This window comes from Glycomyces sp. NPDC046736 (assembly GCF_040645615.1).
Taxonomy (GTDB): Bacteria; Actinomycetota; Actinomycetes; order Mycobacteriales; family Micromonosporaceae; genus Glycomyces.
On sequence record NZ_JBEYYO010000005.1, the window covers coordinates 112,584 to 170,126 of the forward strand.

Sequence of the window (57,543 nt, forward strand, 5' to 3'; positions counted from 1 at the left end):
GAAGCTGGGCCTGGTGGCCCCGCACCCGGCCACGGTGGCCGCGGGCGGGCCCACGCCGCTGGCGATCCCGACCCGCAAACGGCGTCCGGCCCAGACGCACCCCCGCTGACGGCGAACGGCCCCGCCGCAGTGGCGGGGCCGCCCAGCAGTGCTCGGGATGACTAGGCGGCCAGCAGTGCGGACGCGCCGGTCGCGGACTTGTGCACCGGCTCGGCGTAGGTCGCCTTGACCTCCTCGACGAACAGCGGCACCAGGTCCTCCGGTGCCACGTCGCCCAGGTAGTACTCGCGGACCTCGGCGCGAAGCGCGGCCTTGGAGTCGGTCACCAGCAGCTCGTCGAGCACCTTCTCGATGTTCCCCGCGTCCGGGTCGAGCAGGTAGGCGGCCCTCGCCAGCGGGAACTCGTCGAGGTAGGCGTCCTTGAACCCCTTCGGGTCGGTCATCGCGAACGGACGCCCGCTGTAGATCCAATCGGAGGCCGTACCGCTGATGTCCGAGATCGCCACGTCGGCGGCGTTCACGCAATCGGTCAGGCTCGCCTCGGTCTCGGCCTGAGCGCCCCACAGGTGCGGACGGCCGGTCTTGGCCGCGTCGGCTGCGATCAAGGCCTTGATCTCGTCGGCCAGCACCTGGTAGGCGGCATTGGTGCGAGTGTAGGGGTGCGTGCGGAAGATGAGCGTCACCTCACGCGCGAGCACCGCCTCGACGATTCGCCTGCCCTCTTTGAGCGACGAGTAGTTCACGTCGGCGGTCAGGCCGGTCCAGGTGGGCGTGTAGAGCACCACCGGGCGCGCGCCCTCGATCTTGTCGCGCTCGCCGACCTTGAGGTCATGGAGTTGGGGCCGGGCGACCTTGCGGAACTTGTAGTTGGGGATGTCCACCCCGTGCCGGTGGTAGCGGTCCACGCCGGCCTGCCCGGCCACGAACACCCGGTCGTACATGAGCGAGACGGGGCTGCGGCTGATGGCCTTGTCGGAGTCGCCGTGCATCAACTGCACGTGGATGTAGTTGTCCAGCTTGATGAGCTGGGCGTTCTTGACCGCGTGGTTGACGTAGTAGCAGGCCCGGACGCTCTCGGGGAGGATCGTGTCGAGCACCGACTGGGCGGGCACCAAGACGATCGGGGCGCTGGTGCGGGCCGCGATGCCGTCGTAGAGGTAGCGGTCGCGGATGATGATCACGTACGGGTCGCCGACCTGCTCGAAGTACGGCAGCCACATGGTGAGCTGGTACTCCGATTCACGCGCGCCCGCGAAGTGGATCACGAACTTCGGCTGGAGCCTGGTCACCGCGGTCAAGACGCGCCCGTCGACGGGGTGCGACTCGCGCTGGCGGTGCAGGTAGCCGTCGAGGACCGCGATCCCGGTCCAGGCGACGGCGGCGGCGGTCACCGCCGCGAACACCGGATCGGTGACCGCGCCGAGCGGGCCGTCGGCCCAGGCGCTGACCGCGAAGACGACGGTGAGCGCGCTCAGGACGCGACCGATGGCGGGCGGTGTGGACCAGCGCTCGTGAGTGGAGCGCTCGACGTCGAGGTTGGTCGTCTGCAGATAGCCGACGTTGAGCGCCTTGGCGATCGTGTCGGCGCCGACGATGAACATCAAGACCAGGATGCCCGCGGCGAGGAACGGCCAGCGGTCGAGGCCTCCGTGGTTCCAGGCGGCGATGAGGACGGCTACGGCGGCCACGGTGCGGGCCGTCCTCATGCTGGTGAGGGCGTCTCGGATGTTCCAGGCGATCGTGCCGAAGACCGTGACGGCGAGCAGCAGGGCGATCCAAGGCAGGTCCGCGAACGCGACCGCCGCGACGACGGCCGCGACCGAGAGCAGGTTGATCCAGTTCGGCAGCGACTTGAGCAGGTTCTTCAACGCACCGGGCCTTCGGCTGGGTTCGTGAGCGCGGCACCGGAGTTCCGGCACCGCGCGGTGTCTGTCGAGATGGTCACGCCTGCGAGACCCTTACTTGAACGCCTGGTTGACGCTGTTGAGGTCTTCGGCGAAGTCGACCTCGATCACGTTGTGCTGGGAGATGTCGACGGCTTCGAATTTGAGGCCGTCCTTCTCGATGGCCAGCTCGATGCCGCCTTCGAAGTAGTCCTGGTCGTCGACCTCGTCGAGGCGCTTGGCCACCAGGGCGCGGTCGTCGGCCGAGACGTAGTTGATGCCCACGGCCTCGCCCAGCGCACCGTCGGTGACCTGCTTGGAGAGCTTGTTGATGTAGCCGTCGGGGCCGAGGTTGTACTTGACCTCCTCGTCGGAGACCTTCGCGGTGTTGACGGCGATGAAGGAGTGGTCCATCGCGATGTGCGGCAGCAGCACGTCGAGGACCTGCGGGTCGAAGACCACGTCGCCGTTGAGCCACAGGACCCCGCCGGGACCGAGGATGTTGAAGGCCTTGAGGAGGCTCTTGGAGGTGTTGGTGTCGCCGTAGGCCTGGTTGTAGATGAAGCCGACGTCGGGCACCTCCTCCATGATCATCTCCTTCTTGTAGCCGACCACGAGGTGGATCGAGTGGCGGTTGAATCGCGAGGTGAGCAGGCGCAGGGAGCGGCCGAGGATGGTCTCGCCGGTGTTGAGGACCGTCAGGGACTTGGGGTGCGGTTTGCCGAGCCGGGAGCCGACGCCGGCCGCGAGGATCACGATGTTCGTGGACATGTCGAGTGCCACCTCGTTCGGTTTGGATGATGGATTGGTGGAGTTTACCTACCTGAACGTCCAGTGACGCATAGCCCAACACACGGGTTCGGCGAGGATCACACGTGAATCCGCAGATGATACGGCCCGTCGCCGGTGTCGGACCCCGCGTGTCCGGAAGCGGCGGGGTCCGAGCGTCGGCTGCTCAGGAAGGTCCCGGTCCGGCCTCGACGATCGGTTGGGAGAGGACCTTGAGGCTGAGATTCCCTTGAGATGTGACATACAGCTCAATGTTGTCGTACTCCAGCTCGGCAGAGGGCGCCGTGAAGACCCGCCGTTTCGCGAATCCCCGCGGCGTCTCGATCTCGACGTGGAAGTCGAGGGTGTCGCCCTCGGCGTCCCACAGTCGGGCCAGCGGCAACTCGGCCTCGAAGCCGATCGCCCCTTCGGGCCCTGGACGTTCCGCGATCGACACGCGCCCGTACACCGGGACGCGGCGCGCCGACCACGACAGGGCCATCGAGCGGTCCTCGAGGTGCTTGCAATCCGACAGCGACCCGCGCAGGCGCAGCACGTCCCCTTCGGCCGAAGCCTCGTCTACCAGCGGCTTGAACACCGGGAGTCGCACGACGGTCTTCCTGGCCTTCGCTTCGACGAGCGCCTTGACCCAGGATCTGGTCACCGCCTCGTCGCTGAAGTCGCAGGCCCGCTTCTGCGCGTTGACGCGGAGCCGCGCGAGCTCCGACTCCGGCATCGACGACACCCGGGCGACGGTCTCGGCGAGCGCCTTGACGTCGCCGGCGGGCACCACGAACCCGTCCACCCCATCGGTGATGATGTCGCTCGGCCCGTAGCGGATGTCGTAGGCGATCGGAATGCAACCCGCGGCCATGGCCTCGATCAAGACCAGCGGCATGCCCTCGAACCTGCTGGAGAGCACGCTGAACGACGCCGTCGCGAACTGGGCGGAGGCGTCGGAGCGGAATCCCATCAACTGCACGTAGTCGTTCGCCTCGGCGTCGTCGATCTGCTTCTGGAGCACCGGGCGCGAATCGCCGTCGCCGAAGACGCGCAGGCGGGCGCGGCTGCCTTCGGCGTGGGCGAGCGTGAATGCCGAGATCGCGTGGTCGACCCGCTTCTGGTGCCCGAAACGCGCGAGCATGATCCCGTCACCGGGGTCGCGGCCGTGCTTGATGGACTGCGCCTTCATCGGACGCGAGTTCGGGACCGGTGTCATGTTGGGGCCCGCGAAATCCGCTTCGGCGATCTCGCTCGCCTGCCTGATCGTCAACGGCGCGAGCAGGTCAAAGGATCTCATGTGCTTGACGATGTCGATCTTCCCGCCGGCGAGCTTCCCGAAGGCGTCGGGAGCGTCGCGATCGAGATGGGAGTTGTGCAGGACCTGGACCGTGGTGACGTTCTCCCTGCGGTACCGGTGCAGGAACTTGCCGATGAAATGCGAGTCGTTCACCAGATAGGCGTGCCCGGGACCGAGCACCTGGTCGAACCAGGCGAAGTAGAAGTCGGCGGCCCGGGTCCAGCGGTTGACCACAGTGCCCTTCCTGGTGAAGAGCGTGAGTTCGCGTCCGCCGAGGGTCCCCTCCTCGGTCACGTCCTTCCTGTCCGACATCAGCCTGGTCCCGTCCGAGCGGAACGTGTCGACCTGGAGCTCGACGCCGTCCTCGGAGCGCCGCTTGGACTGCTTCTTCCCTTCGTAGGGCAGCAGGATCGCGGGCTGCTCGAAATGCTTGCCGCGGGCCCCGTACCGCCTGGTCAATGCGCCGTCGGAGGCCGCCGCCGCCTCCTGCCAGATGTTGCGCAGGCGCACGCCTTTGCTGATGTACCCCTGCTTGAGCAGGCGAAGCCTGACGACGCGGGTGTCGAAGTTCGGCGCCAGCGTCAGGATGTCGATCTTGCGGCGTCCGAGCTTGGAGAACACCGAGTTGCGGTGCAGGAGGACGTTCGTGAGTCCCCCGAACTCCTTCCCGATCGACCAAGTCAGGCCGTAAATGGGGTCATCGGGCAACGCGATGACGGGTTTGCGCTCGAACATGCTGCAGATCTTTCGCTTTAGGGGGTCTCGGAGAATGTCCGCTCATCGACGAATCCACTTGCCGGCGATGATAGGACTTCGAGGTGGATGCTGAATGAAAATGTGAACTTGACAGGCTTCTCGCGATCGGAGATCGAAGGTCCTATCCAGACCGATCGAATACGGTCGATTCGTACTGCCGGCCTCGGACCGGATACCGCGGGCGGGCCCGGGCCCTCCGGTATCCTTTGGCCTCCGTCCGGCGTCCACCGAGGAGAGCAGCCTTGCGGAAATCCGATCCCCCGCCGCGCCCGCGCACCGTCGCCGCCGTACTGGCCGGAGGCACCGGGAGCCGAATGGGCGCGCCGATTCCGAAGCAGTTCATCGAGGTCGGCGGGAAGCCGGTCCTGCGGCACACGCTGGAGGCGTTCGAGGCGGCGCCGGAGATCGACGCCGTGGTCGTGGTGACCGCGGCCGCGTTCCGGGAGCGCACGTTGGATCTGGCGCTGGCGTGCTCTGCGAAGGTCGCGGACGTGGTCGAGGGCGGGCGGACCCGCTCGGAATCCTCGCGGGCGGCGATCGCCTGGGCGATGGAGCGGGCGGGGGCCGACGCGCGGATCCTGCTGCACGACGCGGCGCGGATGCTCGTTCCGGGCCAGGTCATCGCCGATGTGGTGCGGGCCCTGGACGAGTGCGACGCGGTCACCGCGGCGGTGCCGTCCTCGGACACGGTCATCGAGGCCGAGCCCTCGGCCTCGGGCGAGGCGATCGCCGCCGCCCTGGACCGGTCGCGGCTGCGCAGGGTGCAGACCCCGCAGGGCTTCCGGCTCGGGACCATCGCCGAGGCGTACGAGCGGGCCGCGGCCGAACCGGCCTTCGCGCCCACGGACGACTGCTCGGTGGTGCTGCGGTTCCTGCCGGACGTGGAAATCCGCGTCGTGGCCGGCGCCGAGCGCAACCTGAAGGTGACGACCCCGATCGACCTCGTCGTCGCCGAGGCGCTGCTGTCGGACGGACGCTGAGGCAATGCCCCCGGCTCGTCGCGACAGTTGTCACGCATCGGAAATGTGATTCGCATCGACTCGAAACTCGCTCTCGAAGTATTGCAACCCTCGCCCACATCGGACGGTCCTCGCTCCGCACCGAGCGGTGTCCGTATTCCGTTGACGCGACAGGCCCCGGACAGGGTTGCCTCCAAGCAGAAATTAGTTTACGAACGGCTGAATCAAAGGAAGACTCGCCGAGGCCAGACGTGTCGCGGGCCGATTCGGTGTCTGATTTGCCACATTCGGCGGAAAGCGCGACGGCCCGCCCCGGACCCCGGGGCGGGCCGTCGCTGGATGTCTTATGCGTCGTCGGGCTTCTTGGCGGTCTTCTTCGCCGCGGCCTTCTTCACTGCCTTCTTGGCCGTCTTCTTGGCGGCGGTCTTCTTGGCCGTCGCCTTCTTCGCGGTGGCCTTCTTCGCCGTCTTCTTGGCCGCGGTCTTCTTCGCGGCCTTCTTGGCGGTCTTCTTCGCCGGGACCGCGCCCGAGGCGACCTTCTCGCGGCGCTCGGCCAGGAGCTCGGCGGCGCGGTCGATGGTGAGGTCCTCGATCGAGTCGGTCTTGCGGATCGAGGCGTTGGTCTCGCCGTCGGTCACGTAGGGCCCGAAGCGGCCGTCCTTGAGCGAGACCTCCTTGCCGGTGACCGGGTCGGGGCCCAGCTCCTTGAGGAGGGTCTGCGCGCGCTGCTGGCGCCCGCGCGACTTCGGCTGCGCCAGGAGCTTCTCGGCCTCCTCCAGCGTGAGCGTGAACAGCTGCTCCTCGGAGTCCAGGGACCGGAAGTCGCGGTTCTTCTTCACGTAGGGGCCGTGCGGGCCCAGGCCGGTGCGGATCTCCTCGCCTTCGGCGTCCTTGCCGACCAGGCGCGGCAGCGTCAAGAGCTTCACCGCGTCGTCCAAGGTCAGCTCGGAGAGCTTCTGCCCGGTCAAGAGCGACGAGGACTTCTCACCCGAGGTCACGTACGGCCCGTACCGGCCGGTCTTGGCCAGCACCGGCTCGCCGGTCTCGGGGTGCGTACCCAGCTCGCCTTCGTTCTCGGCGAGGTCGAACAGCTCCTGGCCCTTCTCGGGCGTCAGCTCGTCGGGGGCCATCGAATCGGGCACCGACGGGCGCTTGCCGGGGGCCTCGTCCTCCTGGCCCGGCGTGTACCGCTCCAGGTAGGGGCCGTAGCGGCCGACGCGCACCACGACCTTGCGGCCCTGGTCGTCGGTGTAGATCGGGATCGAGTTGACCTCGCGCGCGTCGATCTTGGCGAGCTCCTCCTCGATCATGTGCCGCAGCCCGCCCGAGGCAGCCACGGTGCCCTCCTTGTCCTGCCCGCCGAAGTAGAACTTGCGCAGGAACTCCTCGCGGGACTCATGCCCGGCGGCGACCTCGTCGAGCTCGTTCTCCATCCCGGCGGTGAAGTCGTAGTCGACCAGGCGCGGGAAGTGGCGCTCCATGAGGCCGATCACCGCGAACGCGCGGAAGGCCGGCACGAGCGCCTGGCCCTTCTTGAACACGTACTCGCGGTCCTGGATGGTCTGCATGATCGACGCGTACGTCGAAGGGCGGCCGATCCCGCGCTCTTCGAGGGCCTTGACCAGGCTCGCCTCGGTGTAGCGGGCGGGCGGCTGGGTGGTGTGCCCGGCCGCTTCGAGGCCCTTCTCGGCCAGGCTCTGGCGCTCGGCGAGCTCGGGGAGGCGCTTCTCGGCGTCGTCGGCGTCGCCCTCTTCGATCGACTCGACGTACGCCAGCAGGAAGCCCGGGTTGGTGATGGTCTTGCCCGAGGCCCCGAAGTCGGCCTGCTCGCCGTCGGCGGTGGTCGCGCGGGTGCGCACAGACGTGGAGTTCCCGGTCGCGTCGACCATCTGCGACGCGAGCGTGCGCCGCCAGATCAGCTCGTAGAGCCGGTGTTCCTCGGCCGAGAGCTGGCTCTTGAGCTGGGTCGGGGTCTTGAAGCGGTCGCCCGAGGGACGGATCGCCTCGTGCGCCTCCTGAGCGTTCTTGACCTTGCGCGCGTAGTGGCGCGGCTCGGAGGGCACGTACTGCGCGCCGTACAGCTCGGCGGCCTGGGCGCGGGCGGCGTTGATCGCGGTGCTCGACAGGTTCGTCGAGTCGGTCCGCATATAAGTGATGTGGCCGTTCTCGTAGAGCCGCTGGGCGACCCGCATGACCTGCGCGCTGGAGAGCCGCAGCTTGCGCCCGGCCTCCTGCTGGAGCGTCGAGGTGATGAACGGCGGGTAGGGCCTGCGGCGGTAGGGCTTCTTCTCGACCTTGAGGACGGTGAAGTCGCGGCCCTGGAGGCGCTGCGCGAGCCCGCGGGCCCCGGCCTCGTCGAGGTGGACCACGTTGCCCTTGACGCGCCCGGTGGCCGCGTCGAAGTCCTTGCCGGTGGCGACCCGGTCGCCGTCGACGGCGATGAGGGTGGCCTTGAAGCGCTGGTCCTCGTCGGTGGCCAGGTTCGCGGTCACGTCCCAGTAGTCGGCGGCGTGGAAGGCCATCCGGGCCCGTTCGCGCTCGACGACGAGCCGCGTGGCCACGGACTGGACGCGCCCGGCCGACAGGCGCGGCATGACCTTCTTCCACAGGACCGGGCTGACCTCGTAGCCGTAGAGCCGGTCGAGGATCCGGCGCCCTTCCTGGGCGTCGACCAGGTCCTGGTTGAGCTCGCGCGGGTTGGCGGCGGCCTCGGCGATCGCCTGCTTGGTGATCTCGTGGAAGACCATCCGCTTGACCGGGATCTTCGGCTTCAAGGTCTCCAGCAGGTGCCAGGCGATGGCCTCCCCTTCGCGGTCCTCATCGGTGGCCAGGAAGAGTTCGTCGACTTCCGCGAGGTAGCCCTTGAGCTTCTTGACGTGCGCCGAGCGGTCGGGATTGACGATGTACAGCGGCGCGAAGTCGTTGTCCACGTCCACGCCCAGGCGCGACCACGCCTTGTCCTTGTACTTCGCCGGGATCTCCTTGGCACTGCGCGGCAGGTCCCGGATGTGCCCGAGCGAGGAGTCGACGATGTAGTCCGGACCGAGGTACGAGCCAATAGTCTTGGCCTTCGCCGGGGACTCCACGATGACCAGGCGTTTCAGTTCCGGCACTGCTCCCACCGTTCACTCGGAAAATGCACTCGAATCGTTACGGTAGCTCACGCTTCCGCACTGCGTCCCCTGAGTATGCGTGTGCCCCGGCCGGGGTGGCCGGGGCACACGCTGGGTTGTGGGGGTTCGGTTCCCCGGATCAGCTAGGCGACTTCGACCGACTCACGCTGTTCCGGGGCGCGGGATTCCCCCGCTTCCACCACCGCTGAACGGCGCTTGGAGATCACGACGGAGGCGATGATGACCGCGACGGCCGCGCCGGCGATGATCCAGCGGACCGGGCCGTCGGCGCCGTCGCCGAGGGTGAACACGACCACGGCCGGGGCGATGATGAGGCTCACGAGGTTCATGACCTTGATGAGCGGGTTGATCGCCGGGCCGGCGGTGTCCTTGAACGGGTCGCCGACGGTGTCGCCGATGACCGCCGCGGCGTGGGCCTCGGAGCCCTTGCCGCCGTGGTTGCCGTCCTCGACGTCCTTCTTGGCGTTGTCCCACGCGCCGCCGGAGTTGGCGAGCATGACGGCCATGAGCACGCCGCACGCGATCGCGCCGGCCAGGTAGGCCGCGAGCGGGCCCACGCCAAGGCCGAAGCCGACCGCGATGGGCGCGAGCACGGCGAGCAGACCCGGGGTGACCAGCTCGCGCTGGGCGTCGCGGGTGCAGATGTCGACCACGCGGCCGTACTCGGGGCGCTGGGTGCCCTCCATGATCCCCGGGAAGCGCGCGAACTGGTCGCGGACCTCGTTGACGACCGCGCCCGCGGAGCGGGCCACGGCGTTGACCGCGAGGCCGGAGAACAGGAACACGACGCTCGCGCCGATGATGAGGCCGACGATGTTGGCCGGGTCGGCGATGCTGAGCGCCTCGAACAGCGCCGCGCCGATGAGGCCGTCGTCGCCTTGGCCGACCGCGTCGGCGTAGGAGCCGAACAGGGCCGTCGCGGCCAGGACCGCGGTGGCGATGGCGATGCCCTTGGTGATGGCCTTGGTGGTGTTGCCCACCGCGTCCAGGTCGGTGAGGGTCTGCGCGCCCTCGCCGTCCACGTCGCCCGACATCTCGGCGATGCCCTGGGCGTTGTCGCTGATGGGCCCGAAGGTGTCCATCGCGACGATGACGCCGACGGTCGTGAGCAGGCCGCAGCCTGCGAGCGCGACCGCGAACAGGCCGACGATGAAGTCGCCGCCGCCGAGCAGGTAGGAGCCGAGGACGGCGCCGGCGATGATGAGCGCGGTGTACACGGCCGATTCGAGGCCCAGCGAGAAGCCCGAGAGGATGTTCGTGGCCGCGCCGGTGCGCGTGGAGGCCGAGACGTTCTTGGTGGGCTTGAAGCGGGTGTCGGTGTAGTAGCCGGTGAGCGTCATGATGGCCGCTGCGAGCGCGATGCCGATGACGACGGCGACGATGGCGAACACCTGCGGGTTCACCGGGATCTCGGCGCCGTCGATGCCGGAGCCGAGTTCGGCCCAGGTGCCGGGCACGTACCAGGCGATGGCCGCGGCGGTCAGGCCCGCGGCGAAGATCGCCGAGATGTAGAACGCGCGGTTGATGGCGGTGAGGCCGTTGGCGTCGGAGGCGCGCATGCGGGTGATGATGACGCCGACGATGGCGCAGACGATGCCCGCGGAGGCGACCAGCAGCGGCAGGACCAGGCCGGTCTCTCCGAACGCGGCGCGGCCGAGGATGAGGCTGGCGACGAGCACGACGGCGTAGGACTCGAAGAGGTCGGCGGCCATGCCGGCGCAGTCGCCGACGTTGTCGCCCACGTTGTCGGCGATGGTGGCGGGGTTGCGCGGGTCGTCCTCGGGGATGCCCTGCTCGACCTTGCCGACGAGGTCGGCGCCGACGTCGGCGGCCTTGGTGAAGATGCCGCCGCCGACGCGCATGAACATCGCCAGGAGCGCGGCGCCGAAGCCGAAGCCCTCCAAGACGATCGGCGCGTCGCCGTTGTAGACCCAGACGACGACGGCCGCGCCGAGGAGGCCGAGGCCGACGGTCAGGAAGCCGACCACGCCGCCGGTGCGGAAGGCGAGGTGCATCGCGCGGGTCGGCTCGCCGTCGCGGGCCGCGGAGGCGACGCGGAGGTTCGCGCGGGTCGCGAGGCTCATGCCGGCCCAGCCGATGAAGGAGCTGAAGACGGCGCCGACGATGAAGAAGACGCTGCGTCCGATGCGGACGTCGTTCCCGGCCTCCCCTACGGGCAGCAGGAACAGCAGGACCACGGCGAGCACCACGAAGACGGCGAGCGCTTTGAACTGGCGGCGCAGGTAGGCCGAGGCCCCTTCCTGCACGGCTCCGGCGATCTCGCGCATCTTGTCGGTGCCGGTGCCGGCCGAGAGGATGCTCTTGACGAGTGCGGCGGCGCCGCCGAGCGCGACGAGGGCGAGTGCGGCCGCGAGCACGACGAGGCTCAGGTTCGAGCCTCCGAGCTGGCCTACGCCCCCGTCGCCGTTGGCGAGCAACGTATGCATGTAGTTCCTCCAAGAGAGAGACGCGAACGCGTCCGGGTTTCGCGAAACACGAAATGGGGGCCGCGGGCGGCGCGGCCTTTGGACGCGCCGGGCGGAGGTGACGGGCGCTGGGGCTCGTCGCCGCCGCGTGCGGCGCGGTCGGGACAACGAGCGGAGTGTAACGACGCGGAGGCGCCGGGAGTGGATTCGGTCACGCCCGATTCGGGGCGTGGCGAGGGCCTCAGTGGTCGGCGGCCGGGCCCGATCCGGGCAGGGGCCAGCTCATGCTGACGGTGGTGCCGCCCTCGGCGGTGGGACCGGTGACGACCAGGTCTTCGACCAGTCCGCCGAGGACGATGAGGGTGATCTCCTCGGAGAGGGTGTCCTCTTCGAGCGTGTCGTGATCATTCGCGCGCGCATCGCCGTCGCTCACGCCTGGGGCGGTGGCGTCTCCGGAGCGTGCGCGCAGATCCTGCGCGTTGTCGGTGACTTTCGCAACGAAACGATCAGCGATCGAAAACTCTACGCGCACGAGGTCGTCCATGCCGCGGTCGCGATGCCTGAGGACCGCTCGCGTACACGCTTCGCCGACGGCTTGGCGGACCTCGTCGAGCAGCCCCGTGGCGACCCCGGCGTGCGCGGCCACGTCCGCGGCCACCAGCCGGGCGGCGCGCACGTAGGCGGCCGCCGGGGTGAACGCGAACCGGACGGTCGCGGGCTCTGACCGGCGGTCGTGCTTGGAGCCGTTCACTCGCCGGGCACCGCTTCGCGGACGTCGAGGACCTTGTCGAGCCCGGTGAGGTCGAGGAGCTTGCGGATGCGGGGGTTGGCGCACACCACCACGAGGCTCCCGCCCGCGTCGGAGAGGCGGCGGCGGGCCCCGATGAGGACCCCCAGGCCGGTCGAGTCGAGGAACTCGGTGGGGTTCAGGTCGATCGCGACCCGCAGGCGGCCCTCGGAGGAGAGCTGCCGGACGGCCTCGCGCAGTTGCGGGGCGGTGTACATGTCGATCTCACCGGTGACGCTGATGACCGCGTACTCCCCGACCGTCGTGAGGCCGAGCCCGAGTTCGGGCTCGGCCGCGCTGTCGCCTGGAATTCCCCTCACGCCGTCTCCCCTGGGCCGTCTGCGGTGTGCCGCGCACTGTGTCTTGGCCCATAAGCGTACTGCGTTCCCGGTGGGTCGGAGCCGGGAGCGTATGACCGAAGCGCCGGCGCGCCGCGCGCGTCCATGCGCACGGTCGCGATGTCGGTCGCCTGCGGCATCATTGGACGCGTGCCCGTCGACCGGCTCATCGAGGCCTTGGAATCAGAGGACGGCGGCCTGCGCCACCTGCGCCGGCTCCCGCCGCGGCGAGCCGTGCGCGCCGAGTGGCCCGAATGGGTTCCCGAGGAGGTACGGAACGCTCTGGGGGACACCGGGATCACCCGGCCCTGGCCGCACCAGGCCGAGGCCGCCACGCACGCGTTCGAGGGCCGCGACACCGTCATCGCCACCGGCACCGCCTCGGGCAAGAGCCTGGCGTACCTGCTGCCACTGCTGACCGAGGCGGCCGCCGACGGCGAGGGCCGGACGCTCTACCTCGCGCCCACGAAGGCGCTCGCGGCCGACCAGGCCCGCGCGGTGGGCGAGTTCGCGGTGCCGGGGCTGGTTCCGGCGATCGTGGACGGCGACACGCCGTTCGAGCACCGCAAATGGGCGCAGAGCTTCGCGAACCTGGTGCTGTCCAACCCCGACCTGCTGCACCACTCGCTGCTGCCCAGGCACCGCATGTGGCGATCGTTCCTCAAGAACCTCAAGTACGTCGTGGTCGACGAATGCCACGTCTACCGGGGCGTCTTCGGCGCCCATGTGGCGCTGACGCTGCGGCGGCTCCTGCGCCTGGCCGAGCACTACGGCGCGAGCCCCACGGTGATCGCCGCCAGCGCCACGGCCGCCGACCCGGCGGCTTCGCTCGCGGTGCTGACCGGGCGGCCTGCCACGGCGGTCACGGTCGACTCCTCGCCTTCGCCGGGCGCGGCGGTCGCGCTGTGGGAGCCGGTGACGTACGAGATCGACGGGGAGCCGCAGCAGGCCTCGACGCTCTCCGAGACCGCGCGGATGCTCGCGCAGCTGGTGCGGCGCGGGGTGCGCACGCTCGCGTTCGTGCCGTCGCGGCGGGGGGCCGAGATCGTTGCGGCCGAGGCGAAGTCGCGCCTGGGTGCGGACCCGGCGGCGGGCCGGATCGCGGCGTACCGAGCCGGGTACCTGCGCGAGCACCGCCGCGACCTCGAGGCGGATCTGCGCGAGGGGCGCCTGCTCGGGGTCGCCACCACGAACGCTCTCGAGCTCGGCATCGACGTCACGGGTCTGGACGCGGTGCTGCTGTGCGGATACCCGGGGCGGCTGGCCTCGTTCTGGCAGCAGATCGGGCGCGCGGGCCGGGGCGAGGTCGAGGCGCTGGCGGTGATGCTCGCGAAGGACGACCCGCTGGATACGTACCTGGTGCACCACCCGGAGGCGATCTTCGACCGCCCGGTGGAGGCCAGCGTGTGCGACCCGTCGAACCCGTATGTGCTGGCCGGGCACCTGTGCCTGGCGGCAGAGGAGTTGCCGCTCAAGGAGTCCGACCTCGCGTCGATCCCCGGGAGCCTCGCGGTCGCCGAGCAGTTGTGCGCAGAGAAGCTGCTGCGGCGCAGGCCCGGGGGCCGGTATTACTGGATCGGCTCGGAGCGCCCGGAGGTGGCGCTGCGCGGGTCGGGGCCGATGGGCGTCGACATCGCCGAGACGAGCACCGGGCGGCTGATCGGCACGGTCGACGCGGCCGCGTCGCACCGGCTCGTCCACACCGGGGCGCTGTACCTGCATCAGGGCGAGTCGTTCCTGGTCGACGAGCTCGATTTGGACGACGGCGTGGCGCTCGTGCACGCGGCCAAGCCGCCGTGGACGACGAACACGCAGGAGATCACCCACCTCGAAGTGCTCGCCGAGCGCGAGCGGCTGGAGATGGGCTCGGTGGCGCTGAGCCTGGGGGAAGTGGAGGTCACGTCGAACGTGGTCTCCTACCAGCGGCGCAGGCTCCCTTCGGGGGAAGTGATCGACACGCAGCCTTTGGACCTGCCGCCGCAGGTGCTGCGCACCGTGGCGGTGTGGTGGACGGTCGAGACCGAGGCCCTCGAAGGACTGCGGGACCTCGCGGGCGCGCTGCACGCGGCCGAGCACGCGTCGATCGGGCTGCTGCCGCTGGTGGCGACCTGCGACCGGTGGGACATCGGGGGCCTGTCCACGGCCGCGCACATGGACACCGAGCTGCCCACGGTGTTCGTCTACGACGGGCATCCCGGCGGCGCGGGCTTCGCCGAGCAGGCCTTCCGCAAATGGACCGACTGGATCGGGGCCACCCGAGCGGCGATCGCCTCGTGCGAATGCGCGCACGGCTGCCCCAGCTGCATCCAGAGCCCCAAGTGCGGCAACGGCAACGAGCCTTTGAGCAAGCGCGGCGCCTTGACGCTCTTGGACCTGCTCTTGAAAGCGGCGACCGGTCCGGTCACCGCCACGGTCTTCCCGGCGAAGCAAGAGGCCGCCCCGGAGGACGACCTCTGGCCCGGCGATTTCTAGGGGGTGTTTGCGAGCCCCCTAGCCGGCGACTCGGTCGAGCCTGGCGCTCAGGTGGGGGGTCATCGGGTTGCCTTCGGCGGCCATCTCCTGGGCGTACATGAGGGCGCCTTCGACGAGGCCGTAGAGGCGCTTGCCGGCGGTGACCTCCTTGGCCTGGGGGCTGCGCACGACCGCGTCGGTGGCGATCTCGATGCGGGTGCCGTCCACGTGGCCGTAGTACAGGTCGAGGACGCCCGTCGGGTGCGCGAGCAGGACCTCGATCTCGGGGCGCTTCTCGTCCTCGCCGGGGACGACGCGCCACCAGCCGGTCTCCTGGGCCGCGGGGCGCACGGGCTCGCCGTCGGCGTCGATGATCCAGGACCTGGCGTGATAGCGCAGGAACGGGCGTCCATCATGGAGGAACGCGATCTCCTGCGCGTACAGGAAGTCCTCGGTGCCGGGGTAGCCGCCCTGGCCGCGCCCGCGCCAACGCCCCACCAGGGGCAAGAGCGGCAGCAGGTCGTCGTGCAGGTTCGGCCCCTGCCTGAGGTCGTCGGTCTCCTCGAACGGGTAGGGCTCGACCTTGGCAAAGGTCGAGGCGAACTCCGCCGGTACTTCGCGCTCGCTCATTTGCTCCTCGCGGTTCGAATGGTCCAGTAGCCGATCACGCCCGCCAAGGCGCCTGCGGCGATGACGAGCACGGCGGTCAATGCCGTCTCCACGGGCACCACTTTACGTCCGCGACTCGTCGTTCCCGGCGACCGATGGCAAGATGTTGAGCATGACTACACCTGGACCCTTCGACAGCTGGCTCTCGGACATGGACGGCGTGCTCGTCCACGAGGGCGTGCCCGTCCCCGGCGCCAACAAGCTCATCGAGAAGCTCCAGTCGGCGGGCAAGGGCTTCCTCGTGCTCACCAACAACTCGATCTACACCCCGCGCGACCTCCATGCGCGCCTGAAGAACTCGGGGCTGGCCGTGCCCGCGGAGTCGATCTACACCTCGGCGATGGCCACGGCGGACTTCCTGCACTCGCAGCGCCCGAAGGGCTCGGCGTACGTGATCGGCGAGTCGGGCCTGACCACGGCGCTGCACGAGATCGGATACGTGCTCACCGACTACCGGCCCGACTACGTGGTGCTGGGCGAGACGCGCCGCTACGACTTCGGGGCGCTGACGACGGCGGTGCGGCTGATCAAGGCCGGGGCGCGGTTCATCTGCACCAACCCGGACACGACCGGGCCCTCGCTCGAAGGGATCCTGCCCGCGTGCGGCGCTTTCGCGGCGATGATCACGGCGGCGACGGGCGCGGAGCCGTACTACGTGGGCAAGCCGAACCCGCTGATGATGCGGAACGCGTTGCGGCGCATCGGGGCCCACTCCGAATCCTCGGTGATGATCGGCGACCGCATGGACACCGACGTGCTGTCCGGGCTCGAAGCGGGCCTGTCGACCGTGCTGGTGTTGTCGGGGGTGACTGCGACCATGGAGGAAGTCGAGCGGTACCCCTTCCGGCCGAACCACGTCAAGGACTCGGTCGCGGACCTGATCGACTGGATCGAGTAAGCACGGCGCCGATCGCGCCGTCCACGCAAGGAGTTACGCCATGCCTCCCGGCCAGCGCCCCGCCGCCGCTCACCGTGCCCGCCAGGAAGACCCGGTGCCCGCCCCGCGCCGGGGCCCGGCCGAGGCCCCTCGGCCGCCGAAGGAGCGGCCGCGCGATCCGGAGTCGAAGCTGTCGGCGCTGGAGTCGCGCGTGCTGTCGTTCGAGGCGCGCTGGTGGCGTGCCTCGGGGGCGAAGACGCAGGCGATCGCCGACGAGCTCGATTTGACTCCGGAGCGGTACTACCAGCACCTCGCTCGTCTGATCGACCATCCGGAGGCGGCGGCGGAGCAACCAGCGGTGGTGCGGAGGCTGAGGGCGGCCAGGGACGAGCGCAGAGCGGCGCGCTAGGCGGGCGGGAACGGGGCCGCGCGTTGCGGTCACGGCCCGAAACGGTGGGCGCGGGCCGGTCGCGCGGCGAGCGAGACCGTTCGGGGGCGACGCGTTCGCGCCACGGCCGCATGGCATTCGCGGCCTGCGCTTCTGGGCGGACCCGCAATGCGGCGCGGCCGCGCGGGCCGCTCAGTCGGGCACGGCTCGGCGCTGCGTGAGCGCGTACCAGCCCGCTCCGGCCGCGAACACCGCCAGCCCGCCCAAGAGCGCGGCCGGGGGCAGGCTCACCGCGATCAATAGGCAGCCTGCAAGGCCGATCCACGGCAACAGCGCGCTGCGGTCGAGCGTCACCGCTGCGGCGTTCGCGATCGCGTAGTAGACCAGCACGCAGAAGCTGGAGAATCCGATCGCGCCCGCCAGGTCCAATGTGGATATCAGGATCAGCACGAGCGCGCTGGCCGCGAGCTCGGCGGCCCACGGCACTCCGAAGCGCTGCGACACCGCCGCCAGTGGCCCCGGGAGCCTGCGGTCGCGGGCCATCGCGAGCGCCGTGCGGCCGATCCCGGCCAGCAGGCTCAGCAGTACTCCGGCCACCGCGATGCCTGCGCCGATCGCCACGAGCGGTGTGAGCGCGGGGGCTCCGGCGGCGGCGAGGTCGGCCAGCGGGGCCGTCGAGTCGGCGAGCGTGCCCGCGCCCAGGACGCTCAAGGCGGTCACGGCCACCAGCGCGTACACGGCCACGGTGACGCCGAACGCGATCGCCACCGCCCGAGGGATCGTCCACTCGGGTCGGTGGACCTCTTCGCCGAGGGTCGCGATCCGTGCGTATCCGGCGAACGCGAAGAAGACGAATCCGGCGGCGGTGAGCGTGCCCCACACGTGCGTGTCGCCCAGGGGCTGCGCGGCGACCGGGCCGGTGAGTCCGGCGGCGACCACGGCCGCGAGCACGAGGAGCGTCAGGCCCGCGAACACGGCCGAGGCAAGTGCGGTTCGCTTGACTCCGAGCAGGTTCACGGCGCAGAACGCGACCACGGCGGCCGCGGCGAGCGCGCGCGGGTGGTCGGGCAGGAGGTAGGCGCCGAGGGTGAGGGCCATCGCGGCCCCGGAGGCGGTCTTGCCGACCAGGAACGCCCACCCGGCGGCGAACCCGGCGGCCGGGTGGAGGCGCCGGGTCCCGTACACGTAGGCGCCGCCCGATTCGGGGTGGAGGGCGGCGAGGCGGGCCGAGGACCTGGCGTTGCAGTAGGCCACGAACGCGGCGATCGCGAGCGCGGCGAGGAGCCCGGGGCCGGAGCCGGCGGCCTTCGCGGCCGGGCCCCACACGGCGAAGACCCCTGCGCCGAGCATGGACGCCAGGCCGATCGCGATCGCGGAGGGAAGGCCGAGGCGGCGCTGGAGGGGCACCCGTCCAGGATGGGGCATGCGCCCAAGATACCGCGCGCTTGTTACGGGCTAGGGCTGGCGATAGCGGCGTTCGGGTTCGAGCCAGTACGGCAGTTCCAGTGTGGCCCAGGGGATGCGCTGGACGACGCGGATGATGATCACGCCGATGAAGACCCCGGCGGGGGTGTCGGTGAACCAGTGGAAGCCCAGGTAGGTGGTGGAGAAGGCCACGATGAGCGGGGGGAGGCCGAGGAACAGCCAGCGCTGCCAGGGCCTCCAGGACCGTCCGATGAGGATCACGATGAACCCGTACCAGATGATCGTGTTGAGCACGTGCCCCGAGGGGTAGGCGCCGGCCGGTTCGAGGCTGGTGAAGATGACCGACTGGGCGGCGTCGGCGTAGGGCGGGTTGTCCTCGCTGGGCCAGTGCGGGTAGACGCGCAGGAGCGTGTACTTGAGGATCAGGACCGCGCCGGCCATGAAGTAGGTGGCGATGAACGCCAGGAGCGGGCGGACGTCGTGGCGGCGCCAGGCGATGATCGTGGCGATGCCGAGCGCGATGCCGCCGAGGAGGCCGCCCTGGCCGAGGGTGTTGGTGACGACGGCGATCTGGTGGGTGAGCTCGGTGCGGTGCGCGTCGGCGATGTCGCGGAGGTAGATGTCGAGGCGCACGAGCGCTGAGGGCCAGGCGAGGGGCACCGTCCACAGCACCAGCGCGCAGAGCATGGCGATCTCCAGGGCCCACGATCCGGGCCGCAGGGGCACGAACGGCCGCCACGAGCCCAGTATCGCCCGGTCGTCGGTCCTGACGTCGCTCACGGCCGTAAGCCTAGCGACTCGTTTGCGGGGATCCGAGCCCATATCGGGCGGCGCGAAGGCCCCCGCACCGCGCCTGCGGTCCGGGGGCCTTCGCGAGGTGTCGCTCAGAGGCCGGCGACGTCGGCCTGCTTGGCGCGGACGGCTTCGGCGGCCTCCTTGAGGTTGGCCAGCTCGCCGTCGGTCAGGGGGGTCTCCACGACCTCCTTGACGCCTTCGGCGCCGATCTTGGCGTTGACGCCGAGGTAGACCCCGGAGATGCCGTACTCGCCGTCGACCCACGCGCACACGGGCATGACCGCGCCGGAGTCCTCGGCGACGGCCTTGGCCATGCGGGCGGCAGCGGCCGAGGGCGCGTAGTAGGCCGAACCGGTCTTGAGGAGGGCCACGATCTCGGCGCCGCCGCCCCGGGTCTTGGTGACCAGTTCCTCGACCTTGTCGGCGGGAAGGAGGTCGGCGAGCGGCTTGCCGTCGACCGAGGACTGCGAGGGGACGGGCACCATGGTGTCGCCGTGCGAGCCGAGCGTCAAGGTGGTCACGGAGGCGACCGGGACGGCGAGCTCTTCGGCCACGAAGTTGGTGAAGCGGGCGGTGTCGAGCATCCCGGCCTGGCCGAGGACCCGGTGCTTGGGGAACCCGGAGGCGAGCTGGGCGAGCGCGGTCATCTCGTCGAGCGGGTTGGAGACGACGATGATCACGGCGTTCGGGGAGTGCTTGACGAGGTTCTCGGTGACGCCGCGGACGATCTTGGCGTTGACCTCGAGGAGGTCCATGCGGCTCATGCCGGGCTTGCGGGGGAGCCCCGCGGTGATGACGATGACGTCGGAGCCGGCGGTCTTGTCGTAGCCGTTGCCGTCGGCGTCGGTGGTCGCGCCGACGACCTTGGTCTCGAAGCCCTCGATGGTGCGGGACTGGTTCATGTCCAGGGCGATGCCCTCGGGCTTGCCCTCGACGATGTCGGTGAGGACGACCTCATCGAAGATGTCGTACTCGGCCAGGCGCTGGGCGGTGGTGGAACCGTAGAACCCGGCGCCGACTACCGTGACTTTCTTACCCATCGAATGCTCCTCTGCATCTTTAGGAAACTCTGTGCCAATGCCTGTGCACTGCCGCAGGCCTTGGGGGCTACGCGAGCGTAACCAGGACCGTTCCCCCACGCTATGACCCTGGTCTCGCCCACCGCATCCGACCCCTCACCGGGTGGCGGAGACCTCCCGAACCGGGGGCGTCAGGCGGGCGCGGGCGTGCGGGGCGTCCCGAGGCGTGGACCCTCGTTGACGACTCCTACTGGGTTTGTGGAGTATTTGAGGGCCGTACCGAACCGAGGGAGACCGCGTGCTGATCGCGACCACCATCCTCTCCGCCGTGGCCGCCGGGTTCCTCGCCCAATTGGTCGACGGCAGTCTCGGCATGGGCTTCGGCACGATCACGATGACGTTCCTGCTGGGTCTGGGCATCGCCCCGGCGGTGGCCTCGGCCTCGGTGAACGTGGCGACGATCGCGACCGGCGCGGTCAGCGCGGCCTCGCACGCGAAACTGCGGAACGTCCACTGGCCCACCACGCTTCGCCTCGGCATCCCCGGCGCGGTCGGCGGGTTCGCGGGGGCGTGGGCCCTCGCCTCGCTCACTCGATTGGACGCGGCCACGCCGGTGACCAGTGCGATCCTCATCGCGCTGGGCGCGGTGATCGTATGGCGCTTCGCCCGCGGCCGAGGCGTCGCGAAAGGCCCGGTGCGGACCGGTTTCGCCGTCCCCACCGGCCTGGTCGGCGGGTTCCTCGCGGCCGTGGGCGGCGGCGGTTGGGGCCCGGTGACGATGCCGGTGACGCTCGCGACCTCGCGTCTGGAGCCGTACAAAGTGGTCGGATCGGTCTCCACCGCGCAGGTCTTCGCCTCGGCGGCGGCCGTGCTCGGCTTCTGGCTCGCGATCCCCCACACGTTGACGGTCCTGTGGCCCATCGTGGTCGGCATGGCAGTCGGCGGCATGGCCGCGGCCCCGCTCGCGGCCTGGCTCACCCGCAAGATCCCGACCGCCAAGCTCGGCTCCACGATCGGCATGCTCGTCGTGGCCCTGAACCTGCGCACCTTCCTGGGAAACTTCAACATCCCCTGGCCCCTGATCACCGCCGCCTACCTGGCCCTCGCGGCGATCTGGGCCCTGGCCCTGGTCGGCCCGGTGCGCAAGACCCCGGCCCCAGAACCCGAACCGGCGCGGGCCGAAGCCTAGCGCCGGTCCGGAGCGGTCACCAGAGCGGACGGTTGGCCAAGGCCCGGTCGAGCGCCCCTTCGCCTTCGCGGGCCGGGGCGAGCTCGGGCTCCTCGCCGAGGAAGACCTTGCGGACCACTCGCTCGGACGCGCGGCCGTCCTCGCGGGAGAGGAACCGGGCCCGGAAGCGGCGGCGCCGCTCCTCGGCGCCCTGACCGGTCGCCTCGCCGGTCGCGAACGCCTCGCACAGCTCGTCCATCGAAGCGCAGACCAGGCCCGGACCGTCCTCGTGGATGTCCAGGTAGGAGCCACGGATCGCACGGTAGGAGTCCCAGTCGGGCGCCAGCAGCGTGATGGGCCGATCGAGGACGGCGAAGTCGAACATCACCGAGGAGTAGTCGGTGACCAGGTGGTCGGCCGCGATGTAGAGGTCGGCGATGTCGGGGTGGTCGCTGACGTTGACGATCGCGGCCCCGATGTCGCTCTGGGCCTCGTACTTCGCGGCGTTCTCGAAGTGGTGGCCGCGCAGCAGGACCCGGGTCCCGGGGCCGAGCAGCGTCACCAGCCGCGCCGGGTCGAACCGGGCCGCGCGCGCGGGCTCGTGGTCGCGGTAGGTCGGGGCGTAGAGCACCACCCGGTCGTCCGGGTCGAGGCCGAGCCCGGCGCGGATGCGCCGGCGCTCTTCGTCGGTGGCGCGGACCAGACGATCGTTGCGCGGCTGGCCGTATTCGAGGGTCGCGTAGTCGCACGGGTAGGCGCTCTGCCAGACCCGGGACGTGTAGTCGTTCACCGAGAGGCTGTAGTCCCACCGGTCGCAGCGACGCAGCAGCGCCCAGAAGTTCTGGCCCCGGCCCACCGGGTAGGCCTTCTGGTCGACGCCCATGACCTTGACCGGGACGCCGTGGTGGGTCTGGACGTGGACCGAGCCCTCCCGTTTGCGGACGTGGTCGGCGAAGTTGACGTTGTTGAAGGTGTACTTGGCCCGCGCCAGGGCCTTGAAGTAGGCGAAGGAGCCGCTGACGACGGCCTCGACGCCCTCGGGCATCGCCTCGCCGCGGCCCCGCTCGACCACCCACACGCCCTTGACCTCAGGGGCCAGGCGGGCGGCCTCCTCGTAGATCGCGCCAGGGTTGCAGCCGTACCCGCGGCCCCAGTAGATGCTGTACACGGCCAGATTCTCGTCGAGCGGGCGGCGCAGCTGCGAGCGGTAGTAGGCCAGCTTGAGCTTCCACAAGAGCTTCTTCGCGGTCTTCTCCAGCTTCCCCAGCGGCCGCTTGACCAGGCCGCGTCCGAGAGCCCTGGCCCCCAGGAACACCGCCCGGGTCGCCCGGAAACGCCCCCACGCCTCCTTGGCGAGGAGCCGGTGCTGGAGACCCTCGCGACCCGCGGGCACGTCGTAGCCGCCCGCGGGCAGGTGCTCGCGGTAGAAGCGGGCCATGCGGCGGAAGAAACGCTCCCGCATCGCACCGGCCACCCGGGTCCGGTTGCCGAGAATCAGGAACCCGTGCCAGATCGCGTGCTCGAACACCTTCGGTTCGAGCAGCGCGCCTCGCTCACCGGATTCGAGCAGGCGGTTCATGGTCAGGTCGTACTGGTCGAACACGGCCAGGTGGCCCGCGCCGGCGGTCTTGAGGATCGAGGAGTGGCGGCGCTGGCGGTAGTAGAGGCAGACCTTGTCGAGCAACGTGATGCGCTCGGCGCGGGCCAGCAGCGGGAACGTCACCGGGACGTCCTCGTAGAACCCGGTCGGGTAGGGCAGGTCGATCTCAGTGAGGAACTCGCGGCGGATGACCTTGTTCCAGGCGCTGGGGAAGACCTTGAGGAGCTCTTGGTAGGCGTCGATCGTGAAGGCTTCGGGGGCGGCGCCTTCGGCGAAGAGCGGGGCGAGCTCGTTGCGGATGACGCGGCCGTCCCAGAACGCGCGGGCGTAGTCGACCACCAGGACGTCGGGGTCGCCGACGGCGGCGATCCGGTCGGCGATGGCGCTCAGGCAGTCCTCGGCGATCCAGTCGTCGCTGTCGACGAACCACACGTACCGGCCGCGAGCCTGGGCGAGGCCGGCGTTGCGGGCGCCGCCGAGGCCCTGGTTCTCCTCCAGGTGCAGCACGCGGACGCGCGGGTCGCGGCCGGCGTAGTCGTCGAGGATCCGACCGCTGCGGTCGGGCGAGCGGTCGTCGACCGCGATCACCTCGAAGTCCTTGAAGTCCTGGCCGAGCAAGGAGTCCAGGCATTGATGGAGATATGCCTCCACCTTGAAGCAGGGCACGATGATGCTCAGGAGCGGGTTGGTATTCATTTGAGGACTCCGGGGGGAGGGGGCGTGTCGTGCCGCCGATCGAATCCCCCGGGCATGCGGCGACCATGGCGACCGTCCGGGGGAAGGGAATACGGCAACGGTAAGCAGAGTTCACCGGTCGTTCAAGTCACCGTCGCATGTCGAGACTGATTCGTTATCAGAGCACGACGGCCCGTTAGGACACATGGGACTCACCCGATCGAACGAGCCGCCGCAGGCAGACCCCCTTCCGGGCCCGACGAGATGCCGCATCCGGTTCTGCGGCGTTCGCGCGCATCGGTCCGGGGTTGTTCCCCGGGGACGCGACAAGCGGAGAGGCGAGACCGGATCGCCCCGGTCTCGCCTCTCGGCTGCGATTGAACGGTCAGAACGCCTTGCCGCGCTGGAGTTCTCGGGCGATCACGATTCTTTGGACCTGGTTGGTGCCTTCGTAGATCTGGGTGATCTTGGCGTCGCGCATCATGCGCTCGACCGGGAAGTCCTGGGTGTAGCCGTAGCCGCCGAGGACTTGGACCATGTCGGTGGTGATCTGCATGGCCGCGTCGGAGGCGAAGCACTTGGCGGCGGCGCCGAAGTAGGTGAGGTCGGCGTCGCCGCGTTCGGACTTGGCGGCGGCGGCGTAGGTGAGTTCGCGGGCGGCGCTGATCTTCATCGCCGCGTCGGCGAGGAGGAACTGGACCCCTTGGAACGCGGCGATCGGCTTGCCGAACTGCTCGCGCTCGGCCGCGTAGGCCGTGGCGGCGTCGAGCGCGCCCTGCGCGATGCCCAGGGCCTGCGCGGCGATCGTGACGCGGGTGTGGTCGAGGGTGCGCATCGCCAGGGAGAAGCCCTGGCCGACCTCGCCGATGAGGCGGTCGGCCGGGAGGCGCACCGAGTCGAGGTAGACCTCGGCGGTCGGGGAGCCCTTGACGCCGAGCTTCTTCTCGGGCTTGCCGAACGAGACGCCCGCGTCGCCCTTCTCGACCACGAACGCGGAGATGCCGCCCTTCGCGCCGAGGTCCGGGTCGGTCACGGCGAAGACGGTGTAGAACTCGCTGACGCCCGCGTTGGTGATCCAGCGCTTGACGCCGTCGAGGACCCACTCGTCGCCGTCCTTGACCGCGCGGGTGGTCATCGAGGCCGCGTCGGAGCCGGCCTCGGGTTCGGACAGGCAGTAGGAGAACATCGCCTCGCCGGAGGCGACGGCCGGCAGGTAGCGGCGCTTGAGGTCCTCGGAGCCGTCCAGCAAGAGCGGCAGCGAGCCGAGCTTGTTGACCGCCGGGATGAGCGAGGACGAGGCGCACGCGCGGGCGACCTCCTCGATCACGATGGCGGTGCCGAGCGCGTCGATGCCCGCGCCGCCATAGGTCTCGGGGATGTGCGGGGCGTGGAGGTCGGCCGAGCGCAGCGCGGCGTAGGACTGCTCGGGGAACGTGGCGGTGGCGTCGGCCTCGGCGGCGTGCGGGGCCACGCCCGCGTCGCACACGTCGCGGGTCGCCGAGCGGATGTCGGCGTACTCGTCTGGCAGCTGATAGGGGCTGAACCCGGTGGACATCAGTGGCTCCCGGCAGTTGTTACTCGTCAGTAAGATAGGGCGAGTGTAACTCACCCTAAGGCGCGCCCGTGACAGGCAACACCGTGAGTTTTACACGCCTTCCCTGCAACGTCATGGGAAGTTCATGCGTGAAGCTGAATATACGGTGGCACGGGCAATAGGCGGATTCACGTACAATTCGAGGTCGCCGCGCGAACCGAGGCAGCGACCACGCGGCTGCCAGACCGAGGCACCACGCCGCACCAGCACAGACAGGGCACGCATAGATGGCCAACGCGAACCAGAACCCCTCGCAGAACACCACGACCCGACCGCGCATCTCGTTCCTGGGCTGCGGCTACCTCGGGGCGACCTACGCGATCTGCTTCGCGGAGCTGGGCTACGAGGTGATCGGGTACGACGTCGACACCGCCAAGATCGAGGCCTTCGCCTCCGGCACCGTCCCCTTCCACGAGCCGGGCCTGCCCGAGCTGCTCAAGAAGAACCTCGAATCGGGACGCCTGCGCTTCACCACCGACGTCCAGGCCGTGGCCGACTTCGCCGACGTCCACTTCATCTGCGTGGGCACCCCCCAGCGCAAGGGCGAGCCGGGCGCGGACCTGTCCTACATCGAGGCCTCGGTCGTCGACCTCTCCCGGCACCTGTCGCGCAAGGTCCTCATCGTCGGCAAGTCGACCGTCCCGGTCGGCACCGCCTCCTGGGTCCAGGAGCTCGTCGACCGCCACGCCCCCGAAGGGCTCGGCGTCGAGGTCGGGTGGAGCCCGGAGTTCCTCCAGGAGTCCAACGCGATGCACGACGTCCTGCGCCCCAACCGCATCGTCTACGCCGCCCAGTCCGAATGGGCCTCCCAGCTGCTCAAGGACGTCCACCGCGGCATCCTCGAACTCGCCGCGGTCGAGGACCGCGAGGTCCCGGTCGTGGAGACCGACCTGGCCACCGCGGAGCTGGTGAAGGTCGCGGCCAACGCGTTCCTGTCGACCAAGATCTCCTTCATCAACGCGATGGCCGACCTCAGCGAGGCCGCCGGGGCCGACGTGGTCGACCTGGCCAAGGCCATCGGCTACGACCAGCGCATCGGCAACAAGTTCCTGCGCGCCGGGATCGGCTTCGGCGGCGGGTGCCTGCCCAAGGACATCCGGGCGCTCTCGGCGCGGGCCCGCGAGCTCGGTGTGGGTGAATCGTTCCGATTCCTCGACGAGGTCGACGCGGTCAACACCCGCCGCCGCACCCACACCGTGCGCTCGGTCGCGAACCTGGTGGGCCGCACCTCGGGCCCGAACGGGCCCGACCTGTCGGGCGTGCGCGTGGCCTACCTGGGCGCGACCTTCAAGCCCGACACCGACGACATCCGCGACTCCCCCGCGCTCGCGGTGGCCCGCAAGCTGCGCGCCGCGCGCGCCGACGTGGTCGTGTACGACCCCGAGGGCCTGGAGAACGCCAAGGCCGAGGCCCCCGAGCTCAGCTTCGTGAAGACCCTCGCCGAAGCGGTCGCGGGCGCGGACGTGGTGTGCGCGATGGTCCCGTGGGAGGAGTTCCGCACCCTCGACCCCGAGGCCCTGGGCCAGCAGGTCGCCGAGCGCCGCATCCTCGACGGCATGAACGCCTTCGACCCCGAGCGCTGGCGCAGCCACGGCTGGACCTACCAGGGCATCGGCCGCTAGACGAAACGTGAAACGGGGTTTTCCGGCGCATTGCGCCAGAAAGCCCCGTTTTCTATCCCATACCCACGCAAATCGCCCGCCTGGGGACCCCCCATTTCAATCATCGCGCTCGGGTACGACATCGCACCAAAGGCGATGTTTCGATCAAGGCGCGAGGGCTGCTCGCGCCGACGGTCGTGCGCGCGGCGGGGCCGGGAAGCCGGTCATGACGCGGGGTTCACTTGGCCGAACGGCTGCGCCGGGAAACCGTGCGAGCTTCACCTCGGTGAACGGTCGTGCGCGCGGCGAGGAGGAGGGGCCGGTCAGGGTGCGAGGTTCACTCGGGTGAAAGGCCAGGCGTGGGGCGGGCGGTCGACGAGTTCGCCGGGCGGGTCGAGCAGGTGCCGCGGGGGCCGGTCGCCGACGGTGATCACCACGACGCGGTCGCCGGCGATGAAGACCTCGGTGCGAAGTGTGGGGTCCAGGCCCCGCACGCCTTCGTCGAGGACCCATCGCAGCAGTTCGGCGCCGCGGCCGTCAGCGGCCTTGGCCTCCCACATGAGCGTGTCCACGCGCTACTCCTCCGGGGTGTCGTCCAGGCCCTCCCAGCGCCGGGCCTTGGCGCTGTCGAGCCCGAACTGGTCGAGGGTGCGGGCGACCACGTGGTCGACCACATCGTCGATCGTCTCAGGCCGGTTGTAGAAGGCCGGCACCGGAGGCAGCACGACCGCGCCCATGCGCGAGAGCGCGAGCAGGTTCTCCAGGTGGATCTCCGAGAGCGGGCTCTCGCGGGCCAACAGCACCAGGCGGCGGCGCTCCTTGAGGGTCACGTCGGCCGCGCGGCCGATGAGGCCGTCGGTGAAGCCGGTGCGCACCGACGCCACGGTCTTCATCGAGCACGGCGCGATGATCATCCCGTCGGTGCGGAACGACCCTGAGGAGATCGGCGCGGCCTGCTCCGCGGGCCCCCACGCGTGGTCGGCCAGCGCGGCCACGTCGGCGGGGCTGTACTCGGTCTCCAGCCGCAATGTGGTGCGGGCCCAGCGGCTCATGACCAGGTGCGTCTCGACGCCTTCGATGTCGCGGAGTTCCTGGAGGAGCCGGACGCCGAAGATCGCGCCCGTCGCTCCGGTCATGCCGACAACGAGTCGCATGGGACCTCCCGAATCCACCGTCCTGTGGCACAGGACACCTACAATCACGGCATGGGGCGTCACAAACTGGGCATTGCGGCAGCGATCGTGGCGATGCTGGCGCTCGCTTGGCTGTGGCCCGAAGGCGAAGCGCCGTCTTCGGGGTCCCTGGCCTCGGCCGAGCCTACTGTGTCGGAGTCGCCTACGCCGGGGAGCGAGGACGGCGGGGAGGCCGAGACCACGGCCCCCGCCGACGAACAGGCGGGCGAGCCCACCGGGGAGTCCCCGGCGAGCGACGCGCCCGCGAGCCCGAGCGCGGAGCCGGAGGCCCCGGCGGCCGAGCCGGTGGCCGTGTACGAGGGCCCGCTGGGGACACGGAACCACACCGGTTCGGAGGCGGTGGCGCTGACGTTCGACGACGGTCCGTCCCCGGAGTGGACGCCGCGGGTCCTGGACATGCTGCGCGAGCAGGGCGTCAAGGCCATGTTCTGCGTCATCGGCGCTTATGCGGAGGCCTATCCCGAGCTCGTGGCCGACATCGTGAACGAGGGGCACACGCTGTGCAATCACTCGTGGTTCCACGAGTTCGACCTGGGAACGTGGAGCGAGGCGGAGATCCGCGCGAACCTCCAGCGGACCAACGACGCGATCACCAAGGCCGCCCCGGGAGCGGACATCCCCTATTTCCGGCACCCGGGCGGGCAGTGGACCGACAAGGCGATCGCGGTGGCCGCCGACCTCGGCATGGAGTCGCTGCACTGGACCGTCGACCCCTCGGACTGGGACAACGCGACCACGAAGAAGCAGATCGAACAGCGCGTGCTGGACGCGAGCTCGCCGGGCGCGATCGTGCTGCTGCACGACGGCGCGTCGAACCAGAAGGACATGTGCGGGGCCCTGGAGGAGATCTTCGCGGAGTTCGCGCGGCGCGACTACACGTACACGGCGATGGGGTCGTAGGCAGGCGGGACGTTCACCGGCGTCGGCTAGCGGAGCCGTTCGGGCATCTTGCGGCCGGGCAGGAGCGCGAGGAACGCGAGCGCGAGCAGGCCGACGCTGGCGCCGGCCTGGGCCGGGAAGGCCATGCCGATGATGCCGCCGGACTCGTTGTCGTCCTTTTCGCCCCTGGGGCCGGATTCCGGGGAGGCGCCGTCGCCTTCGGGCCCGGGGCCGTTGCCGCCGTTGCCGTCCTCGCCTTCGCTTCCGGTGGGATCGGCGGTGCCGTCACCGTCGTAGCTGGGGCTGGGGACCGGTTCACCGGAGGGCCAGGGGCTGGGCTCGTCGACCAGGATCCAGTCCACTTCGGAAATGGTGGAGTCGGTTCCGGGGTCGGTCTCGCCGGTGTTCCAGGGCAGCGCCAAGATCCCCACCGCCCCGATCACGGTCGCGGCGAGGACCAGACGCGGAACCCGACACTTGCGCACAGGTACACCTTAGTCGCGAGCGGCCAGGGTTGCGCGCCCGTCGGGGTATGTAGCCCGAACGAGTTCGCTTGGCGGTCAAGCACGACCGTCATCGAAGGCTCGTTCGTGCCCGCGCGCGCCGTGGTGGGAGCGGGCGGCGGAGTCCGAAGTGACCGGTCGGTGCGGGAGGCGCGGAAGGGAGGACGAGGGCGGCGCTCGGGACCCGCGGCGGGGCGGGTGTGGACGGGGCCTGTCGAAAAGGCATGTGGCACGCCAGGTCCGACGGCGGAGCGGAAACGGCCGCGGTCGAGAAGGGCGCAGGTGATCGCTGCACGGGGACGCGAGCTGAGCCGGTTGCGACGCTGCCGATCGGCCGGTGGCGTCGGACCCGGCGGGTCAGGCCGCTGCTGCCTTCGATGCCCGGACCGTGCCTGCGACTACCGCTCCGACGAAGACCGCTGCGATGTAGACCGCGAGCGCGGCGTACACGGCCGTGGCCACTGCCGGGGTGGTCGCGACCGCTATGGCGCTCGCGATGATCGCGATGAGTGCCCGGGCGGGCCAGCCGAGGCCGAGGTCGCGGCGGGCCACCGGGGAGGCGGCCTTGTCGAGTCCGGCGGCGAGGTCGTAGAAGTAGAGCGCGATGACGGTGAGCAGCGCGTACAGGACCGGCCAGGCCACGCCCGCGCAGATCCCGGCGGCGGCGATCGCGCCGAGTTCGACGGCGCGGAGCCCGGCGGGGATGAACCAGTCGAGGACGCCTTCGTGGTCGGTGCGGGCCACCGAAGCTGCCACGACGAGCGCGAGGGCGGCGAGCCCGAACGGGACCCACGGAGGCGTGTCGAGGGCCGCGGCGAGCACGGCGCCCGCGGCGGCGAGGACGGCGGCGGCGGTGGCCGCGAACGGGGTCATGTCGCCGCTGGTGGCGTTGCGGGGCACGAGCCGGGCGAGCGGGCCGTCGTCGCGGTGCGCGGCCCGGTCGGGGCGGCGCAGGGCGGCGGTGCGCGCGGCGAGCGAACGGAGCGTGCGTCCCAGGGTCGTGTACGCGAGCGCGGCGACCTGCCAGGTCAGCAGGGCCGCGAGGGCGATCTGGGGGCCGAACGCGACGGCGGCGACGGCCAAGAGCAGCCAGCGTTCGCCCACGGGCGCGACGATGGTCCGCTTGATCCAGTACAGGGGGGTGCGGTGGGCGTTGATGACCTGGTCGGAGGCCGAACCGAGCCGCTGCCCCAGGTGCGCGGCGCGCCCGACCGGCGGCGCGGACTCCCTTTCGCGGGCGCGGCGGACCACGGCGGTGTCCAGCAGGACCGCGTACCAGGTGTCGGCGGTGTGCTTGACGGTCTGGACGCACATCGACGCCAGGGCCAGGCCCCACGCGGCCGAGGCCGGGGCGCCGCCCGCCACCGCGCCGGCGGCGAGACCGGCGTAGATCGCGAACTCCTTGGTGCGGTCGGCCATCATGTCGAGCCAGCCGCCGAAGGACGAGAAGTTCTGGGTGTACCGGGCGAGCTGCCCGTCGACGCAGTCGAACACGAAACTGAAGTACATGAGCGCCGCGGCGGCGACGTACCACCACGACCATCCGGTCGTGAAGATCGCGGCCGCGCCGGCCGCGAGCGCGATCGACACCCACGTGATCGGGGTGGGGGTCCAGCCGAGGCGGGCCGAGAGCTTCACGAGTTTCGGCGACCACGAGGAGATCGCGTAGGTCGCGAACAGGTCGTCGTCGTGCTTGACGGCGTTGCGCAGCCGCCACGCGTCCACGTCGACCGCTTCGAACGCGGCGATGACCTCGCGCGCGGTCTGGGCGTCGGCGACCTGGCGGTGTTCGAGCCCGGCCGTGCGGTAGGCGTTGACGGGGATCGCGCGGGACTGGAGGAGCGCGAGGACCGCGGCGAACGCGTCGCCCGCGGCGTCGGCGGGCCAGTGCCGGCGGAGGCGTTCGAGGTGCGCCTCGGAGACCTTCGCGAGGCCGCCGAGGCGGGCCGGGCCGGGCCCGGGGCCGGTGACCAGGCCGCGGTCGACCGTGACCGGGGCCGCGGCGGGGTCGTCGGCGCCGACGAGGACACCGGAGCGCCGGGAGGAGTCGGAGAGGACCGCATTGATCGTGGTCGGGGAGGCGACCAGGTCGGCGCAGGCCAGGAACAGCGGCCCGCCCGCGAACGCGAGCTCGCCGATGTGCGCGAGGTCGGTCTCGGCGTCGATCGACTCGATCTGGGAGGCCTTGACGGGACGGTCGGTGCCGGGCCGGGTGAGGACGGTGACGTCGTCGCAGCCGGCGTCGCGGATCTGGGCGATCAGGCGGTCGAGGACGGTGCGGTCCTCGTCGATCTCGGCGTGGCCCCCAGGGGCCGGCAGGATGACCGCTCGACTCACGTGGCCGCCTCGACCGCGCCGGGGACCGGCGGGGCCGCGGCTTTCTCCGCCGCGGCCTTGGCCGCGGCGGCCTTCTTCTTCTTGGCGGCGGCCCGGTCGGCGTCGCGCTTCTCGGCGGCCTTGTAGGCGTCCAGCGCCTCGGCGACCGTGCCGTCGGTCTCCAATGTGCCCGCGTCGAGGAAGATCCCACGCTCGCAGTACTTCTTCAGGTCGCCTTCGGAGTGGGAGACGAACACGAGGGTGCGGCCCTGGTCGAGCAGCCCCTTGATGACGGTGTGGCACTTGCGTTTGAACGCGGCGTCGCCGACCGCGAGCGCCTCGTCGACGAGGAGGATCGGGTGCGGCAGCTGGGTGATCACCCCGAAACCGAGACGGACCTTCATACCCGAGGAGTAGTGCTTGACGGGCGTGTCGATGAAGTCCTCGAGCTCGGCGAAGTCGACGATCTCGTCGAACTTCGACTTGATCTCCTTGTTCGTCATGCCGTGCAGGGCGCCCACGAGGTTCACGTTCTCACGGCCGGTGAGGTCCCCGGAGAACCCGGCGGACAGCGCGATCAGCGGAGCCACGCGGCCCTCGCGGCGCACATAGCCCTCGTCGGGGATGAGCACGCCGGTGATCAGGCGCAGCAGCGTGGACTTACCGGTGCCGTTGCGGCCGATGATGCCGACCGCGTCGCCGGGGAAGATGTCGAAGTTGACATGGCGCAGCGGCCAGAAGTCCTTGGTCGCGACGCCCTTCTGGTTGGCGGAGCGCCGCACGAACAGGTCCTTGACCCGGCCTTTCTTCTGCTTGCCTTTCGCGAAGCAGATCCCGAGGTCGCGAGCCTGGATGATCGGCTCTTCCATGGGGGCGGCCCTCCCGGAACAGGTGGTTGACACAGCGCGCCAATAGTACCGCCCGCATCGCGGGGCCCCATGAGGGCCGATCCGAGACGTTGCTCATGGTCCCGGCGCTGGCAGGAGCCGTAAGTCGGCTTCTTTTGCGGCGCGGCGGCGTTCGGCGGCGAGGCGTTCGACCTCGAAGGCGGCGAGGATTCTGCGGTAGGTGACCTCGGTGCGTTCGGCCGATTCGCGGGCTTCGCGCCTGGCGGTGCGCAGCTCGGCCCACACCAGCACCAGTCCGGTGAACGTGACCAGGCTCATCAGGGAGGACACGGTCCACAGGACGCGGGTGCCGCCGGCGAAGGCGACGGCGCAGAGCGCGGCGGCGGCGCAGGCCGCGGCGATGGCGGCGAGGCGGGCGAGCGGCGGGCGGCCGAGGCGGCGGTACAGGGCTTTGAGCTTAGTCTTCATCGCGGGCACTCACAGGGTCGGTCGAGGGGGCGGACAGCAGGCCCGCCACGAGGTGGCGGTACGAGTCGTGGCTGAACCGCTCGCGGACGCGCCGCTGGGCGAGCGCGCTCTGGGCCCCGAAGCGGTCGGGGTCGGCGTAGAGGGCCTCGATCAGCGGAGCCACCTCGGCCGGTTCACAGTAGAGGGCGGCGTCGCCGAACGTGGCCTCGAAGCGGGGCGGGAGGATCGCCACGCAGCCGGAGGCGAGGGCCTCCAGGACCGCGCGGCCGAACGCCTCGTACTGCTGGGGGTGGGGGAAGTACACCCAGAAGTCGAGTTGGTAGAGGAACGAGTCGACGTCGGTCTCGTTGTAGCCGTAGCAGGTCCAGGTCGCCGGGGGCGGTGCCCCGGTGGCGGCGACCACGGATTTGACGCCGCCCATGACGCGCACGTCCCAGCGTCCGTCGCCGGGGTAGACCAGCGGCAGGTCGGCGGGGGCGGGCCATTTGGTGCGGTCGTCGCGAGAGTGGCGCCCGACCACGGGCAGGAGCGAGCGGAACCCCTGACGGGGCGGGGCGATCTGGGCCGTCTCCAGGATGCCGGGCATGTCGAAGTCGGCGAGGGCCCCGGCGGTGAGGCCGCCGAGGGCTTCGCGGACCTGCGGGCCCTGCGGGACCCACAGGGGCGCGACGCCGAACATGTCGATCGCGTTGGCGTGGCACGCGTCGGGCACGTAGCGGGCGTCCGAGCCGTCGCGTTCGGCCGGGGCCTGGTTGGCCAGGACGACCATCCGAGCCGGGCGCACGTTCGAGCGCTCCCCGGAGCGGTACTGGAGGATCGGCGGATAGCGCAGCACCAACAGGTCGCAGACCACGTCGTCGGTGACCAGGACGTGTTCGACCTCGCCGGCGTTGATCATCCGCTGGATCGGCTCGCAGATCGGCCGGTCCTCGGTCGTCATGTGCCGCCACGACTCCAGGTGCATGACCGCGACCGAGCGGCCTTCGGCCGTAAGCGCCCGGATCTCCTCGATCGCGGACTTCTGGGGGCCGCCGAACGGACGCCAGTCGAGGCAGAACACGACGTCGAAATGCCTCTGGCGCTGCTCGCCGCGAGCCAGGGCGGCGTGGGCGGGGGCCCAGAACGGGCGCTGCCCGCGCTCCAGGCGCGGGTCGGCGTCATCGCGGGCGATCTCCTGGTGCCACAGCGGGTACGCCGACTGGTAGGCGTGGCGCGAGGGGTGCTTCCAGCCCGCGCCGAACTCCTCGCGCGAGAGCGACCCGGGGGCCTGGCGCATCACGGTGTCGCGCAACGGGAGACGGCGCACCGCGCCTGGGCCGTACGCGGCACCGACCCGGTGCAGGAACTCGGTGTCGGCGCCCTTGCGGACCTCGTCGTAGTAGCCGAGCCGGTCGAGCACGTCGCGGCGGAACATCATCGACGCGGTCGAGGCCGTGGTGAGGACCCGCCCGGGACGGGTCGCCGTGAGGTCCTCGTTGAACAAGAACGCCTCGCCGTACGTCAACTGCAGGCCCGGTTCGGCCAGCAGCGGCGCGATCGAACGGGCCAGGCGGCCGGGCGCGGCCCAGTCGTCGGAGTCCAGGCCCGTCACGAACTCGAACGGGATGTCGGCGGCGTCGATGTGGTCGAACGCGGTGTTGCGCGCCGCGAAGGTGCCGCCGTTGACCTCGCGGCGCAGCACCGTGACCCGGTCGTCAAGGGCCGCAGCGGCATCGAGCACCGCAGCGTATTCGGGGCCGGAGGCGTCGTCGACCACGACCGCCTCGAAGTTCACCCACGTGCCCTCGATCAGCGACCGCAACGCCGTCAGCAGGGGCAGCCCGGGCCGGTACGTGGTCATCACCACCGCGATGCGCGGTCCCTCCACCGGGACCCCCGGGGAGGCGGTCAACCGGTCGAACCAAGGCACTTCGGTATCGGGGCGAAGGCGCAGCTCGGGGTGCCCCGACAGCCGGCCCAACGCGGTGACCCACGCCGCCTCGTCGCCGCCGCGCTCCGGGTGCGCCAGATCCGCCTCCAACGCCGCGCGCGGGGCCGCGGCCATCCGCTTCCCGTACCGGCGCAGCAGGCGCGCGGCCCGCTCCGGGTCGAACGTGAACGCCAACTGCGCGTGCACGGCCGCGTCCCGAGCCTGCACCCGACGCGGTCCGGCGAGCGCCAACGCCAAGTCGTACAACGCCACCGCGTCCCGCCGGTCGGCTTCCGAACCGGTCTGCAATCCCACCACGCGAGCCAACTCGCAGAGCGCGGCCGCATCGGCCCTCGCCGGACCGAGCGACCCGGCCCGAGCCGCCTCCAGCAGCTGCGGAAGCGTCAAATCCGGGCACGCTGCGCGCGCGAGCAGATGCCGGCCCGCCGCAGAACGCGTGCGCAGCGCCGTCGCCGCCAGCGTCCCGGGCCGGCGCGTCCGCGCCCGAGCCAGGTAATCGTCAATGAGACCGGCGGGATACCGCTCGATCTCGTCCACACCGTTCACCGCATCCGTCTCAATTTCCAGATCCCAATTCACGCCATTAGCTCCGGCCCGGTCCCGCACGCCCAAATGGCGTCCGAACAATTGCCGTCCATTGCATAAACAGACGTTGAACAGCCAGTCCGGTCGTCCGACCCCGATCCGAGCGGGTTATCGTGAGGCCGAAATGAACGACTCACCTAAATGCCCGCGCATCGTCCGCAACGACTATAGGACGCTGCATCCGCCGACCTCCGGCGACTGGCGCCCCACCCTCACCGTGAGCGTCGTCGTCCCGGCCTACGGCAACCAGGAGAAACTCGACCTCACCCTGGCCGCACTCGCCGCCCAGACCTACCCGGCCGACCTGACCGAAGTGGTCGTCGTCGACGATAACTCGACCCCGCCCCTGCGCCTGCCCGAGATCCGCCCCGAACACACCCGCCTGGTCACCACCACGCCGGACTCGTGGGGCTCGGCGCACGGCGTCAACACCGGCGTCGCGCACGCCGACGGGCAGGTCATCCTCCGCCTCGACTCCGACATGGTCGCCTACGCCGACCACGTCGAGCAGCAGATGCGCTGGCACCACGGCGCCGACTACCTCGCCGTCCTCGGCCACAAGCGCTTCGTGGCCTGGGAGGCCGGGCACTTCACGCCCGCGCAGGTCCACGAGAAGGTCCGCTGCGGCGAGGCCGCCGCGCTGTTCGCCGTCGAGGACTCCCGCCCGCACTGGACCGAGCACGTCCTCGCCGACACCGACCATCTCACCACCCACCACCCGCTCAACTACCGGGTGTTCATCGGCGCCACCGGGTCCCTCCACCGCGACTTCTTCAAGACCGTCGGCGGTCTCGACACCGACCTGCGCCTGGGCTCGGACACCGAGTTCGCCTACCGCCTCGCCCAGGCCGGGGCCGTGTTCGTGCCCGAGACCGAATCCTCGGCATGGCACCTCGGCTTCCCGCAGATGCAGGAGAAAGAGCAGGAGGGCAGGCACCAGCGGGTCCCCTACATCGCCCAGCGCGTGCCCCTCCACGGGCTGCGCCGCACCGCGCCCCCGCGCGCCTGGCGCGTCCCCCTCATCGACATCGTGATCGACATCGCCGACGCCACCGCCGCGGAGGTCGACGCGTGCGTCGCGCCCGTCCTCGGCGGCCCCGACGGCGACGCCCGCATCACCCTCGTCACCGGCCAGGGGCCCGCCCCGCAGGACCGCGCTTCGATCCTGGGTGGCGAAGGCGCGCAACTGCGCCTGCTCGAAGAGCTCTACGACACCGAAGCGCGCGTGCGCATCAGCACCGACGCGCCCGAAGCCGACCCGGCAGTCCCCTACCGGCTCCTGCTCCCCGGGCCCGTGCCGCTGCGACCCGACAGCGTCGGCGGCGCACTCGCCGCCATCGAAAGAGTCGACGCCGGGCTCCTCCTGGCCCAGCTCCCCGGCGGCCCGCCAGCCAGGCTCGAACGCACCGCCGCGTTCGCGCGCGCCCGCCACATCACCGGCGGCACCGACCTCGACGCCACCGTGGCCGGGATCTGGGGCGCCGCCGACCACACCGGCCTCGCCGCCCCCGAGAACACCGGCACCGTGTTCGACCCGCCCCCCGCGAGCCTCGCCGTGCGCATGGTCCGCCGCTACTTCAACTCCAGGCAGAGGGCCCGCCTCCGCGCCCTCCTCAAGCGGTGACCGCGTGAACGAGCCAGCACCGGTCCTGCGCGGCAACGACTACGGCCCACTGTTCCGCATCGACGACCCCGAGGCGCACCTGAGCGTCAGCGTGGTCATCCCCGCCCACGGCCACCAGGACAAACTGGACGCGACGCTCGCTTCCCTTGCGGCGCAGACCTACCCGGGCCACCTGCTCGAAGTCGTGGTCGTCGACGACGGCACGCGGCCGCCGCTGCGACTGCCCGAGATCCGGCCCAGCCAGACCCGGCTCGTGTCGCCGCTGCCCGGCGGCTGGTCCTCCGCGCACGCCACCAACTCCGGTGCGGCCCAGAGCGATGGCGAGGTGATCCTGCGCCTGGACTCCGACATGCTCCTGTTCGACGACCACGTGGCCTCGCAGTTGCGCTGGCACCACAAGGCCGACTACCTGGCCGTGCTGGGGCACAAGCGGTTCGTGGAATACGCGGAAGGCGACCTCGACCCGGTGGCCGTGTTCGACGCGGTGCGTTCGGGAAAGGCCGCCGAGTTGTTCGAAACCGGTGAGGGCCAATGGATCGAGAAGATCATCGGCTCGACCGCGGGGCTGCGCGAGGCCGACCATCGGGCGTTCCGGGTGCTCGTCGGTGCCTCGTTCTCGGTGCCGCGCAGGCTGTTCGAGGCCGCGGGCGGCATGGACGCCGACGTGCTGCTGGGCTCGGACACGATCTTCGGCTACCGGCTCCACCAGGCCGGGGCGGTGTTCGTCCCCGACGACCGCTCCTCGGCTTGGCACCTGGGCCCGCGCCAGATCGCCTCCCGCGGGGAGCTCGCGAAACGCTACCGGCGACCGCGTATCGCCGCGCGCGTCCCCGAACTCGACCTCAAGCGCCCCAGGGCCTCTCGCGGCTGGGAGACTCCGCTGGCCGACGTGGTGATCCACGTCGGACCGCGGGACGCAATCGTTGTCGAGTCCTGTGTGGACGCGATCCTGTGCGGCTCCGCGCCGGACATCCGGGTCACGCTCCTCGGCGACTGGCCCGAGCCGCTCACCGAACGCCATGCGCCCCTTGACGACCCCGATCTCGATGCGCGACTGCTCATGGAGTCGTTCGCGGGCGAGCCGCGCGTGCGCTTTCAGGCCGCGATCGAAGTCGACCGGCGAGTGCCCTACCGGATCACGATGCCCGCCGACGCGACGCCGGGCCCGGACGCGGTGGCGTCTCTGGTGGGCTACGCCAACGAGTTCCGCCTCGGCGAGATCGAAGTGGCCCTGCCTGAAGGCTCGATCCGCTTGGAGCGCAAGGCCGCCGCGGCGCGCGCGGCGCACGTGGGCGCTTCGATCGAGGCGGTGTGGGGCAGTGCCCGGGTCGCTTCCGGACCGCTCACCGAAGCGTTCGGGGAGCGGTTCAGGCGAGTCGAGTTCGACCCCGAGACGCCGCGTTCAGGACCGGGAGACGCGGGAGTCGGTCCGAAGCGGGGCAAAGCCCTGGTCCGGCGTCTCCTGGGACGCTGACCCGGCCGGGCGGGCCGGTTCGGTCCTGGTGCGGCTGAGTCGCTTCGCGAGCTTGTAGACCTGCCGCAGGGCCTCGTAGCCCATGTAGGCGCGGGCGGCGAGGAGCCGCTGTTTGAGCCCTGCCACGCCGTCGGCGGGCTTCCACGCGTCGGGGCCGGGGTGGTAGCGGCGGTAGAGCTCTGAGGTGCGGCGGAAGAACTCACGGCGCTTGCGCGGGTCGACGCGCTCGGTGTTGCCGATGACGACCAGCAGGTGCCAGACCATGTGGTTGAACAAGGCGACGCGGATCCCGGCGTCCTCGACGTCCTCGAAGTCGTCCCAGGTGCGCTGCCACTGGGTGAACACGTCGAAGTGGCGGCCGTCGCGGGTGCGGGTGATGGAGGACCCGGCCCGCTGGCGCCACTGGTAGCAGCATTCGGTGACCACGGCGATCAGCTCGGCGCGGCGCAGCAGTCCGTAGGTCCAGGGGATGTCGGTGTACCAGCCGGCGGGGAAGTCGAGGTCGATGCCGGTGAGGAACTCACGGCGGGAGACCTTCGTCCACGGGGTGTGGGTGTAGTCGACGATCTGCGGCCACTCGGCGAGGGTGAACCCGGCCGGGTCGACCGGGCAGGTCGCGGCCAGTTCGGGGAGCTCGCCGATCTCGACGACCTCTCGGTCGGAAGCGCCGAAGGAGCGAACCTTCTCGTGCTGGACGAGCACCACGTCGGGCTTGTCGGGGCCCGCGACGGCGGCGAGGACATGGTCGACCGCGCCGGGCTTGAGTTCGTCGTCGGCGTCCACGAACCACACGTAGTCGCCGGTGGCCTGGGTCAGCCCGAAGTTGCGGGCGGGGCCGGAGCCGGCGTTGACGGGGGTGGAGACGACGCGGATGCGCTCGTCGCCTTCGGCGAAGCGTTCGGCGAGGGCGCGAGAGCCGTCGGGCGAGCAGTCGTCGACGACCACGATCTCCAGGCGGTCGCCGCCGCCGGGCACGATCGTCTCGAGGCACCCCGCCAGGTAGGCCTCGGCCTGGTAGACGGGGATGACGATGCTCAAACTGGGCATGCATTGATGGTAGCCCCAGAGAGGCAACCGCACCGTCCGGCGAATAGGGCCCCGGTCACGCCGCGAAGGCATTGTATTCGCATGTGAACAACCCAATTCGGGACCGCGGCGGTGCCGATCGGAGTGGGCGGCGCCCTTTTGCGAGACTGGTGAACTCTTGTCGATCAACGGGTGAACAGATTCGCGATCTGACCGCGAGCTGGATTGAATATGTCCGCAAGTTGAATGGATATCGAACGGGAGACTACGTTTGCCCTGGTCAGAGGATTACAGTTCGTCATTGGTAATCTCGATTGCGAGGAACCGACACCCCTGCCGAATCGCAAAGGACTCTACTGTGGCAACTGCCGAGCACGCATCCCCGATCGACCTGGTCGTCGTCGGGCAGGGCTATGTGGGTCTGCCGCTGGCCCAGGCCGCGACCGCCAAGGGCCTCAAGGTGGTCGGCCTCGACCGTTCGCAGCGGGTGGTGGACGCGCTCAATGCCGGCGTCAGCCACATCGACGACATCTCCGATGCCGAGCTGGGCGCGATGGTCCGCGGCGGGTACACCGCCAGCGCCGACGCGGCGGTGCAGGCGCGCGCGAAGGCGATCGTGATCTGCGTGCCGACGCCGCTGGGCGAGGCGGGCGGGCCGGATCTGGCGGCGGTGATCGGGGCGGCGAGGTCCGCGGGCGCGCACTTGCGGCGCGGGGCCTTGGTGGTGCTGGAGTCGACGACGTATCCGGGGACGACCGAGGAGGTCGTGGCGCCGATCCTGCAGGAGGAGTCGGGGCTGGTGCCGGGGGTCGACTTCCATCTGGCGTTCTCGCCCGAGCGGGTGGACCCGGGGAACCCGGTGTACGGGATCGTCAACACGCCCAAGGTGGTCGGCGGTCTCACGCCGGAGTGCACCGCTGCGGCGAAGGCGTTGTACGCGCGGTTCATTGACACGATCGTGGAGGCGAAGGGCACTCGCGAGGCGGAGATGGCGAAGCTGCTGGAGAACACGTACCGGCACGTCAACATCGCTTTGGTGAACGAGATGGCGGTGTTCTGCCGGGAGCTGGGCGTGGACTTGTGGGACGCGATCGGGTTGGCGAAGACGAAGCCGTTCGGGTATCAGGCGTTCTATCCGGGGCCGGGCGTGGGTGGGCACTGCATTCCGATCGACCCGAATTATCTGTCTTATAAGGTGCGCACGCTCGGGTATCCGTTCCGGTTCGTGGAGTTGGCACAGGAGATCAACAACCGGATGCCCGATTACGTGGTGTCGCGGGCGATGGCGAAATTGAACGCGAACGGCCTCGCGCTGTCGCGCGCGCGGGTGCTGCTGCTGGGCGTGACGTACAAGCCGGACATCGCCGATCAGCGGGAGTCGCCTTCGACTCCGGTGGCGCGCAAGCTGGCCGAGGCGGGCGCGGAGCTTGCCTACCACGATCCGCATGTGCCGTCGTGGTCGGTGGCGGGGAACGAGGTCGAGCGGGTCGCGGATCTGGCGACGGCGAAGGCGGATCTGATCGTGCTGCTGACGCATCACGCGGAGTACCGGCCCGAGGCGCTCCCGGCGGGGGTGCCGGTGCTGGACACGCGGGGCGCGCTGCGCGGGACCGACGGCGTCGAAACCCTCTGAAAACCGGACCGCGCAGACCCCCGCCCTCCCAGGGGGGCATCCCCATGTCAAGTCTTCCGCGGGGGTCCGACAGGAACCTGCCGTTCTTACCGTCGTTAAGAAAAATGTCAACCGAAAGAGGACCCGAGACGAGAAGATGAGGCAGCGCCACGCTGACGCGCAGCGGTGCCTTAGATCTCTCGCGCTCGATCCTGGATCGCGCGTAGCTCCGCGAAGCTGGTCGCACCGCTGATGGTCGAGCCGGGTTTGCGACTCAGAAGCGCGAACGCGGAGCCGTCGAACTCACGACCGAGACTGCCGCAAGCCGCTGCACCCGCATAGCGGTCGGCGATGTCGGCGACTATGCAATGCGCCAAGGTGTCGGCCTCGCGGAAGCTCAGGCCCGCGGGGAGGCTGAAGCGGAGCATGTAACTCGTCCTCCCACATCTCCCCGATGTTCTTCTCCCCGTAAGCATTCTCGCCTGGCACCCATCAGCGTCCGTCTGGGTAGGCTGAGGCGTCATCGTGCGAGGAGGAGCAATCGACATGCAAGGCAAGCAGGGCTCTGCGGCGGCGACCGCCGCCGAAGCGCTGCGCCGGCGAATCCTCGATGGCACCTACGGCCCGGGGCAGCGTATCCCGAGCGCCACTGCGATCGGCAATGAGTTCGGCATCGACCGCGGCACCGCCGCTCGGGTGCTCGCGCAGCTGCGCGAGACCGGGTTCATCATCACCAAGCCGGGATCGGGCAGCTTCGTCCGGACCTTCGAGCCGATCCGGCGCTCGTTCCCCTCTCGGTTGGTCGCATGGCGCGAGGGCCGGGCGATCCAGGATGCCGACACCGGCAAGCGAGCCCGGATGGTGGAGGTGGCCGTCGGCGAGGTGCCCGCGAGCGAGGCCGTCGCGGCGGAACTCTCGATCGACACCGGCGCGCCGGTGCTGCGCCGGTCCCGCCGGTTCGCCGTCGATGAGCGGCCGGTGCAGCTGGCCGACTCGTTCTACCTGCTCGACCTGGTGCGCTCGACTCCGATCGTCTACACCGACACCGGCCCCGGCGGGGTGTACTCGCGACTCGACGAGATCGGCCATGCCCCGGTCCGGTTCACTGAGCGGTTGCGGGCGCGGATGCCCGTGCCGACCGAGACCGAAGCGTTTGAACTGCTCGGTGGCACACCCGTCATCGCCATCACCCGCATGGCGTACGACCGCGAGGACCGCTGCGTCGAAGTCACCGAAATGGTGCTCGACGCCAGTGTCTACGAACTCGACTACCACGCCGTCATCTGAATCTTCGGCGAGGAACGGCGGGGCCCCGGGCGCTTCGCGCCCGGGGCCCCGCCGCATACGGGTTTCCTTGGAGGTCTAAGACACGGCGCGGGCGAACTTTCGGGTCGCCCACCATACGAGCAGGATCGTGAGCGCGCCGAGGATCACCGGGGCCTGCCACACGAAATGGTTGTCCACGTTGCCTGCGAACAGTTCTCGCGAGGCCTGCACCGCGTAGTAGAACGGATTAAAGTCGGCGACGTTCTGGAGCCACGTGGGGGCCATGACCATCGGCAGCATGATGCCGGAGATGAGCATGATCGGCTGCACGAGCGTGTTGATCGTGGGCGCCATCGCGTCCTCGCTCTTGAGCACGATCGCGAGCCCGAGCGAGACCGCCGCGAGCATGAACGCGGTGAGCATCACGATGAGCAGCATCAGACCCACGCCGGGCCAGTACACGTCGAGCTTGCCGGTGGCCGCGGCCAAGAGCACCAGCGCGAGCGACTGGAACACCGTGGTGGTGACCGTGGCGAGGGTGCGCCCGAGCATGAGCGCGGTGCGGCTGACCGGGGTCACCCGCATGCGTTCGATGACCCCTTCGCGCAGCTCGGCGATGAGGCCGAAGCCCACGAACGCCGAACCGAAGAGCGCCATCATGATGATCAGGCCGGGCACGAAGGTCTCCATCGCGCCGTTCTCGAAGCCGGGCATGCCGTCCATCGGCTCCAGGAGCGGCGCGAACAGGAACAGGAAGTAGATCGGCTGCACGAGCATCACGATCAGCCAGACCGGCTGCTTGATGTTGAGCTTCATGGCCCGGGAGTACACGAGCCAGGTGTCGCGGAAGATCTTCACCGTTACTTCTCCTCTCGCAGCGACCGGCCGGTCTGCTTCAGGAACACGTCGTCGAGGCTGGGCCGGTGCAGCTCGATGGAGGCCGGGGCGATGTCCTTGCCGTCGAGGGTGCGCAGGAGCTCGGGCAGGGCCGAGGCGCCGTCGTCGACGTACATGCGCAGGACGCTGATCCCGGTGGCCGGGTCGGGCTCGCCCGCTTCGATCTCGCGCACGAAGTCCTTGTCGCCCAAGAGGCCGAGTGCTTCGGTGGCGCTGCCGCCGATGCCGATGGCGACCACGTCGCCGGCGACGTCCTTCTTGAGGTCGAGCGGCGTGCCCTCGGCGACGATCTCGCCGTGGTCGATGATGGCGAGCCGGTCGCACAGGGCGTCGGCCTCGTCGAGGTAGTGGGTGGTCAGGAAGACCGCGGTGCCCCGTTCGCGCAGGGAGCGGACCTCGTCCCACATGTGGGCGCGCGACTGGGGGTCGAGGCCGGTGGTGGGTTCGTCGAGGAACAGCAGCTTGGGCTGGTGCATGATGCCGAGCGCGATGTCGAGGCGGCGCTTCTGGCCGCCTGAGTAGGTCTTGACGTTGCGATCGGCGTACTCGGCGAGCTGGAAGGCCTCCAGGACCTCGGCGGCGCGTTCGGCGGCGCGCTTCTTCGACATGTCGTAGAGGCGGCCCTGCATGATCAGTTCCTCGCGGGCGGTGACCTCGCCCCAGGTGCCGCCGGACTGGCCGACGTAGCCGATGTCGCGGCGCACCGCGGCGGGCTGCTTGGCGAGGTCGTGGCCGCACACGGTGGCGGCGCCCTCGGTGGGTTCGATGAGGGTGGAGAGCATCCGCATCGTGGTGGTCTTGCCGGCGCCGTTGGGGCCGAGGAGTCCGAAGATCTCCCCTTCCTTCACGGCGAGGTCGACGCCGCGGACGGCCTCGACGGTCTTGCCGCGGGACTTGAAGGTCTTCTTCAGTCCCTTGGTCTCGATGAGCATGGGTACGTACCTCGCGGTGGGTTCGGGCCGCTCCCGCCGGTGCTGGGTGCGGAACGCGACCGATTTCCTTGTTCAAGTTTGACTATATACGGGCCGAGCTCTAGCCCACAAGCAGGTATATACGCCTTGGGTGGAATAGTCAAAGGGGTAATATTGCGGCATGTGGAGCACGCGTCTGATCGTCCTCGGCCTGATCCGGTGGCTGGGTCCCGTCCACGGCTACCTGGTGCGCCGCGAGATCGACTCGTGGAAGATGCCCGGCGCGACCGAGGTCGGCGCGGGCTCGATCTACCACGCGCTCAAGCGCCTCGCGGCCGACGGGCTGATCGAGGTCGTGGCCACCGAGTCGGTGGACGACCGGCCCGCGCGCACCACGTACCGCATCACCGCCGCGGGCGAGGCGGAGTTCCAACGCACGCTGCGCGAGCGGCTGTGGGAGGTGGCCTCGGCCGACGACCCGTTCCACACCGCGTGGTCCTTCGCCTCGGTGCTGACCCCGGCCGAGAACGTGGCGATGCTGCGGCAGCGGACCGAGACCTTGTATCAGCGGGTCGAGGCGGTGACGATGATGCTGGCGGCCACGTCGCCGGACGCGGTCGAGGCCGAGGCGGCGTTCATGCCCGCGCACGCGAGGGCCCTGCTCAAGCGGCAGACGGATTTGTGGAACGCGGACGCGGAGTGGTGCGAGGAGACCGCGGGGCGGATCGAGTCCGGGGACCTGGTGATCGGGCCGGATCCGGACGCGGAGGCGTCGGCGGCGTGGCGTGAGGCGATCGCGAGCGAGCGGTTCGCGCGGGAGTCTGCGGTGTGGCGCGAGGCGTTCGAGTGAGATGGGCCTCCTGAACGATCGTTTAATAGATCATGCGAAAAAAACGACAACGGGTCTTGTGGAGACCATCTAAATTTTGAGCGGTATATGCCGCTTCGTCCGGGGCCCGAGGTTCGCCGTCCCCTCCAGTCCGCCTACCGGGCCACTACACTGCGGAACGTGCGCAAGGTTTTGATCGCCAACCGTGGCGAGATCGCAGTCAGAGTCATCCGGGCCTGCCGTGACGCCGGGTACGAGTCCGTCGCCGTCTACGCCGACGGCGACCGCGACGCTCCGCATACCCTGCTGGCCGATGAGGCGTTCGCGCTGGACGGGCTCACGGCGGCCGACACCTACCTGCGGATCGACAAACTGCTGCGGGTCGCCGAGCGGTCCGAGGCCGACGCGGTCCACCCCGGGTACGGGTTCCTCTCGGAGAACGCGGAGTTCGCGCAGGCGGTGATCGACGCGGGGCTGACCTGGATCGGTCCGACCCCGCAGTCGATCCGCGACCTGGGCGACAAGGTCACGGCGCGGCATCTGGCGATGAAGGCGAACGTGCCGCTGGTGCCGGGCACGAAGGACCCGGTGAAGGACGCCTCGGAGATCCTGGCGTTCGCCGACGAGCACGGCCTGCCGGTGGCCATCAAGGCCGCGTTCGGCGGCGGGGGGCGCGGCCTGAAGGTGGCGCGCACCCGCGAGGAGATCCCCGACCTGTTCGAGTCGGCGGTGCGCGAGGCCGAGGCGGCGTTCGGGCGCGGCGAGTGCTTCGTGGAGCGATATCTCGACCGCCCGCGGCACGTCGAGGCGCAGGTCCTGGCCGACACGCACGGGAACGTGATCGTGGTCGGCACCCGCGACTGCTCGTTGCAGCGCCGCCACCAGAAGCTCGTCGAGGAGGCGCCCGCGCCGTTCCTGACCGACGAGCAGCGCGCCGTGATCCACAACGCCGCCAAGGCGATCTGCAAGGAGTCGGACTACCACGGGGCGGGGACCGTCGAGTTCCTCGTGGCCGTGGACGGGACGATCTCGTTCCTCGAGGTGAACACGCGTCTCCAGGTGGAGCACCCGGTCTCGGAGGAGACCAGCGGGCTGGACCTGGTGCGGGAGCAGTTCCGGATCGCCTCGGGCGAGGAAGTGCCGATCGCCGAAGACCCGGAGCCGCGCGGGCACTCGATCGAGTTCCGCATCAACGGCGAGGACCCGGGCCGCGGGTTCCTGCCCGCGCCGGGCGCGGTCACGAAGCTGCGCCTCCCGGCGGGCCCGGGGGTCCGGGTGGACACCGGGATCGAGGAGGGGACCGTCATCGACGGGAACTTCGACTCGCTCTTGGCGAAGGTGATCGTGACCGGCTCGACCCGCGAGGAGGCGCTGCGGCGCTCACGGCGCGCTCTGGCGGAGATGGGGGTCGAGGGCCTGGCGACGGTGCTGCCGTTCCACCGGGCCGTGGTCGCCGACCCCGCGTTCGCCGAGGACTTCACGGTGCACACGCGCTGGATCGAGACCGAGTGGGACAACACCCTGGAGCCGTACGACGCGGCCGCCGGGATCGACGGCGAGAGCGAAGAGCGGACGAACCTCGTGGTCGAGGTCGCCGGGAAGCGCCTTGAGGTGTCGATTCCCGCGGGGCTTTTGAACCCGGTCGCCTCCAGCAAGCCGAAGAAGCGCGGCACCAAGAAGAAGGCAGACGCCGGGCCCGCGATCGGCGGGGACGGCCTGCCTTCGCCGATGCAGGGCACGATCGTGAAGGTCGCGGTCGCCGACGGCCAGACCGTGGTCAAGGGCGACACCATCGTGGTCCTGGAGGCCATGAAGATGGAGCAGCCGCTCGCGGCGCACAAGTCGGGGACCGTGTCGGGCCTGGAGGTCGCGATCGGCGACGTGGTCGCCGCCGGTGCCCCGATCTGCCAGATCACCGACTGACGCCTGCGATTCTGTCGGATCGCGGACTTACAACCGCGCCTTCGGCGAGGGACAATGGTCAATGCTGTGCGTAACACCACAAGCACTGCTGTTGCCGACCGAAAAGGGGTTAGGGTTCCCGGCGGCGGTTTTCGCCGCCGCGCTCCCGACCGCTCCTGACAGGGGGACTGCCATGCGCTTCATCGACGGACAACCCGGACACGACCTGACCTATTCGGACGTGTTCATGGTCCCGAACCGCTCCTCGGTGGCCTCGCGCCTCGACGTCGACCTGTCGACCGGGGACGGCACCGGGAACTCGATCCCGATCATCGCGGCGAACATGACCGCCGTGTCGGGCAGGCGCATGGCCGAGACGCTCGCGCGCCGCGGCGCCCTCGCGGTGATCCCGCAGGACATCCCCGTGGACGTGGTGGCCGACGTGATCGCCCGCGTCAAGTCCCGGCCCCTGGACTGCGACGCGGCGCTGACCCTGCCGCCGACGGCGACCGTGGCCGAGGCGATCGCGCTGTTCCCCAAGCGGGCCCACGGCGCGGTCATCGTCACCGACTCCGAGCACCGCCCGCTCGGGGTGGTCACCGAGGCCGACTGCCGCGGCGTGGACCGGTTCACGCAGCTCGAACAGGTCGCCTCCGACCGGCTCGTGACCCTCCCGCTGGGGATCTCCGACGCCGAGGCGTTCAAGGTCCTCGAAGACGCCAAGGTCAAGCTCGCGCCCGTGCTCGACGCCGAGGGCCGCCTCCACGGCGTGCTCACCCGCGCCGGGGCGCTGCGCAACACCATCTACCGGCCCAACACCGACTCGGGCGGCAAGCTCCGCGTGGCCGTGGCGATCGGCATCAACGGCGACGTCACCGGCAAGGCCGCCGCGCTGGTCGAGGCCGGGGCCGACGTGATCGTGGTCGACACCGCGCACGGCCACCAGGAGAAGATGCTCGACGCGCTCAAGCTCGTGCGCGACGCCGCCCCCGACCTCCCGATCGCCGCGGGCAACGTGGTCACCGCCGAAGGCGCGACCGACCTCATCAACGCCGGCGCCGACATCGTCAAGGTCGGGGTGGGCCCGGGCGCGATGTGCACGACCCGGATGATGACCGGCGTGGGCCGCCCCCAGTTCTCCGCGGTCCTCGAATGCGCGAAGATCGCCCGCCACCTGGGCAAGCGCGTGTGGGCCGACGGCGGGGTGCGCCACCCCAGGGACGTCGCGCTCGCGCTCGCCGCGGGGGCCTCGAACGTCATGATCGGGTCCTGGTTCGCCGGGACGCACGAGTCGCCCGGCGACATGCACTACGACGCCGACGGCAGGCCGTACAAGGAGTCGTTCGGGATGGCCTCGGCGCGCGCGGTCAAGGCCCGCAGCGCCTCGGACTCCTCGTTCGAGCAGGCCCGCAAGGCCCTGTTCGAGGAGGGCATCTCCACCGGCCGCATGTACCTCGACCCGAAGCGCCCCGGCGTGGAGGACCTCCTCGACTCGATCGTGGCCGGCATCCGCTCGGCCGCGACGTACGCGGGGGCGACCACGCTGGAGGAGTTCCACGAGCGGGCCGCCGTGGGCATCCAGTCCGCCGCCGGGTACACCGAGGGCGCACCGGTCCCCAGCAGCTGGTAACGCCGCAAGCGAAACCCGGGCGTCCGCCTGTCGGCGGACGCCCGGAACGCGTTCAGGCGCCCGCGTCCCTGGCCAGGAGAGCGGCTTGGACTCGGTTGGCGCATTCGAGTTTGGCGAGGATGCGACTGACGTAGGTCTTGACCGTCGCCTCGCTCATGTGGAGGCGCGCGGCGACTTCGGCGTTGGCGAGGCCCTCTGCCACCAGGTCGAGGACTTCGCGTTCGCGCGGGGCGAGGCGGCGGAGGCGCTCTGTCGCGTTCCTTCTGCGCGGCAGTGACTCGGGGGCGACCAGGCCCAGGACCGTGCGGGTCACCGCGGGCGAGAGGTAGGCCTCCCCCGCGGCCACTGCGCGGACGGCCGTCACCAGTTCATCGGGAGCGCAGGTCTTCAGGACGAATCCGGCCGCGCCGCCCTCGACCGCGGCGAGGACGTTCTCCCTGTCGCCGAATGAGGTCAGGACCAGCGCGCGGGTGTTCGGCGAGGCCTCCGCCAGGCGTTCGGCCACGTCCAGACCGCCCAGGCCCGGCATGTTCAAGTCCAGGAGGGCCACTTCGGGGCGGTGCGCGAGGACCGCCGCCAGTGCGTCGCGGCCGTCGTGCGCCGTCGCGGCGACGGCGATCCCGGCCGATTCCAGGACGGTGCGGACTCCCGCGACGATGAGCGGTTCGTCGTCGGCGATCACGACCGTGGTCATACCTGCTGCACCCCCGCGACCGTGGTCAGCGGCAGGAGTGCCAGAAGCACAGTGACGGTGGCGACGGCCGCTATGCGGACCGGGCGGGAGGCGCGCGGCGCCTCGCGCAGGGCTGCGGCGCGGGGCAGCATGGCGCTCAGGCGGAATCGGCCGTTCTCGATGCGGCAGTCGAGGAGTCCTCCGGCGGCGTCGACGCGTTCGCGGAGGCCGGTGAGTCCGTGGCCTCCCGGGGTCGTTTCGGGAGCGCGGCCTGAAAGCGGGTTTTCCACCGCTACCAGCAGGGCGTCGTCTTCCCAGGTCACCGTGGCGGTGACCGGTCGGCCGGGTGCGTGTTTGACCGCGTTCGCCATGCCCTCCTCCAGCACGGCGTAGGCCGCTCTCGCCCCCGCCGCCGGGAGTGGGGCGGGGATGCCCTTGTGGCGCAGGTCGACTGCGATGCCGGAGGCGAGGAACTGCGCCGCGAGCGCGGTGGCGGCGGCCTGGTCGAATCGGGGGGTATCGTCGCTGTCGCCGCGCAGGACGGTGACGAGGTCGTGGAGGTCGTCGACGGCGGCGCGGAGGCTGTCGCCGATGCGGCGGGCGTCGGTGCGGCGTTCGGTGTCGGTTTCCGAGACTTCGAGGGCGGCGGCTTGGACGGCGGCGAGGCCGAGGCGACGGCCGATGCGGTCGTGCATGTCGCGGGCGAGGCGGAGGCGTTCGCGTTGGACCGCGGTTTCGCGTTCGCGTTCGGCGCTGCGGTGGCGCTGCCAGAGCGCGGCCACGACGGCGGCGGCGAGGAGCGCGAGGATGCCCGCGGGGACGGGGCCGGCGGGGAGGGCGGCGATGATCGCGAATTCGGCGAGCACGATGGCGATCGCGGCCAGGAGTCCTCTCATACGGTCAGGGTACGCAGGACCGGCCGCGGTGGGGCGTTCACTTTCGTCGCGGAGCCGGGCGACGTTCGGGGACTGTCGCGCCGGGGTCGGGATTCTTACGGTTGCAATGTGATCGAAGTGCGAAATCTGACCAAGTGGTATCGGGGCGGCACGGCCGTCGACGATCTGACCTTCACTGTGGAGCCGGGGCGCGTCACCGGTTTCCTCGGCCCCAACGGGGCGGGGAAGTCCACGACGATCCGGCTCATACTGGGCCTGGATCGGCCCTCGAGCGGCAATGCGGTGGTGAACGGACGCCCGTACGCGTCGCTGCGACGGCCGTTGACCGAAGTCGGCGCGCTGCTGGAGGCGGGTGATCTGCATCCGACCCGCACGGCCGGTGAGCATCTGCGGTGGCTGGCGCGCAGCAACGGGATCGGTGAGCGGCGCGTCGGGGAGGTCCTGGAGGCGACGGGGATGGCCTCGGCGGCGGGCAAGCGGGCGAAGACGTTCTCGCTGGGGATGCGGCAGCGGCTCGGGGTGGCGGCGGCGCTGCTCGGCGATCCGGGGGTGCTCATTCTGGACGAGCCGGTGAACGGGCTCGATCCCGAAGGGGTGGTGTGGATTCGGCGCCTGATGCAGGGGTTGGCCGCCGAAGGCCGGACGGTGCTGGTGTCGAGTCATCTCATGGCGGAGATGGCATTGACGGCGGCGCATCTGGTGGTGATCGGCCGGGGCCGACTGCTCGCGGACGAGCCTATGGAGCGGTTCGTGGCCGCGCATTCGGGCGCGAGCCTGGAGGAGGCGTTCATGCGCTTGACCGGCGCGTCGGTGGAGTATCAGAGCGGGTCGGAGGGCGTGCGGTGAGCGGGTTCGGGCAGGCGGCCTCGGCCGAGTGGGTGAAGCTGCGGTCGGTGCGGTCGACGGCGGTCACCTTGGGGGCGTTCGCGGCGCTGGCGCTGGGCCTGGGGTGGCTCATCGGGGGTTCGCTGGAGCAGTCGTTCTATGCGAACATGACGGTGGCGTCGACGTTCATGGGGTTGCTGGTGGCGCAACTGCTACTGGTGACGTTCGCGGTCTCGGCGGTGGGCTCGGAGTTCTCGACGGGCACGATCCGGGCGTCGCTGGCGGCGGTGCCCTCACGGGGGCGGTTCTTCGCGGCGAAGATGACGACCGTGGGCGCGGCCGTGGCGGCCGTCGTGCTGCCGGTCGAGTTGGCGGTGTTCGCCGTAGTGCAGGGCATCGCCTCGGACAAGGCCGTGTCGTGGACGGCGCGGTCGACGGTCGAGGCGCTGCTGGGCGGATGGATCAGCATCACGCTGCTGTGCGTGTTCGCCGCGGCGGTGACGGTGATGACGCGCAGTACGGTGTGGACGCTCGCGATCTTGCTGCCGGTCCTGTTCCTGTCCGGTCAGGGACTGGGCAACCTGGAGGCGATCCAGCCGGTGGTGCAGTACTTCCCCGATCAGGTGGGGCAGGTGGTCATGCAGCTGACCGTCCCCGGCGATCCGCAGTTCGGGCGCGATTACGGTGCTTGGACGGGCGTGGGGCTGCTGGGGTTGTGGACGGCGACGGCGCTGGCGGGAGGCTGGTGGTCGATGCGCCGTCGTGACGCCTGAACGCGTCTCGCGCCGATGTGGACCGTCCAAATGACCGAACCCGTTTCATCACTCACAGTTCTCATATAGCTTCGCTCAGTAGTCGGCCGTTCGGCCGCAAGCCAAGCCGACCCCGCCCTCGCGCGGGGTCGGCGACACTGGATCGAAGGAGCACCTGTGAGAGGTTCTGCCAAGTTCGGCGCGGGTTCGATGCTGCTCGCGGCGGCGCTCGCCGCACTTCCGGCCACCAGCGGCGCCCACGCCGCGTCCGAAGCGACCGAGGCCACGAAGGTCCTGCTGTTCAGCGCGCCCATGACCAGCGACGGGTCCGACGTGCCCGAGGCCGCGATCTCGATTGGCGCGTGCCTGACCGCGGCCACCGAAGTGCTGGGCCCGAACGCGTTCGACTCGTGCGCCGACCAGAACGTCGGCCCGGTCCCCGAGAGCGGCAAGGCCCCCGGCTACCTCCAGCTCACCGACGCCGGCGAGTACCGCTCCGGCGCGGCGATCCTCAACCAGGCGCTGCCGAACGAAGGCGGCATCGAGGTCACGTTCGCGCAGTACCAGTACGGGGGCACCGGCGCCGACGGCATCTCGTTCTTCCTCGTCGACGGCGAGACCGACCTGACCGAGACCGGCGCGGTCGGCGGCAGCCTCGGCTACGCCCAGCACGGCGACTCCCCCGGCGTCGACGGCGGCTACCTCGGGCTCGGCCTGGACGCGTGGGGGAACTTCTCGGCCGACACCGAGGGCCGCGGCACCGGCTGCGACGCCGAGCACCGCGCCCCCGAGCACCTCCAGGTGGCGCTCAACCGCGCGCCCGACACCGTGGCCCTGCGCGGCCCCGGCCAGGGCACCGAGGGCTACTGCCTCCTGGCGACCACGGCCACCGACGAGAAGATCGGCGAATACGGCGGCGGGGACATCTACGGGACCGAACTGCCCGGCGACCTGCGCGCCGAGACGCTCGCCGACGCCAAACGGCTCGTCAAACTCAAGGTCACCGACGGCGAGCACCCCACCGTCACCGTCGACCTCAACTTCCTCGAAGGCGAAGGCTGGCAGCGGGCCTTGGAGACCACCATGCCGTTCGCCGCGCCCGACACGTTCAAGATCGGGTTCGCTTCGGCGACCGGCGGCGCGACCGACGTGCACCTGATCCGGCACCTGCGGGTCGAGACCTTCGAATAAGCCGAAACACGAACGGGCCCGGGGCGAAAGCCCCGGGCCCGTTTCGCGTCGTCTAGTACTCCATGAGCTGGCGGGCCGCCTCGGCCACCGAGCCCGACAGCGACGGGTAGATCGTGAACGTGCGGGCCACCTGCTCCACGGTGAGCCGCTGCTCCACCGCCAGAGCGATCGGGGTGATCAGTTCCGAAGCGCGCGAGCCGACCACGATGCCCCCGGCGACGATCCCCGAGGAGTTCCACGCGAACAGCTTCACGAAGCCCTCGGTGCGGTCGACCATCTTGGCGCGCGGGTTGGACGCGAACGGCAGCAGCACGCCGCGGCAGTCCACTTTGCCCGAGTCCACGTCGTCCTGGCTCACGCCGACCGAGGCCAGCTCGGGGTCAGTGAACACGTTCGCGGCCACGTGGGCGAGCTTGATGGGGCGCACCGCCTCGCCGAGCGCGTGCCAGATCGCGATGCGGCCCTGCATGGCCGCGACCGAGGCCAGGGCGTGGACGCCGGTGACGTCGCCTGCGGCGTAGACGCCGGGGACGTTGGTGCGGGAGACCTTGTCGACGGGGATGAAGCCGCGGTCGTCGACGTTGACGCCGTAGGCGTGCAGGCCCAGGTCGTCGGAGTTGGGGATGGAGCCGACGCAGATGAGCGCGTGGCTGCCTTCGATGACGGTGCCGTCTTCGAGCTCGACCTCGACGCCGGTCTCGGTGCGGCGGGCGGCGGCGGCGCGGGAGTGGTTGCGCACGTCCATGCCGCGGCGGACGAACACGCGGCCGACGGTCTCGGCGGCTTCGGCGTCCTCGTGGGGCATGACGCGGTCGCGCGAGGAGATGAGGGTGACGGCCGAACCCATGGCCAGGTAGGCCGAGGCGAACTCGGCGCCGGTGACGCCGGAGCCGACCACGATGAGGTGCTCGGGCAGTTCCTTGAGGTCGTAGAGCTGGCGCCAGGTGAGGATGCGCTCGCCGTCGACGGGCGCGGAGGTGAGGGTGCGGGGGGTGGCGCCGGTGGCGAGGAGGACCACGTCGGCGTCGGTGTCGTACGGTTCGCCTTCGAAGGGCACGACGTGGAGTTCGTGGACGTAGTTGTAGCTCTTGTCGACGCGGAGCGCGCCGCGGCCGTAGACGATCTCGACGCCCGCGGTGGTGAGCTTCTGGGCGATGTCGGCGGACTGCTGGGTGGCCAGGCGGCGGACGCGGCCGTTGACCGAGGCCGCGTCGGCGGTGGCCTCCTTGGTGCCGATGCCCAGTTCGGAGGATTCGTGGATCTCGGTGAGGACCGCCGAGGCGGCGATGAAGGTCTTGGAGGGGACGCAGTCGGACAGGACGCACGCGCCGCCGGTCCCGGTGGCCTCGATGAGGGTGACGTCGGCGCCGAGTTGGGCCGCCACGAGGGCGGCTTCGTACCCGGCGGGGCCTCCGCCGATGATCGCTACTCGTGCCACGGACGCGCCTTTCGGAGTTGGGGATGCTTCTTTGCGGGCTGGTTTAAGGGTATCTTCGAGTCGTGCATCTCTATGCCGCGTATGGCTCGAATCTCGACCCCGCACGCATGCGTGCGACCTGCCCGCGATCCCCGCTGGTGGGGACGGGGTGGCTGGAGGGCTGGCGTCTGACGTTCGGCAACGCCGAGCTGGGTTCGGAGTCGGCGGTGGCGACGGTCGTGGAGGCCCCGGGCGAGCGGGTGTTCGTGTCGCTGTACGACCTCGACCCGGCCGACCGGCAGGTGCTCGACGAGCTGGAGGGCCTCAATTCGGGGCTGTACCGCAAGATGCACACCCAGGCCGCGACGCTGGAGGCGAACCGGCAGGTGTGGCTGTACGTGTTCGAGGGCTTCGAGGGCGGTCTGCCGAGCCAGTGGTACCTGGACGAGATCGTGCGGGCCGCCGAGGCCGCGGGTGCGCCGCAGGATTACGTCGAGGCGTTGCGAAAGCGGCCTACGGCGGAGTGAGCGGGTCGGCCGACTGACGCCCCGGCCGCATCGGCCGTCGAGCGAGCGCGGCCGATCGAACCCGCAGGCGCGCGATCGCGGGTCGATCGCTTTCGACAGCGGGACGAGGCCTGAGGCTTCGTCCCGCTGTCGTTGCAGTGCTTCGCGTTGCGGCGCTTTAGAACGCGGGGTTCATGGCCGCGGCGAGCGCGGTGTGAGTCATGACGCGGACGCCGTGTTCGAGGGCCTTCTCGTCGATGTCGAAGGTGCCCTGGTGGATGTCCAGGCGCTCGCCGGGGCGACCGACGCCCAGGCGGGCCATCGCGCCGGGGATCTGCTCCAGATAGTAGGCGAAGTCCTCGCCGCCCATGGACATGGGCGCCTCGGCGACCGCGCCGTCGCCGAGGGCGGCGGCGGTGGCTCCGGCGAACATGGCGGCGGCCGCGCGGTCGTTGACCACGGGCGGGACGCCGCGGCGGTAGTCGATCTCGCATTCGACGCCGGAGGCGCGGGCGACCGAACGGGTGATCTCCTGGACCAGGTCGGGGATCATGTCCCAGGTCTCGCGGCCGTGGACGCGGACGGTGGCGCGGGCGAGGGCCTCCTGGGGGATCGCGTTCGCCGCTTCACCGGCCTGGACGGCGCCGAACACGATCGCGACCGACTGGCGCGGGTCGAGGCGGCGATTGACCAGCGCGGGCACGTCGACCACGACGCGGCCGATGGCGTTGACGAGGTCGGAGGTCAGGTGCGGGCGGGAGGTGTGGCCGCCGCGGCCGGTCATGCGGACCTCCATGACGTCGCACGCGGCCGTGAGCGGGCCGGTGCGGACCCCGATCTGCCCGGTGAGGAACTGGGGGTCGCAGTGGAAGGCGAAGATCGCGGCCACATCGGTGAGCGCCCCGTATTTGATCATGGTGGGCGCGCCGGAGGGGAACTGCTCTTCGGAGGGCTGGAAGATGAGGCGGAAGCGGCCCGGGAGGCCTTCGACGCGTTCGAGTTCGGACAGGACGCGGCCGACGCCCAGGAGCATCGCGGTGTGGGCGTCGTGGCCGCACGCGTGGCAGACCCCGTCGACGGTGGAGCGGTACGGGACCTGCTTGGGGTCGTGGATGGGCAGGGCGTCCATGTCGGCGCGGATCGCGATGACCCGGTCGCCGGTGCCGATGTCGCAGGTCAGTCCGGTGCCGTCGGGGATGAGCTGGGGCGAGAGCCCGGCTTCGGCGAGGCGGGCGGCCACGTAGTCGGCGGTGTCGTGCTCTTGGCGCGACAGGCGCGGGTTCGCGTGGATGTGGCGGCGGACCGCGACGATCTCGGGGGCGTGGGCGGCGAGCCAGGCGTCGAGGAAGTCGGGCAGCGAATGGGACATGGCCTGCTCCGTAGCGGTGGTGCCGGAAGCTGCGTTCGGTGCAGCGGAGTCGAAGGCGGGCAGCGCGCCCGGTACCACGAGACACTCCTGCGGCGCGATCGCGCGCGGGGCGGGCTCATTGGACTTGGTGGCGGTACCCATCTCGACGACTTTCTCCGCAGTGAGCGTAAACATTCCTTCGCGCCTCGCAATTCGCGTTCGAGGATCAAAGCCATTGGAGCGCGATTGGGCAAGCTTAATCCGATCGCACTCCGTTGCGGCCTGCGCCGTGATTTGCGACGCCCGCCGCCGGTGTCCCGGCGGGTTCCAGGCCCGGGGTCCGGGTTGGCCGGAATTCGGCCCGGGATCGGCGTCTGGGCCGTTCACGGGCCGTGACGCCAGGGCGGCGGGAGCGGCTGCGGCCTTGCGGTCACGGCTGCACGACGGCCGGTCACGGCCTTTCGGCCGAACCCGCCGTCATGATGCATAACGCTTGCCGGGCCGATAAGTTACGGCCGCAATCCCGGTTTTTCATACAGGACGCGGACGCGCCGAGCTTTCGAGCGCGTCCGCGTGCCAGTCTTTCGCGAATCGTCGATTCCGGCGACAGACGCGTTGTGCGCTTCGCCTCTGGGTGACTATTCGGTCACCAGTTGTCGGTGGGGACGTACCTTCCCCATTCGGCGGCCAGTGCGGCGCTCACTTCGCCGACGGTCGCGCCCGCGGCGAGCGCGGTCTTGAGCGGGTAGAGGACGTTGTCGGTGCCGCGGGCGGCGACGCGGACGGCTTCGAGCGCGGCGGCGGTGGCGGCTTCGTCGCGGGCGGCGCGGTGGGCGGCGAGCCGCTGGACCTGCGCGGCCTCGATCGCGGGGTCCACTTTGAGCGGTTGATAGGGCGCTTCGTCGCCGTTGAGCGTGTATTTGTTGACGCCGACCACGATCTGCTCTCCGGCGTCGATGCGCTTGGCAGTGTCGTAGGCGCTGCGTTCGATCTCGCTCTTCTGGAATCCGGCTTCGATGGCGGCGACCGCCGAGCCGTGCGCGAAGACCGCGTCGATGAGGGCACTGGCCTCGGCTTCGACGGCGTCGGTGAGGGCTTCGACGGCGTAGGACCCGGCGAAGGGGTCGACGGTGTCGGTGAGATCGGTCTCGGCGGCGATGACCTGCTGGGTGCGCAGGGCCAGGCGCGCGGAGGTGTCGGTGGGCAGGGCGATGGCCTCGTCGTAGGCGTTGGTGTGGAGCGACTGGGTGCCGCCGAGGACGGCGGCGATGGCCTGGACGGTGACGCGGGCGAGGTTGACCTCGGGCTGCTGGGCGGTGAGCTCGACTCCGGCGGTCTGGGTGTGGAAGCGGAGCTTCATCGAGCGGGGGTCCTTGGCGCCGAAGCGGTCGCGCATGATGTGGGCCCACAGGCGCCGGGCGGCGCGGAA

Annotated in this window: 48 protein-coding genes (2 of these 48 running past the window's edge); 19 read left to right on the forward strand and 29 right to left on the reverse strand. The window is 70.4% G+C overall.

Annotated elements, in window-relative coordinates:
* Positions 1-109, forward strand: the 3' portion of a protein-coding gene (locus tag AB0B28_RS07475) for a hypothetical protein (protein ID WP_360118083.1). It extends 734 nt beyond the left edge of the window; only the last 109 of its 843 coding nucleotides appear in the window; its start codon lies beyond the left edge, outside the window; its stop codon occupies positions 107-109.
* A gap of 52 nt (positions 110-161) precedes the next feature.
* Here the strand turns inward: AB0B28_RS07475 and AB0B28_RS07480 are convergent, their stop codons facing one another.
* The 3 genes from AB0B28_RS07480 to AB0B28_RS07490 all read right to left on the reverse strand — a co-directional run bounded on the left by AB0B28_RS07480 (position 162) and on the right by AB0B28_RS07490 (position 4,686).
* Entirely contained in the window at positions 162-1,868 is a 1,707-nt protein-coding gene (locus AB0B28_RS07480) for a CDP-glycerol glycerophosphotransferase family protein (protein WP_360118086.1), read from the reverse strand.
* 90 nt (positions 1,869-1,958) lie between these two features.
* The gene (locus tag AB0B28_RS07485) at positions 1,959-2,654 is read right to left on the reverse strand and encodes an NTP transferase domain-containing protein (protein ID WP_360118089.1); all 696 of its coding nucleotides are present in this window, start codon (positions 2,652-2,654) and stop codon (positions 1,959-1,961) included.
* 184 nt (positions 2,655-2,838) lie between these two features.
* Positions 2,839-4,686, reverse strand: coding sequence for a glycosyltransferase (locus tag AB0B28_RS07490; RefSeq protein WP_360118092.1), 1,848 nt, complete (start codon positions 4,684-4,686; stop codon positions 2,839-2,841).
* A 263-nt stretch (positions 4,687-4,949) separates the two neighbouring features.
* On the opposite strand from AB0B28_RS07490, the gene ispD reads away from it, so the two are divergent.
* Positions 4,950-5,687, forward strand: coding sequence for a 2-C-methyl-D-erythritol 4-phosphate cytidylyltransferase (ispD, locus tag AB0B28_RS07495; protein WP_360118094.1), 738 nt, complete (start codon positions 4,950-4,952; stop codon positions 5,685-5,687).
* A gap of 323 nt (positions 5,688-6,010) precedes the next feature.
* Here ispD and topA read toward each other — a convergent pair whose 3' ends face one another.
* The 4 genes from topA to AB0B28_RS07515 all read right to left on the reverse strand — a co-directional run bounded on the left by topA (position 6,011) and on the right by AB0B28_RS07515 (position 12,333).
* Positions 6,011-8,779: a type I DNA topoisomerase gene (gene topA / locus AB0B28_RS07500; RefSeq protein ID WP_360118097.1), complete on the reverse strand. Its 2,769-nt coding sequence runs from the start codon at positions 8,777-8,779 to the stop codon at positions 6,011-6,013.
* Between the two features lie 143 nt (positions 8,780-8,922).
* Positions 8,923-11,247 carry a sodium-translocating pyrophosphatase gene (locus AB0B28_RS07505; RefSeq protein WP_360118100.1) on the reverse strand — a complete coding sequence of 775 codons (2,325 nt, stop codon included), beginning with the start codon at positions 11,245-11,247 and terminating at the stop codon, positions 8,923-8,925.
* A 220-nt stretch (positions 11,248-11,467) separates the two neighbouring features.
* Positions 11,468-11,977 carry an ATP-binding protein gene (locus AB0B28_RS07510; RefSeq protein ID WP_360118103.1) on the reverse strand — a complete coding sequence of 170 codons (510 nt, stop codon included), beginning with the start codon at positions 11,975-11,977 and terminating at the stop codon, positions 11,468-11,470.
* Positions 11,974-12,333 carry an STAS domain-containing protein gene (locus AB0B28_RS07515; protein ID WP_360118106.1) on the reverse strand — a complete coding sequence of 120 codons (360 nt, stop codon included), beginning with the start codon at positions 12,331-12,333 and terminating at the stop codon, positions 11,974-11,976. Before AB0B28_RS07515 ends, AB0B28_RS07510 begins: the two co-directional genes overlap by 4 nt.
* A 168-nt stretch (positions 12,334-12,501) precedes the next feature.
* On the opposite strand from AB0B28_RS07515, the gene AB0B28_RS07520 reads away from it, so the two are divergent.
* Entirely contained in the window at positions 12,502-14,823 is a 2,322-nt protein-coding gene (locus AB0B28_RS07520) for a DEAD/DEAH box helicase (protein WP_360118109.1), read from the forward strand.
* A gap of 18 nt (positions 14,824-14,841) precedes the next feature.
* Here AB0B28_RS07520 and AB0B28_RS07525 read toward each other — a convergent pair whose 3' ends face one another.
* Positions 14,842-15,432: an FABP family protein gene (locus tag AB0B28_RS07525; protein ID WP_360118112.1), complete on the reverse strand. Its 591-nt coding sequence runs from the start codon at positions 15,430-15,432 to the stop codon at positions 14,842-14,844.
* A 151-nt stretch (positions 15,433-15,583) separates the two neighbouring features.
* Between AB0B28_RS07525 and AB0B28_RS07530 the strand changes: the two genes are divergently transcribed.
* Both AB0B28_RS07530 and AB0B28_RS07535 read left to right on the forward strand, forming a co-directional pair.
* Positions 15,584-16,369 (forward strand): HAD-IIA family hydrolase, encoded by a 786-nt coding sequence (locus tag AB0B28_RS07530; protein WP_360118115.1) that lies wholly within the window; start codon positions 15,584-15,586, stop codon positions 16,367-16,369.
* 40 nt (positions 16,370-16,409) lie between these two features.
* Entirely contained in the window at positions 16,410-16,757 is a 348-nt protein-coding gene (locus AB0B28_RS07535; protein WP_360118118.1) for a DUF3263 domain-containing protein, read from the forward strand.
* Positions 16,758-16,928: 171 nt separating this feature from the next.
* Here the strand turns inward: AB0B28_RS07535 and AB0B28_RS07540 are convergent, their stop codons facing one another.
* The 3 genes from AB0B28_RS07540 to mdh form a co-directional block, all read right to left on the reverse strand.
* A complete protein-coding gene (locus AB0B28_RS07540) occupies positions 16,929-18,161 on the reverse strand; it encodes an APC family permease (RefSeq protein ID WP_360118121.1) in 1,233 nt (410 codons plus the stop codon).
* A gap of 30 nt (positions 18,162-18,191) precedes the next feature.
* Positions 18,192-18,941 carry a phosphatase PAP2 family protein gene (locus tag AB0B28_RS07545; protein WP_360118124.1) on the reverse strand — a complete coding sequence of 250 codons (750 nt, stop codon included), beginning with the start codon at positions 18,939-18,941 and terminating at the stop codon, positions 18,192-18,194.
* A 104-nt stretch (positions 18,942-19,045) separates the two neighbouring features.
* Complete coding sequence (gene mdh / locus AB0B28_RS07550) at positions 19,046-19,996, reverse strand: malate dehydrogenase (protein ID WP_360118127.1); 951 nt, start codon at positions 19,994-19,996, stop codon at positions 19,046-19,048.
* Positions 19,997-20,273: 277 nt separating this feature from the next.
* Between mdh and AB0B28_RS07555 the strand changes: the two genes are divergently transcribed.
* A complete protein-coding gene (locus AB0B28_RS07555) occupies positions 20,274-21,164 on the forward strand; it encodes a sulfite exporter TauE/SafE family protein (protein WP_360118130.1) in 891 nt (296 codons plus the stop codon).
* Positions 21,165-21,180: 16 nt separating this feature from the next.
* Here AB0B28_RS07555 and AB0B28_RS07560 read toward each other — a convergent pair whose 3' ends face one another.
* Positions 21,181-23,439, reverse strand: coding sequence for a bifunctional glycosyltransferase family 2 protein/CDP-glycerol:glycerophosphate glycerophosphotransferase (locus AB0B28_RS07560; protein ID WP_360118133.1), 2,259 nt, complete (start codon positions 23,437-23,439; stop codon positions 21,181-21,183).
* Positions 23,440-23,803: 364 nt separating this feature from the next.
* Entirely contained in the window at positions 23,804-24,973 is a 1,170-nt protein-coding gene (locus tag AB0B28_RS07565; protein WP_360118136.1) for an acyl-CoA dehydrogenase family protein, read from the reverse strand.
* Between the two features lie 266 nt (positions 24,974-25,239).
* On the opposite strand from AB0B28_RS07565, the gene AB0B28_RS07570 reads away from it, so the two are divergent.
* The gene (locus AB0B28_RS07570) at positions 25,240-26,634 is read left to right on the forward strand and encodes a UDP-glucose/GDP-mannose dehydrogenase family protein (RefSeq protein ID WP_360118139.1); all 1,395 of its coding nucleotides are present in this window, start codon (positions 25,240-25,242) and stop codon (positions 26,632-26,634) included.
* Positions 26,635-26,936: 302 nt separating this feature from the next.
* On the opposite strand, the gene AB0B28_RS07575 is transcribed toward AB0B28_RS07570, so the two are convergent.
* The gene (locus tag AB0B28_RS07575; protein ID WP_360118142.1) at positions 26,937-27,185 is read right to left on the reverse strand and encodes a hypothetical protein; all 249 of its coding nucleotides are present in this window, start codon (positions 27,183-27,185) and stop codon (positions 26,937-26,939) included.
* A gap of 3 nt (positions 27,186-27,188) precedes the next feature.
* Positions 27,189-27,767: a non-oxidative hydroxyarylic acid decarboxylases subunit B gene (locus AB0B28_RS07580; protein ID WP_360118145.1), complete on the reverse strand. Its 579-nt coding sequence runs from the start codon at positions 27,765-27,767 to the stop codon at positions 27,189-27,191.
* 51 nt (positions 27,768-27,818) lie between these two features.
* On the opposite strand from AB0B28_RS07580, the gene AB0B28_RS07585 reads away from it, so the two are divergent.
* Entirely contained in the window at positions 27,819-28,706 is an 888-nt protein-coding gene (locus AB0B28_RS07585) for a polysaccharide deacetylase family protein (protein ID WP_360118148.1), read from the forward strand.
* A gap of 26 nt (positions 28,707-28,732) precedes the next feature.
* On the opposite strand, the gene AB0B28_RS07590 is transcribed toward AB0B28_RS07585, so the two are convergent.
* The 5 genes from AB0B28_RS07590 to AB0B28_RS07610 all read right to left on the reverse strand — a co-directional run bounded on the left by AB0B28_RS07590 (position 28,733) and on the right by AB0B28_RS07610 (position 35,137).
* Positions 28,733-29,170 (reverse strand): hypothetical protein, encoded by a 438-nt coding sequence (locus tag AB0B28_RS07590; protein ID WP_360118151.1) that lies wholly within the window; start codon positions 29,168-29,170, stop codon positions 28,733-28,735.
* Positions 29,171-29,545: 375 nt separating this feature from the next.
* A complete protein-coding gene (locus AB0B28_RS07595; RefSeq protein ID WP_360118154.1) occupies positions 29,546-31,525 on the reverse strand; it encodes a CDP-alcohol phosphatidyltransferase family protein in 1,980 nt (659 codons plus the stop codon).
* Positions 31,522-32,373, reverse strand: a complete 852-nt coding sequence (locus AB0B28_RS07600) for an ABC transporter ATP-binding protein (RefSeq protein ID WP_360118157.1) — start codon at positions 32,371-32,373, stop codon at positions 31,522-31,524. Before AB0B28_RS07600 ends, AB0B28_RS07595 begins: the two co-directional genes overlap by 4 nt.
* Before the next feature lie 93 nt (positions 32,374-32,466).
* A complete protein-coding gene (locus AB0B28_RS07605; RefSeq protein ID WP_360118160.1) occupies positions 32,467-32,820 on the reverse strand; it encodes a hypothetical protein in 354 nt (117 codons plus the stop codon).
* Positions 32,810-35,137, reverse strand: coding sequence for a glycosyltransferase (locus AB0B28_RS07610; protein WP_360118163.1), 2,328 nt, complete (start codon positions 35,135-35,137; stop codon positions 32,810-32,812). Before AB0B28_RS07610 ends, AB0B28_RS07605 begins: the two co-directional genes overlap by 11 nt.
* Before the next feature lie 322 nt (positions 35,138-35,459).
* On the opposite strand from AB0B28_RS07610, the gene AB0B28_RS07615 reads away from it, so the two are divergent.
* Both AB0B28_RS07615 and AB0B28_RS07620 read left to right on the forward strand, forming a co-directional pair.
* Entirely contained in the window at positions 35,460-36,959 is a 1,500-nt protein-coding gene (locus AB0B28_RS07615; RefSeq protein WP_360118166.1) for a glycosyltransferase, read from the forward strand.
* Positions 36,960-36,963: 4 nt separating this feature from the next.
* Positions 36,964-38,433 carry a glycosyltransferase gene (locus AB0B28_RS07620; protein WP_360118169.1) on the forward strand — a complete coding sequence of 490 codons (1,470 nt, stop codon included), beginning with the start codon at positions 36,964-36,966 and terminating at the stop codon, positions 38,431-38,433.
* Here the strand turns inward: AB0B28_RS07620 and AB0B28_RS07625 are convergent.
* Complete coding sequence (locus AB0B28_RS07625; protein ID WP_360118172.1) at positions 38,362-39,480, reverse strand: glycosyltransferase family 2 protein; 1,119 nt, start codon at positions 39,478-39,480, stop codon at positions 38,362-38,364. The two genes, AB0B28_RS07620 and AB0B28_RS07625, sit on opposite strands and share 72 nt — an antisense overlap.
* A 337-nt stretch (positions 39,481-39,817) precedes the next feature.
* Here AB0B28_RS07625 and AB0B28_RS07630 point away from each other — a divergent pair, with 337 nt between their 5' ends.
* Positions 39,818-41,092 (forward strand): nucleotide sugar dehydrogenase, encoded by a 1,275-nt coding sequence (locus AB0B28_RS07630; protein WP_360118175.1) that lies wholly within the window; start codon positions 39,818-39,820, stop codon positions 41,090-41,092.
* Between the two features lie 170 nt (positions 41,093-41,262).
* Here the strand turns inward: AB0B28_RS07630 and AB0B28_RS07635 are convergent, their stop codons facing one another.
* On the reverse strand, positions 41,263-41,499 hold the full coding sequence (locus tag AB0B28_RS07635) for a hypothetical protein (protein ID WP_360118178.1): 237 nt from the start codon (positions 41,497-41,499) through the stop codon (positions 41,263-41,265).
* Between the two features lie 118 nt (positions 41,500-41,617).
* Between AB0B28_RS07635 and AB0B28_RS07640 the strand changes: the two genes are divergently transcribed.
* Positions 41,618-42,358, forward strand: a complete 741-nt coding sequence (locus AB0B28_RS07640; RefSeq protein ID WP_360118181.1) for a GntR family transcriptional regulator — start codon at positions 41,618-41,620, stop codon at positions 42,356-42,358.
* 75 nt (positions 42,359-42,433) lie between these two features.
* Here the strand turns inward: AB0B28_RS07640 and AB0B28_RS07645 are convergent, their stop codons facing one another.
* Positions 42,434-43,195 carry an ABC transporter permease gene (locus AB0B28_RS07645; RefSeq protein ID WP_360118184.1) on the reverse strand — a complete coding sequence of 254 codons (762 nt, stop codon included), beginning with the start codon at positions 43,193-43,195 and terminating at the stop codon, positions 42,434-42,436.
* 2 nt (positions 43,196-43,197) lie between these two features.
* A complete protein-coding gene (locus tag AB0B28_RS07650) occupies positions 43,198-44,166 on the reverse strand; it encodes an ATP-binding cassette domain-containing protein (protein WP_360118187.1) in 969 nt (322 codons plus the stop codon).
* A 160-nt stretch (positions 44,167-44,326) separates the two neighbouring features.
* On the opposite strand from AB0B28_RS07650, the gene AB0B28_RS07655 reads away from it, so the two are divergent.
* The 3 genes from AB0B28_RS07655 (at position 44,327) to AB0B28_RS07665 (ending at position 48,506) form a co-directional block, all read left to right on the forward strand.
* Positions 44,327-44,995: a PadR family transcriptional regulator gene (locus AB0B28_RS07655; protein WP_360118190.1), complete on the forward strand. Its 669-nt coding sequence runs from the start codon at positions 44,327-44,329 to the stop codon at positions 44,993-44,995.
* A gap of 159 nt (positions 44,996-45,154) precedes the next feature.
* Positions 45,155-46,897: a biotin carboxylase N-terminal domain-containing protein gene (locus AB0B28_RS07660; RefSeq protein WP_360118193.1), complete on the forward strand. Its 1,743-nt coding sequence runs from the start codon at positions 45,155-45,157 to the stop codon at positions 46,895-46,897.
* Between the two features lie 172 nt (positions 46,898-47,069).
* A complete protein-coding gene (locus AB0B28_RS07665; protein ID WP_360118196.1) occupies positions 47,070-48,506 on the forward strand; it encodes a GuaB1 family IMP dehydrogenase-related protein in 1,437 nt (478 codons plus the stop codon).
* A gap of 52 nt (positions 48,507-48,558) precedes the next feature.
* On the opposite strand, the gene AB0B28_RS07670 is transcribed toward AB0B28_RS07665, so the two are convergent.
* Entirely contained in the window at positions 48,559-49,200 is a 642-nt protein-coding gene (locus tag AB0B28_RS07670; protein WP_360118199.1) for a response regulator transcription factor, read from the reverse strand.
* Positions 49,197-50,075: a histidine kinase gene (locus tag AB0B28_RS07675; RefSeq protein WP_360118202.1), complete on the reverse strand. Its 879-nt coding sequence runs from the start codon at positions 50,073-50,075 to the stop codon at positions 49,197-49,199. The genes AB0B28_RS07670 and AB0B28_RS07675 overlap by 4 nt, the downstream gene beginning before the upstream one ends.
* A gap of 108 nt (positions 50,076-50,183) precedes the next feature.
* On the opposite strand from AB0B28_RS07675, the gene AB0B28_RS07680 reads away from it, so the two are divergent.
* From AB0B28_RS07680 to AB0B28_RS07690, 3 genes are all read left to right on the forward strand, one after another.
* Positions 50,184-50,921 carry an ATP-binding cassette domain-containing protein gene (locus tag AB0B28_RS07680; protein WP_360118205.1) on the forward strand — a complete coding sequence of 246 codons (738 nt, stop codon included), beginning with the start codon at positions 50,184-50,186 and terminating at the stop codon, positions 50,919-50,921.
* Positions 50,918-51,673, forward strand: a complete 756-nt coding sequence (locus tag AB0B28_RS07685) for an ABC transporter permease (RefSeq protein WP_360118208.1) — start codon at positions 50,918-50,920, stop codon at positions 51,671-51,673. The genes AB0B28_RS07680 and AB0B28_RS07685 overlap by 4 nt, the downstream gene beginning before the upstream one ends.
* 156 nt (positions 51,674-51,829) lie before the next feature.
* A complete protein-coding gene (locus AB0B28_RS07690) occupies positions 51,830-52,843 on the forward strand; it encodes a hypothetical protein (protein ID WP_360118211.1) in 1,014 nt (337 codons plus the stop codon).
* A gap of 52 nt (positions 52,844-52,895) precedes the next feature.
* Here the strand turns inward: AB0B28_RS07690 and AB0B28_RS07695 are convergent, their stop codons facing one another.
* Positions 52,896-54,386, reverse strand: coding sequence for an NAD(P)H-quinone dehydrogenase (locus AB0B28_RS07695; protein ID WP_360118214.1), 1,491 nt, complete (start codon positions 54,384-54,386; stop codon positions 52,896-52,898).
* On the opposite strand from AB0B28_RS07695, the gene AB0B28_RS07700 reads away from it, so the two are divergent.
* Positions 54,344-54,787, forward strand: coding sequence for a gamma-glutamylcyclotransferase family protein (locus AB0B28_RS07700; RefSeq protein WP_360118217.1), 444 nt, complete (start codon positions 54,344-54,346; stop codon positions 54,785-54,787). The genes AB0B28_RS07695 and AB0B28_RS07700 overlap by 43 nt on opposite strands.
* A gap of 157 nt (positions 54,788-54,944) precedes the next feature.
* On the opposite strand, the gene AB0B28_RS07705 is transcribed toward AB0B28_RS07700, so the two are convergent.
* Both AB0B28_RS07705 and AB0B28_RS07710 read right to left on the reverse strand, forming a co-directional pair.
* Entirely contained in the window at positions 54,945-56,276 is a 1,332-nt protein-coding gene (locus AB0B28_RS07705; protein WP_360118220.1) for an amidohydrolase, read from the reverse strand.
* A gap of 484 nt (positions 56,277-56,760) precedes the next feature.
* Positions 56,761-57,543 carry the final stretch of a methylmalonyl-CoA mutase family protein gene (locus AB0B28_RS07710; RefSeq protein WP_360118223.1) on the reverse strand. Its footprint extends 804 nt past the window's final position, so the window shows 783 of its 1,587 coding nt (coding positions 805-1,587); the start codon falls outside the window, past its right edge — the gene reads right to left on this strand; the stop codon is at positions 56,761-56,763.

What these genes read in the sequence shown, in the direction of transcription:
- AB0B28_RS07600 (WP_360118157.1), bottom strand. Translation starts at nt 32,373, where the DNA reads ATGGAAGAGCCGATCATCCAGGCTCGCGACCTCGGGATCTGCTTCGCG.
- AB0B28_RS07705 (WP_360118220.1), bottom strand. Translation starts at nt 56,276, where the DNA reads ATGGGTACCGCCACCAAGTCCAATGAGCCCGCCCCGCGCGCGATCGCG.
- AB0B28_RS07540 (WP_360118121.1), bottom strand. Translation starts at nt 18,161, where the DNA reads ATGCCCCATCCTGGACGGGTGCCCCTCCAGCGCCGCCTCGGCCTTCCC.
- AB0B28_RS07525 (WP_360118112.1), bottom strand. Translation starts at nt 15,432, where the DNA reads ATGAGCGAGCGCGAAGTACCGGCGGAGTTCGCCTCGACCTTTGCCAAG.
- AB0B28_RS07665 (WP_360118196.1), top strand. Translation starts at nt 47,070, where the DNA reads ATGCGCTTCATCGACGGACAACCCGGACACGACCTGACCTATTCGGAC.
- AB0B28_RS07530 (WP_360118115.1), top strand. Translation starts at nt 15,584, where the DNA reads ATGACTACACCTGGACCCTTCGACAGCTGGCTCTCGGACATGGACGGC.
- AB0B28_RS07560 (WP_360118133.1), bottom strand. Translation starts at nt 23,439, where the DNA reads ATGAATACCAACCCGCTCCTGAGCATCATCGTGCCCTGCTTCAAGGTG.
- AB0B28_RS07655 (WP_360118190.1), top strand. Translation starts at nt 44,327, where the DNA reads ATGTGGAGCACGCGTCTGATCGTCCTCGGCCTGATCCGGTGGCTGGGT.
- AB0B28_RS07585 (WP_360118148.1), top strand. Translation starts at nt 27,819, where the DNA reads ATGGGGCGTCACAAACTGGGCATTGCGGCAGCGATCGTGGCGATGCTG.
- AB0B28_RS07485 (WP_360118089.1), bottom strand. Translation starts at nt 2,654, where the DNA reads ATGTCCACGAACATCGTGATCCTCGCGGCCGGCGTCGGCTCCCGGCTC.
- mdh (WP_360118127.1), bottom strand. Translation starts at nt 19,996, where the DNA reads ATGGGTAAGAAAGTCACGGTAGTCGGCGCCGGGTTCTACGGTTCCACC.
- AB0B28_RS07670 (WP_360118199.1), bottom strand. Translation starts at nt 49,200, where the DNA reads ATGACCACGGTCGTGATCGCCGACGACGAACCGCTCATCGTCGCGGGA.
- AB0B28_RS07490 (WP_360118092.1), bottom strand. Translation starts at nt 4,686, where the DNA reads ATGTTCGAGCGCAAACCCGTCATCGCGTTGCCCGATGACCCCATTTAC.
- AB0B28_RS07505 (WP_360118100.1), bottom strand. Translation starts at nt 11,247, where the DNA reads ATGCATACGTTGCTCGCCAACGGCGACGGGGGCGTAGGCCAGCTCGGA.
- AB0B28_RS07580 (WP_360118145.1), bottom strand. Translation starts at nt 27,767, where the DNA reads ATGCGACTCGTTGTCGGCATGACCGGAGCGACGGGCGCGATCTTCGGC.
- AB0B28_RS07650 (WP_360118187.1), bottom strand. Translation starts at nt 44,166, where the DNA reads ATGCTCATCGAGACCAAGGGACTGAAGAAGACCTTCAAGTCCCGCGGC.
- AB0B28_RS07625 (WP_360118172.1), bottom strand. Translation starts at nt 39,480, where the DNA reads ATGCCCAGTTTGAGCATCGTCATCCCCGTCTACCAGGCCGAGGCCTAC.
- AB0B28_RS07615 (WP_360118166.1), top strand. Translation starts at nt 35,460, where the DNA reads ATGAACGACTCACCTAAATGCCCGCGCATCGTCCGCAACGACTATAGG.
- AB0B28_RS07565 (WP_360118136.1), bottom strand. Translation starts at nt 24,973, where the DNA reads ATGTCCACCGGGTTCAGCCCCTATCAGCTGCCAGACGAGTACGCCGAC.
- AB0B28_RS07640 (WP_360118181.1), top strand. Translation starts at nt 41,618, where the DNA reads ATGCAAGGCAAGCAGGGCTCTGCGGCGGCGACCGCCGCCGAAGCGCTG.
- AB0B28_RS07605 (WP_360118160.1), bottom strand. Translation starts at nt 32,820, where the DNA reads ATGAAGACTAAGCTCAAAGCCCTGTACCGCCGCCTCGGCCGCCCGCCG.
- AB0B28_RS07635 (WP_360118178.1), bottom strand. Translation starts at nt 41,499, where the DNA reads ATGCTCCGCTTCAGCCTCCCCGCGGGCCTGAGCTTCCGCGAGGCCGAC.
- AB0B28_RS07535 (WP_360118118.1), top strand. Translation starts at nt 16,410, where the DNA reads ATGCCTCCCGGCCAGCGCCCCGCCGCCGCTCACCGTGCCCGCCAGGAA.
- AB0B28_RS07570 (WP_360118139.1), top strand. Translation starts at nt 25,240, where the DNA reads ATGGCCAACGCGAACCAGAACCCCTCGCAGAACACCACGACCCGACCG.
- AB0B28_RS07675 (WP_360118202.1), bottom strand. Translation starts at nt 50,075, where the DNA reads ATGAGAGGACTCCTGGCCGCGATCGCCATCGTGCTCGCCGAATTCGCG.